The organism is Nocardioides ginkgobilobae, from assembly GCF_054781275.1.
The window spans coordinates 56709-114379 of sequence record NZ_BAAGUS010000010.1 but is presented as its reverse complement, the minus strand read 5'-3'; the positions used below and the strand labels follow the sequence as shown (position 1 = coordinate 114379).

General features: G+C 74.2%; 43 protein-coding genes and 3 pseudogenes (2 of these 46 cut by a window edge). 24 read left to right on the top strand and 22 right to left on the bottom strand.

From position 1 onward, the window contains the following. Positions 1–786: the 5' portion of a lipopolysaccharide biosynthesis protein gene (locus ACYVID_RS11290; protein ID WP_460737038.1), read on the bottom strand. The gene continues 510 nt to the left of window position 1, outside the view; 786 of the gene's 1296 nt are visible here — the first part of the coding sequence; the start codon lies at positions 784–786; its stop codon lies off the left edge, out of view. Positions 787–845: 59 nt separating this feature from the next. Between ACYVID_RS11290 and ACYVID_RS11285 the strand changes: the two genes are divergently transcribed. Together ACYVID_RS11285 and ACYVID_RS11280 are read left to right on the top strand one after the other, a co-directional pair. Continuing rightward, positions 846–2618 (top strand): hypothetical protein, encoded by a 1773-nt coding sequence (locus ACYVID_RS11285; protein ID WP_460737036.1) that lies wholly within the window; start codon positions 846–848, stop codon positions 2616–2618. A 48-nt stretch (positions 2619–2666) separates the two neighbouring features. Beyond that, the gene (locus tag ACYVID_RS11280; protein WP_300642121.1) at positions 2667–2822 is read left to right on the top strand and encodes a hypothetical protein; all 156 of its coding nucleotides are present in this window, start codon (positions 2667–2669) and stop codon (positions 2820–2822) included. A gap of 110 nt (positions 2823–2932) precedes the next feature. Here the strand turns inward: ACYVID_RS11280 and ACYVID_RS11275 are convergent, their stop codons facing one another. Further along, the gene (locus tag ACYVID_RS11275; protein ID WP_460737034.1) at positions 2933–4126 is read right to left on the bottom strand and encodes a glycosyltransferase family 4 protein; all 1194 of its coding nucleotides are present in this window, start codon (positions 4124–4126) and stop codon (positions 2933–2935) included. 26 nt (positions 4127–4152) lie between these two features. Here ACYVID_RS11275 and ACYVID_RS11270 point away from each other — a divergent pair, with 26 nt between their 5' ends. Together ACYVID_RS11270 and ACYVID_RS11265 are read left to right on the top strand one after the other, a co-directional pair. Continuing rightward, positions 4153–4905, top strand: coding sequence for a class I SAM-dependent methyltransferase (locus ACYVID_RS11270; RefSeq protein ID WP_460737032.1), 753 nt, complete (start codon positions 4153–4155; stop codon positions 4903–4905). Next, a complete protein-coding gene (locus tag ACYVID_RS11265) occupies positions 4902–9137 on the top strand; it encodes an alpha-(1->3)-arabinofuranosyltransferase domain-containing protein (protein WP_460737030.1) in 4236 nt (1411 codons plus the stop codon). Before ACYVID_RS11270 ends, ACYVID_RS11265 begins: the two co-directional genes overlap by 4 nt. Here ACYVID_RS11265 and ACYVID_RS11260 read toward each other — a convergent pair. Then, entirely contained in the window at positions 9020–10243 is a 1224-nt protein-coding gene (locus ACYVID_RS11260; protein WP_460737028.1) for an acyltransferase family protein, read from the bottom strand. The two genes, ACYVID_RS11265 and ACYVID_RS11260, sit on opposite strands and share 118 nt — an antisense overlap. Beyond that, on the bottom strand, positions 10240–12102 hold the full coding sequence (locus tag ACYVID_RS11255; protein ID WP_460737026.1) for a hypothetical protein: 1863 nt from the start codon (positions 12100–12102) through the stop codon (positions 10240–10242). Before ACYVID_RS11255 ends, ACYVID_RS11260 begins: the two co-directional genes overlap by 4 nt. Positions 12103–12241: 139 nt before the next feature. On the opposite strand from ACYVID_RS11255, the gene ACYVID_RS11250 reads away from it, so the two are divergent. Then, positions 12242–13159: a PorA family protein gene (locus ACYVID_RS11250; RefSeq protein WP_460737024.1), complete on the top strand. Its 918-nt coding sequence runs from the start codon at positions 12242–12244 to the stop codon at positions 13157–13159. Between the two features lie 85 nt (positions 13160–13244). Here ACYVID_RS11250 and ACYVID_RS11245 read toward each other — a convergent pair whose 3' ends face one another. Beyond that, on the bottom strand, positions 13245–14093 hold the full coding sequence (locus tag ACYVID_RS11245; protein ID WP_460737022.1) for a class I SAM-dependent methyltransferase: 849 nt from the start codon (positions 14091–14093) through the stop codon (positions 13245–13247). Beyond that, entirely contained in the window at positions 14090–14887 is a 798-nt protein-coding gene (locus tag ACYVID_RS11240; RefSeq protein ID WP_460737020.1) for a hypothetical protein, read from the bottom strand. The genes ACYVID_RS11245 and ACYVID_RS11240 overlap by 4 nt, the downstream gene beginning before the upstream one ends. Before the next feature lie 47 nt (positions 14888–14934). On the opposite strand from ACYVID_RS11240, the gene ACYVID_RS11235 reads away from it, so the two are divergent. Beyond that, positions 14935–15885 carry a phosphotransferase family protein gene (locus ACYVID_RS11235; protein WP_460737018.1) on the top strand — a complete coding sequence of 317 codons (951 nt, stop codon included), beginning with the start codon at positions 14935–14937 and terminating at the stop codon, positions 15883–15885. 144 nt (positions 15886–16029) lie between these two features. Here the strand turns inward: ACYVID_RS11235 and ACYVID_RS11230 are convergent, their stop codons facing one another. Beyond that, positions 16030–18573 carry a hypothetical protein gene (locus ACYVID_RS11230; protein ID WP_460737016.1) on the bottom strand — a complete coding sequence of 848 codons (2544 nt, stop codon included), beginning with the start codon at positions 18571–18573 and terminating at the stop codon, positions 16030–16032. A gap of 423 nt (positions 18574–18996) precedes the next feature. Here ACYVID_RS11230 and rpsA point away from each other — a divergent pair, with 423 nt between their 5' ends. Then, positions 18997–20463: a 30S ribosomal protein S1 gene (gene rpsA / locus ACYVID_RS11225; protein ID WP_460737014.1), complete on the top strand. Its 1467-nt coding sequence runs from the start codon at positions 18997–18999 to the stop codon at positions 20461–20463. 103 nt (positions 20464–20566) lie between these two features. Here rpsA and ACYVID_RS11220 read toward each other — a convergent pair whose 3' ends face one another. Then, complete coding sequence (locus tag ACYVID_RS11220; RefSeq protein ID WP_460737013.1) at positions 20567–21826, bottom strand: class I adenylate-forming enzyme family protein; 1260 nt, start codon at positions 21824–21826, stop codon at positions 20567–20569. Then, on the bottom strand, positions 21823–22923 hold the full coding sequence (locus tag ACYVID_RS11215; RefSeq protein ID WP_460737011.1) for a DNA glycosylase AlkZ-like family protein: 1101 nt from the start codon (positions 22921–22923) through the stop codon (positions 21823–21825). Before ACYVID_RS11215 ends, ACYVID_RS11220 begins: the two co-directional genes overlap by 4 nt. A gap of 63 nt (positions 22924–22986) precedes the next feature. Between ACYVID_RS11215 and ACYVID_RS11210 the strand changes: the two genes are divergently transcribed. The 4 genes from ACYVID_RS11210 to ACYVID_RS11195 are packed head-to-tail and all read left to right on the top strand — an operon-like array spanning position 22987 to position 26136. After that, positions 22987–23775 (top strand): isocitrate lyase/PEP mutase family protein, encoded by a 789-nt coding sequence (locus ACYVID_RS11210; RefSeq protein ID WP_460737009.1) that lies wholly within the window; start codon positions 22987–22989, stop codon positions 23773–23775. 25 nt (positions 23776–23800) lie between these two features. Continuing rightward, a complete protein-coding gene (locus ACYVID_RS11205; RefSeq protein ID WP_460737007.1) occupies positions 23801–24175 on the top strand; it encodes a hypothetical protein in 375 nt (124 codons plus the stop codon). 24 nt (positions 24176–24199) lie between these two features. After that, positions 24200–24796: a dephospho-CoA kinase gene (gene coaE, locus ACYVID_RS11200; RefSeq protein ID WP_460737005.1), complete on the top strand. Its 597-nt coding sequence runs from the start codon at positions 24200–24202 to the stop codon at positions 24794–24796. Further along, entirely contained in the window at positions 24793–26136 is a 1344-nt protein-coding gene (locus ACYVID_RS11195; protein WP_460737003.1) for a glycoside hydrolase family 3 N-terminal domain-containing protein, read from the top strand. Before coaE ends, ACYVID_RS11195 begins: the two co-directional genes overlap by 4 nt. Before the next feature lie 136 nt (positions 26137–26272). Here ACYVID_RS11195 and ACYVID_RS11190 read toward each other — a convergent pair whose 3' ends face one another. Both ACYVID_RS11190 and ACYVID_RS11185 read right to left on the bottom strand, forming a co-directional pair. Next, on the bottom strand, positions 26273–27250 hold the full coding sequence (locus ACYVID_RS11190) for a sigma-70 family RNA polymerase sigma factor (RefSeq protein WP_460737001.1): 978 nt from the start codon (positions 27248–27250) through the stop codon (positions 26273–26275). A gap of 284 nt (positions 27251–27534) precedes the next feature. Then, a complete protein-coding gene (locus ACYVID_RS11185) occupies positions 27535–29718 on the bottom strand; it encodes a S9 family peptidase (RefSeq protein ID WP_460736998.1) in 2184 nt (727 codons plus the stop codon). A 74-nt stretch (positions 29719–29792) separates the two neighbouring features. Between ACYVID_RS11185 and ACYVID_RS11180 the strand changes: the two genes are divergently transcribed. The 3 genes from ACYVID_RS11180 to ACYVID_RS11170 are packed head-to-tail and all read left to right on the top strand — an operon-like array spanning position 29793 to position 31951. Then, positions 29793–30476: a 5-oxoprolinase subunit PxpA gene (locus ACYVID_RS11180; protein WP_460736996.1), complete on the top strand. Its 684-nt coding sequence runs from the start codon at positions 29793–29795 to the stop codon at positions 30474–30476. Between the two features lie 4 nt (positions 30477–30480). Continuing rightward, positions 30481–31086, top strand: coding sequence for a 5-oxoprolinase subunit B family protein (locus ACYVID_RS11175; protein ID WP_460736994.1), 606 nt, complete (start codon positions 30481–30483; stop codon positions 31084–31086). A gap of 1 nt (position 31087) precedes the next feature. Beyond that, complete coding sequence (locus ACYVID_RS11170) at positions 31088–31951, top strand: 5-oxoprolinase subunit C family protein (RefSeq protein ID WP_460736992.1); 864 nt, start codon at positions 31088–31090, stop codon at positions 31949–31951. Here the strand turns inward: ACYVID_RS11170 and ACYVID_RS11165 are convergent. Next, a complete protein-coding gene (locus ACYVID_RS11165; RefSeq protein ID WP_460736990.1) occupies positions 31935–33353 on the bottom strand; it encodes a DNA polymerase IV in 1419 nt (472 codons plus the stop codon). The genes ACYVID_RS11170 and ACYVID_RS11165 overlap by 17 nt on opposite strands. Positions 33354–33479: 126 nt before the next feature. On the opposite strand from ACYVID_RS11165, the gene ACYVID_RS11160 reads away from it, so the two are divergent. Beyond that, entirely contained in the window at positions 33480–34454 is a 975-nt protein-coding gene (locus ACYVID_RS11160; protein WP_460736988.1) for a DUF4192 domain-containing protein, read from the top strand. A gap of 36 nt (positions 34455–34490) precedes the next feature. Further along, the gene (locus ACYVID_RS11155; RefSeq protein WP_460736986.1) at positions 34491–35954 is read left to right on the top strand and encodes a glutamate--cysteine ligase; all 1464 of its coding nucleotides are present in this window, start codon (positions 34491–34493) and stop codon (positions 35952–35954) included. A gap of 34 nt (positions 35955–35988) precedes the next feature. On the opposite strand, the gene ACYVID_RS11150 is transcribed toward ACYVID_RS11155, so the two are convergent. Then, positions 35989–36444, bottom strand: coding sequence for a hypothetical protein (locus ACYVID_RS11150; RefSeq protein WP_460736985.1), 456 nt, complete (start codon positions 36442–36444; stop codon positions 35989–35991). Positions 36445–36641: 197 nt separating this feature from the next. Between ACYVID_RS11150 and ACYVID_RS11145 the strand changes: the two genes are divergently transcribed. The 4 genes from ACYVID_RS11145 to ACYVID_RS11130 all read left to right on the top strand — a co-directional run bounded on the left by ACYVID_RS11145 (position 36642) and on the right by ACYVID_RS11130 (position 40237). Further along, complete coding sequence (locus tag ACYVID_RS11145; RefSeq protein WP_460736984.1) at positions 36642–37043, top strand: universal stress protein; 402 nt, start codon at positions 36642–36644, stop codon at positions 37041–37043. A 215-nt stretch (positions 37044–37258) separates the two neighbouring features. Continuing rightward, positions 37259–37891: a hypothetical protein gene (locus tag ACYVID_RS11140; RefSeq protein WP_460736982.1), complete on the top strand. Its 633-nt coding sequence runs from the start codon at positions 37259–37261 to the stop codon at positions 37889–37891. A 69-nt stretch (positions 37892–37960) separates the two neighbouring features. Further along, on the top strand, positions 37961–38545 hold the full coding sequence (locus tag ACYVID_RS11135; protein ID WP_460736980.1) for an HhH-GPD-type base excision DNA repair protein: 585 nt from the start codon (positions 37961–37963) through the stop codon (positions 38543–38545). A 153-nt stretch (positions 38546–38698) separates the two neighbouring features. Then, positions 38699–40237 (top strand): RNA polymerase sigma factor, encoded by a 1539-nt coding sequence (locus ACYVID_RS11130; protein WP_460736978.1) that lies wholly within the window; start codon positions 38699–38701, stop codon positions 40235–40237. Between the two features lie 79 nt (positions 40238–40316). Here ACYVID_RS11130 and ACYVID_RS11125 read toward each other — a convergent pair whose 3' ends face one another. Then, entirely contained in the window at positions 40317–40520 is a 204-nt protein-coding gene (locus ACYVID_RS11125) for a DUF7455 domain-containing protein (RefSeq protein WP_300644358.1), read from the bottom strand. 426 nt (positions 40521–40946) lie between these two features. On the opposite strand from ACYVID_RS11125, the gene ACYVID_RS11120 reads away from it, so the two are divergent. The 4 genes from ACYVID_RS11120 to ACYVID_RS11105 all read left to right on the top strand — a co-directional run bounded on the left by ACYVID_RS11120 (position 40947) and on the right by ACYVID_RS11105 (position 45918). After that, positions 40947–41765 (top strand): HAD-IIA family hydrolase, encoded by an 819-nt coding sequence (locus tag ACYVID_RS11120; protein ID WP_460736976.1) that lies wholly within the window; start codon positions 40947–40949, stop codon positions 41763–41765. A gap of 93 nt (positions 41766–41858) precedes the next feature. Then, on the top strand, positions 41859–43985 hold the full coding sequence (locus ACYVID_RS11115) for a DNA gyrase/topoisomerase IV subunit B (protein ID WP_460737082.1): 2127 nt from the start codon (positions 41859–41861) through the stop codon (positions 43983–43985). Continuing rightward, positions 43982–44224: a hypothetical protein gene (locus ACYVID_RS11110; protein WP_460736974.1), complete on the top strand. Its 243-nt coding sequence runs from the start codon at positions 43982–43984 to the stop codon at positions 44222–44224. The genes ACYVID_RS11115 and ACYVID_RS11110 overlap by 4 nt, the downstream gene beginning before the upstream one ends. After that, on the top strand, positions 44221–45918 hold the full coding sequence (locus ACYVID_RS11105) for a glycoside hydrolase family 3 protein (protein WP_460736972.1): 1698 nt from the start codon (positions 44221–44223) through the stop codon (positions 45916–45918). The genes ACYVID_RS11110 and ACYVID_RS11105 overlap by 4 nt, the downstream gene beginning before the upstream one ends. A 28-nt stretch (positions 45919–45946) precedes the next feature. On the opposite strand, the gene ACYVID_RS11100 is transcribed toward ACYVID_RS11105, so the two are convergent. The 8 genes and pseudogenes from ACYVID_RS11100 to ACYVID_RS11065 all read right to left on the bottom strand — a co-directional run. After that, complete coding sequence (locus ACYVID_RS11100) at positions 45947–46444, bottom strand: beta-class carbonic anhydrase (protein ID WP_460736970.1); 498 nt, start codon at positions 46442–46444, stop codon at positions 45947–45949. 11 nt (positions 46445–46455) lie between these two features. Beyond that, positions 46456–48297: an MFS transporter gene (locus ACYVID_RS11095; protein WP_460736968.1), complete on the bottom strand. Its 1842-nt coding sequence runs from the start codon at positions 48295–48297 to the stop codon at positions 46456–46458. Positions 48298–48313: 16 nt separating this feature from the next. Then, positions 48314–49045 carry an LppX_LprAFG lipoprotein gene (locus ACYVID_RS11090; RefSeq protein WP_460736966.1) on the bottom strand — a complete coding sequence of 244 codons (732 nt, stop codon included), beginning with the start codon at positions 49043–49045 and terminating at the stop codon, positions 48314–48316. A 4-nt stretch (positions 49046–49049) separates the two neighbouring features. After that, positions 49050–51200 (bottom strand): annotated as a pseudogene (locus ACYVID_RS11085) (DNA gyrase/topoisomerase IV subunit A); the annotation flags it as partial. Positions 51201–51566: 366 nt separating this feature from the next. After that, positions 51567–52202 (bottom strand): annotated as a pseudogene (locus ACYVID_RS11080) (LAGLIDADG family homing endonuclease); the annotation flags it as partial. A 12-nt stretch (positions 52203–52214) separates the two neighbouring features. Further along, positions 52215–52832 (bottom strand): annotated as a pseudogene (locus ACYVID_RS11075) (Hint domain-containing protein); the annotation flags it as partial. Between the two features lie 89 nt (positions 52833–52921). Then, positions 52922–53890 (bottom strand): DUF6671 family protein, encoded by a 969-nt coding sequence (locus ACYVID_RS11070; protein ID WP_460736964.1) that lies wholly within the window; start codon positions 53888–53890, stop codon positions 52922–52924. Then, positions 53887–57671: the 3' portion of a putative inorganic carbon transporter subunit DabA gene (locus ACYVID_RS11065; protein WP_460736963.1), read on the bottom strand. The gene runs 58 nt beyond the window's last position; 3785 of the gene's 3843 nt are visible here — the last part of the coding sequence; its start codon lies off the right edge, out of view; it ends in the stop codon at positions 53887–53889. The genes ACYVID_RS11070 and ACYVID_RS11065 overlap by 4 nt, the downstream gene beginning before the upstream one ends.

The following is a 57671-nucleotide window of genomic DNA, read 5'->3' as shown; positions in this document are numbered from 1 at the left end:
GTTGCGCGCCACGACGATGTCGAGGTTGGAGAGCACGAAGAAGGCGAGCAGGGCCAGCGACGCGGCCCCGGTCTCGCGCACGACGAGCCGGCCGGTGTGCTCCGCGCTGTGCCGGTCGGCGTCGCGGGCGTGCAGCCCCGGGCGGCGCAGGGCCAGCCAGCCGACGAGGGCGGGGGCGAACATCGCGAGCATGACGCCGAGCATCGCCGCGGACTCGGTGGGGGAGACCACGATGCAGGCGGTGCCGACCACGACGCGGGCCAGGCCCATCGCGAGGTAGACCCCGGCCAGGGAGAACCACCGGCGCTCGCCCTGCAGCACCCCGGACTGCCCGCCCATGATCGTCAGCGGGACCGCCGAGACGGCGAGCAGCACCGCTGGGACGATGCTGTCCAGGCGCAGCACCGTGTGCACGACGGGGGAGAGGACCAGCATGAGCAGGCCCAGCCCCAGAGCCGCGCGGTAGGTGACGCGCAGGACCATCCGCTCGATCTGGCCGACGTGCTCGGGCTCGGCGGAGATCCGGCGCGCCCCGGTGGCCTGGAGGCCGAGCTGCAGCACCGCCACGACCATGAGCAGCGCCATGAGCGAGGCGACCGCGCCGTACTGGGTGGGGCCGAGCAGGCGTGCGGCGATCATCTGGAACGCGTACGTCGCGACGTTCATGACCGCCATGGCGATCGCGATGCCGGCGCTGCTGCGCAGGAGGTCGCGCAGCGGGGGCAGCCGGGGCTGGCCGTGCTGCCCGCCCGAGGCGCCCGAGGCCTGCGCTGCGGTGGTCGTCACCCGTCGAGCGTAGGTGAGGCGGGGCCTCGCCGGGGCCGCGGGCGTGCTTTGCTCTGGGGGTGACGCCGCCCGACCCGCCTCCCCGGTGGGTGCGGGCCGTCCCGGCGGCGTGGTCCTCGCTGCTCGCGGTGCTGCTGCTCGGCCCGGCTCTGGGACCGGGCTACGTCCTGTCCTTCGACATGGTGTGGGTCCCGGACCTGGTCCTGCGCGCCGACGTGCTCGGAGTCGGCACCGGCCTGCCTCGCGCGGTGCCCAGCGACGCGGTGGTCGCGGTGCTCGACGAGGTGCTGCCCGGGGCGCTGCTCCAGGACCTGGTGCTGCTCGCGGCACTCGTCGTCGGGGGACTGGGGGTCGACAGGCTGCTCGTCCCGCTCGACCTCGGGCTCCCCGCGCGGCTGGCGGGGCTGACCCTGTGGCAGTGGAACCCGTACGTCGTGGAGCGGCTGGTCCTGGGGCACTGGCCGGTGCTCGTGGCCTACGCCGCGCTGCCGTGGGTGCTGCACGGCGCCTCGCGCTGGCGGGTGGAGGGTCGTTGCCCGGCGTGGCTGCTGCTCCTGGTCCCGCTGGGGAGCCTGAGCGTGAGCGCCGGGCTCGCGACCTCGTTCGCCCTCCTCGTGGTGTTGGTCGCCGGCCGCGCGCCGGTGCGTCGGGTGCTCGCGGCCGCGGTGCTGGCCCTCGCGGCGCAGGCGCCGTGGTTGGTCTCCGGGCTGCTGCACGCGGGCGCCGCCGTCACCGACGGCGAGGGCGCTGCGCTCTTCGCGCTGTCTGACGAGGGGGTGCTGCCGGCGCCGCTGGCCGCGCTCTCCCTCGGTGGGGTCTGGAACGCCGCGGTCGTACCGGACAGTCGCGAGGGGGTGCTGGCGGTCGCCGGGCTCCTCGTGCTGCTGGTGCTGGCCGCGGTCGGACTGGCGTCGCTGCGGCGGAGGCCGGGCACGCCGGCGCGGGCCCTCGCGCGACCGCTCGCGGTGCTCTGGCTGGTCGGCTGGGGCCTCGCGGTGCTGACCTGGGCCGCACCCGGGGCGGTGGGTGACCTCGCGGAGGTGCTGCCTGGCGCCGGGGTGCTGCGCGACGGTGCGCGCCTGCTGCTCCTGTGCGTCCCGCTGCTGGTGCTGCTCGTCGCCCTCGCGGTGGACGAGGCGGCCCGTCGACTGGGCACGGTGCGGCTGCCCGCCCCGGCCGTGGTCGCGCTGCTCGGGGTGCTGGTGCTGTGGCCGGTGACGGTGCTGCCGGACGCCGCGCTCGGGGTCGCGGGGCGGCTCGACGCCGTCGAGTACCCCTCGTCGTACGCCGGTGCGCGCGCGGCGCTCGAGGAGGCGGCGCCCGACGGGGACGTGCTGGTGCTCCCGCTGTCCAGCTACCGCGCGCCGGACTGGAACAACGGACGCCCGGTCCTCGACCCGCTCCCGCGCGTGCTCGTCCCGGTCCCGGTCGCCTCCGACGACCTCGTCGTCGACGACGTGACCGTCGCCGGCGAGGACCCGCGGGTGCGCGACGCGCGGGTCGCGCTCGCCGAGCCGGACCCGGCCGCCCGCGCCGTCGCCCTGGGCCGGCTGGGCATCGCCGCGGTCGCCGAGGACCTCATGGCGCCCGGGCTGCGGGCCGAGGTGGCAGGGGAGCAGGTGTGGGCCGACGAGCGGCTGCGGGTGCTGGTCCTGCCCGAGGCCGAGCCGCGCAGCATCCCGACCGGGTGGGTCGCCGCCATGGGCCTCGCCTGGGCGGCGTACCTCGCAGTCGCGGCCGCCGGTCTCGTCCTCGCCCTGGTGCGTCGGCGCCGTGGGACCGGCGGATCTCGTGGGGCCACGCACCCGATGCGCCGGAATTTGTCCGGATAGCCCGGCGGACTGCTACGGTTTTCCTACCTTTGAGGGAGGGTCAATAACGTGGGAACCATTCTTGGCACCGTGGCGGCGATGATCGTCGGCGGAGCGGTCGCAGCAGTGACCGTGGTCGGCGTCGTGTCGTCGCAGACGAGCCCGCAGGGGGACTCCCCGGCGAACGTCAACGCACCCGTCGTGCAGTACGGCGCCACGCAGTAGCGCCGTAGCACCACCGCATCAGGCCGGCAGCCCTCGAGCTGTCGGCCTCGTGGTGTTCCCGTAAGGGCCGTGCCGACCGCGGGGGCTCGTGACCTCGTGGGGCACGAGCGCTACGCGCGCCGCGGACGGCCCCACGGCCGGGTGGCGCCCGGGTCGTCGGCGTCGGTGATGCGCCCCTCCAGCCGCGCGGCGACGACCGAGGCGAAGGAGAGCTGGCTCTGGGTCCAGGTGAAGCGGTGACTCACCTCGAGGGCCCCGGCCGAGAGCCGTCGGCGCAGGAGCTCGTCGGTCAGCACCCGGCGCAGCGCCTCGGTGAAGTCGGCCTGGCTGTCGACCAGCAGGCCGGAGTGCCCGTCCTCGATCGACTCCTGGGTGCCGCCGGCCGCGCGGTAGGCGACGGCCGGGGTGCCGTGCATGCCCGCCTCGCCGATGACCAGGCCCCACCCCTCCTTGAGCGAGGGCAGTGCCAGCACCCAGGCCCGCTCGTAGACCTCGTGCTTGTGCTCCTCGCTGACGTGGCCCTCCAGGACGACGCAGTCCGAGGCCCCCCTCCCCGCGACGTACGACGCCAGCTCGGCCTCCCACCAGCCCGACCCGACCACGTGCAGGGTCAGCCCCGGGACCTCCTCGCGCAGGGCCACGACCGCGTCCACGGCGTGCTCGACCTGCTTGTGGGGCACGAGACGACCGACGACCGCGACCATCGGCGTCGGGCTCTTGCCCGGGTCGACCGCCTGGTAGGGGTCGGTGCCGTTGTGCACGACCGCGATCCGGTGCGCGTCGACTCCGAGCTCGACCAGCTCGGCCCGCGTGGCGCGCGAGACCGCGACGTACTGCTCGTGGCGGTAGAGCCGCGGCGCCAACCAGCGCTCGATCCACCAGCCGACCCGGCCGGTGAGGCCGGGGTAGACGACCGGCCACTGCTCGCGGTGCACGTGGTGGACCAGCACCACCAGCGCGGCGCGGGTGACCAGCCGGGAGAAGAACGGCAGCCCGTTCTGCACGTCGACGACGAGGTCGACCCGACCGTGCGGCCCGTCGAGGTCCCCGCGGCGCAGGGCCCGCATGCCGGCGGCGTACACCGAGAGCTTGCCGCCGCGACGCACGAAGCGGATGCCGTGGCGGACCTCCTCGGGCGGGGCCGCGGCGTGGGCGGCACAGAAGATCGTGACGGTGCAGCCGCGCTCGACCAGGCCGTCGGCCATCTTCTCGAGGTAGCGCTCAGCGCCGCCGCCCTCCGGGTTGGCGGTGTCGCGCCAGCTCAGGAAGACGACGTGCCGACCCTCCAGCGACCCCTCGTCCATCCGGGCGACCATATATGGTCCGGGGCGTGCCAGCCGCGTCCGCAGAACCCTTCCGCGCGACGCTGCGGCGCTCGGTGCACCTGCTGCGGGAGTTCCGCCACGAGCAGCCTGACCCCGCCCGGTTCTACACCGCGCTGGCCCAGGACTCCGCCGCCCAGGTCGAGCACTACGAGCCGCTCGAGGGGCGGCTGGTCTTCGACGTCGGTGGCGGTCCCGGCTTCTTCCGCGACGCCTTCCGGGAGCGCGGCGCGACCTACCTCGCGCTCGACTCCGACGTCGGCGAGCTGTCCGGTCTCGGCGACATCGCCGCCGGCACCGTCGTCGGCAGCGGGATGCAGCTGCCCGTCCGCAGCGGCAGCGTCGACGTCTGCTACTCCTCCAACGTGCTCGAGCACGTGCCCGAGCCCTGGACGATGGCTGCCGAGATGGTCCGCGCGACCCGACCGGGCGGCCTGGTCTTCATCAGCTACACCGTGTGGTTCGGACCCTGGGGCGGCCACGAGACCGCGCCGTGGCACTTCCTCGGCGGCATGCGGGCCCGGCGCCGCTACGCCCGCACGCACGGCCACGAGCCGAAGAACCGGTTCGGCGAGTCGCTGTTCGCCGTGACGGTGGCGGCCGGTCTGCGCTGGGCCCGCGAGCAGCAGGCGGCGGGCACCGTCGACGTCGTGCACCTGACCCCGCGCTACAACCCGTGGTGGAGCCGCTGGTTGCTGCGCGTCCCCGTCGTGCGCGAGCTCGTCACCTGGAACCTCGTCCTGGTCCTGCGCAAGCGATGAACCGCTTCACCCTCCGCCTGCTGGCCGGCTGCGGCCTGCTGGTGGGACTGGCCTTCACCCAGGACCCCGGCTACCTCGTCGCGGACACCAAGTTCGACCTCGTCGCGGCCCCTGCCGACTTCCTCCAGCGTGCCCTGCACCTGTGGGACGGCGAGGGGGCCCTCGGCCAGCTGCAGAACCAGGCCTACGGCTACCTCTTCCCGACCGGGCCGTTCTTCCTCGCCGGCGTCCTGGCCGGCCTCCCCGGCTGGGTCGTCCAGCGGCTGTGGTGGGGACTCGTGCTGGCCGTCGCCTTCGCCGGCGCCGCGCGCCTGGTGCGGGCCCTCGGGGTGCGCAGCGACCTGGCCTGCCTGCTCGCCGGGGCGGCCTACGCGCTGTCGCCGCGGATGCTCACCACCCTGGGCCCCATCTCCAGCGAGAGCTGGCCGATGGCACTGGCCCCGTGGGTGCTGCTGCCGCTGGTGGTCGGCTCGGAGCGGGGGAGCCCGCGGCGCGCGGCCGCCGGCGCCGGGCTCGCGGTCGCGCTGGTGGGCGGCATCAACGCCGCGGCCGCCTTCGCCGTCATCCCGCTGGGCGTGGTCTGGCTCCTGACCCGCACGCCCGGCCCGCGCCGTCGCGCGCTCGTGCTCTGGTGGCCGGTCTTCACCCTCGTCGGCACGCTGTGGTGGCTGGTGCCGCTGGTCCTCATGGGCGCCTACAGCCCGCCGTTCCTGCAGTGGATCGAGACCGCCTCGGTCACCACGTTCCCCACGACGCTGGCCGACGCGCTGCGCGGCACCTCCAACTGGGTCGCCTACGTCGACACCACCTCCCGCGCTGGGCGTGACCTGCTCACCACGCCGTACCTCGCGCTCGACGCCGCCGTGCTGCTCCTCCTCGGGTGCGCCGGCCTGATGCTGCGGAGCAACCCCCACCGCGCGTTCCTCGTGCGGGGGTTGCTGCTCGGGCTGCTGCTGGTGACGCTGGGCCACCAGGGCTCCGTGGCCGGGTGGGGCGCCGCGACGCTGCAGGAGCTGCTCGACGGGGCGCTGTCCCCGATCCGCAACGTCCACAAGTTCGACCCCGTGGTGCGGCTCCCGCTGGTCGTCGGCCTGGCGTACGTCGTCGACGCGCTGCGCGCCCGGGCCGGTGCCGCCGGGGCCACGGCCCCGCGCGCGGAGCGGGTCAACCGCTGGGTGCTCACCGCCACGGCGGTCGCCGTCGTCGCCGCGGGTGCCGTGCCCGCCCTGGTCGGCCGGATCGCCCCGGCCCAGCCGGTGGTGGCCGTCCCGGGCTACTGGGGCGCCGCCACCAGGTGGCTGGAGGAGCGGGCTGTCGAGGACGGCGACGCCACCGCGCTGCTGGTGCCGGGGTCGACCTTCGCCCGCTACCAGTGGGGCTCTCCCGACGACGAGCCCGCGCAGTGGCTGGCCGACTCCCGGTGGGCCGTGCGCAACGTGGTGCCCCTGGTCCCGGCCGGGGGCGTGCGGACGCTGGATGCCGTCGAGCGGCGGCTCGCCGAGGGCCGCGGGTCCGCGGGGCTCGCGCAGGCGCTGGCCCGGGCCGGCGTGCGCTACCTCGTCGTGCGCAACGACCTCGCCCGTGCCGACGACGTCCCGGACCCGCTCCTCGTGCGCCAGGCGCTCCAGGACTCGCCGGGGCTCGCGATCGCCGAGGCCTTCGGGCCGGTGCTCGGCGGCGAGGCCCGGCTCGAGGGCGTCGACGGCGACCGGGTCGTGGTCGGCGGTGGCTGGCAGGCGCGCTACCGCGCGGTGGAGGTCTGGGAGGTCGACGGCGCCGACCGGGCCGTCCTTGCCGAGGACCTGCCCGTGGTCGTGGGCGGGCCCGAGGACCTCGCCGACCTGGGCGACCTCGACGTCCTCGACGAGCGGCCGTCGGTGCTCGCCGTCGACCTGCCGGAGGACCTGGCGGGGGAGCAGGCCGCCGACCTGCGCGCCGCCCTCGGCCCGCTCGTCCTCACCGACGGGCTGCGGCTGCGCGAGCACGCTTTCGCCCGCATCCACGACGGTGACTCCGCGGTGCTCACCGGGTCCGAGCCCCGCCGCAACGGCAACCCGACCCGCGACTACCTGCTCGGCGACGAGACGCAGGACCACGACCGGTGGTCGACCCGCGCGGTGCTCGAGGGCGTGGCCTCGGTCGACGCCTCCTCGGCGGGCGCCTTCGCCGACGCCTTCGGTCCCGTGCGTCGTGGCGAGCACCCGTGGGCCGCTCTCGACGGCGACCCTGCCACCGCGTGGCGCACCGCGCGGCTCGCGGCCGGCCAGGCGTGGTGGGAGGTGCGGCTGGACTCCGCCCGCAGCCTGACCTCCGTGCAGGTGACCGGCGGCCCGGACGCCGCCGAGGACCAGCGCATCCGGGTCGTCACGGACGCCGGCACCACCCAGGAGCTGCCGCTCGGACCGGGCCAGACCCGCACCGTCGCCCTCGACCCCGGCAGCACGACCCGGCTGCGCGTGGAGGGGGTCGTCGACGACCGGCCGCTGTCGCTGGCCGAGGTCGACCTCCCCGGGGTCACGGTCTCCCGCCCCTGGGCGCTGCCCACCCTGCCCGAGGAGTGGCTGGCCGTGTGGGACCAGCCCGACGCCATCGCGCTGCGGGCCGACCGGGACGCCCGGTCCGGCTGCGTCGTCGTGGGGGACCTGCGGCGCACGCGGCAGGAGGTGCGGTGCGCCGCGCGCGAGGCCGTCGCCGACGAGGAGCCCGGCGGGATCGACCGGCTGGTCACGCTCGCCGGCCCGGCGTCGTACGACGAGGTGGCGCTGCGCGGGCGACCGCGACCCGGCCCCGCGCTCGACGCCCTGGTGGTGGAGGGTCGCGCCATCGCGGCGCGCGCCTCCAGCACGGCCGTCGAGGACCCGCGCGCCGGTGCGCTCGCCGCCATCGACGGCGACCCGGGGACCACCTGGATCGCCGACGCCGAGGACCCGTTCCCGACCCTGGACGTCTCGTGGCTGGAGGAGCGCGACGTCACCGCGCTGCGGGTGCGCCTGGACCCCGACACCGCGGCGGCCCGACCGTCCCGGGTGCGCCTGACCTGGCCCGGCGGGACCCGCGTGGTGGCCCTCGACGAGGGCCGCACCGAGCTGGCGGCGGGGGTCGTCACCGACCGGCTGACGATCCAGGTGCTCGACACCGAGCCGACACGTGACCTCGGCTTCGACGGCCAGGGCCGCCCGGTGGGCGCGGGCATCGGAGAGCTGCGACTGCGCGGCGTGCCGTTCGAGCCGCTCAAGCCGTCCTTCGAGACCCAGCGCTACGCCTGCGGCACCGGGCCCGACCTCGAGGTCGCGGACCGGGAGCTGCGCACGCGGGTCCTCGCCTCACCGGCACAGCTGCTGCGCGGCCAGGAGGTGGACCTGCTCCCGTGCGGCACCGAGGCCCGCGACGACCGCACCGTCACGCTGCCCGCGGGCACCACCCGGGTCCGGCTGCGCGACAGCGACGCCGTCGAGGCGACCTCCGTGGTGCTGGGCGCCCTGCCGTCGGGACCGGAGCCGGTCGCGCTCTCGGGCCGTGCCGAGGACGCGCGTCGGACCTTCGAGCTGCCGTCGGGCGCCGGCGGGGTCCTGGTCTCGCGGGAGAACACCAACCCCGGCTGGACCGCGCGGCTCGACGGCACCCTGGAGCCGCTCACCGTCGACGGCTGGCAGCAGGCGTGGCTGGTCCCGCCGCCCGCCGACGCCGCGCCGGGCGCCGACGCCGAGCGCACCGTGGTCGCGACCTTCAGCCCCGACACCCCCTACCGCCTCGGCCTGCTGCTGGGCGGCCTGGCCCTCCTAGGGCTCCTCCTGGGCACGCTGCTCACGCTGCGCCGCCGCCAAGCAGACAACCAGCTCGATGGCCAGCGCGACGGTCCGCCGGCCCTGCGCGCGCGCCGCCACGGACCAGCGGTCGCGGTAGGTACCGCGCTCGTCGCCGCCGGGCTGCTCGCCGGCACCACGGGCGCCGTGGTCGCCGCGCTCACCGCCCCGCTGGCGCTGCTGCTGGCCCGCCGCGCGCGCGACGCAGCACCGTGGGTGCTGGCGTCCCCGCTCGTGGCGGTCGGTGCGGCGTACGCCGTGCGGCCGTGGGCCGACCCCGACGGCTGGGCCGGCACCCTCGCCTGGCCGTCCTACCTCGTGCTGGTGCCGCTGGTCGGGGCGCTGGTGCTGGCGGGTGACCCGGGCCGGCGGCGGCTGAGCGGGTGGCGCCCCTTCAGGCGCAGCGCCGGCCGCTCGACCAGCCGGTAGGCCAGCTCCGCGGCCAGAAGGCTCACCGCGGTGGTCAGCAGCCACAGCGGCCAGAAGGGGGCGGTGAAGACGTCCCACGCGGTCAGGGCCACCACCAGGTGCAGCACCGGCACGTGCAGGCAGAACAGCCCGTACGACGTGTGGCCCAGGTGCCGCGCCGCCGGGTGCAGCAGGATCCGGTCGAAGACGGCCGGCTCCGCGGGAGGGTCGCGCAGCGCCGCAGGCAGCACGACCAGGCCGCCGATGGCGGCGTACAGCAGGTTCTTGGTCAGGGCCTCGGCGTCCGTGGCGGGAGCGAGCACCAGCGGGCCGGCCAGGGGAGTCGTGCAGACCAGCAGCAGCCCGAGTGCCAGCAGCCAGCACACGCCCGGCTGGGCCGCCAGCGTGCGCAGCCCGGCGACGACCCGCCCGCCGCGGCCGGCGCGGTGCAGCACCGAGGCCAGGGCCAGGCCGATCCCGACCGCGAACCAGTCGAGGTAGCCCGGCAGCCACTGCGGCGTGGCCATCATCCGGTCGCCGCCGACCCGGGCGGCCCCGTCGAGGTGCCACCACACCGAGACGACCACCAGCACGCCCAGGGCTGCCAGCAGCCTGGCAGGGCGCAGCCGCCGCCCCACGGCCACGAGCATCAGCAGCGGCAGCAGCAGGTAGAAGTGCAGCTCGACCGCGAGGCTCCACATGTGCGTGAGTCCTGCGGGGAAGGTGGGGTCGACCAGCGTCGAGGCCAGGAGGTAGGTCGCCACGCGGTCGCCCCAGCCGAGCTCGGCGTTGGCGTCGATGAGCGCCAGCGCGAGGGTCGCGGTCACGACGTACACCGGCAGGATGCGCAGCGCGCGCTTCCACAGGTAGTGCCCCGTCGCTGGAGCCGGGCGTCCCGCGAGGGCCCGCACCAGCCACCCGCGGGAGAGCAGGAAGCCGCTGAGCACGAAGAAGAGCGCGACACCGACGTCGAGTCGGGCGATCAGTGCGCCCACGGTGCCGTCGCGCTGGTAGCTGGCCGACCAGAACCCCACGTGCGTGGTCAGCACCGCCAGCGCCCCCACGGCGCGCAGTGCGTCGACGTGCGGGAAGGTCTCGTCCACGACCTCGGGCGGGGCGACGGTCACCGGTCCTCCTCCAGCTCGCCGACCTCGATCTCGTCGACGCAGAGCGTCTGACCCGCGGGCAGGCCCCCGAGCTCCACTGCGTCGAAGGCCCCCTCGACGCGCACGAGCACCTCGCCCAGGCCCTGGGTGACGGGCGCGAGCACGGGCTCCGAGTCGGCCACGACCACCTCCACCTCGCCGTCGAACGATGACAGGTAGCCGATCCGCAGCCACCACACGAGGTCGATGGTGCCCTGCTCGAGCGGGATCGCGCGCGGGGACTGGCGGATGCGCCAGCCGCAGGACTCCTCCGGGCCCGGTTCGCTGGTGGTGACGGGGTCGACCTGCGCCCGCACGACCGAACCGTCCTCGTCCAGCAGGTGCAGCTCCGCGCTGGCCTCGGGGAAGCGTGCGTTGTCGACGAGCAGCGGCAGGAGGTACGGCGTGGTGTTGCTCGGGAAGACGAACCCGGCCATCACCGAGGACGGGACGACCTGGTCCACCAGATCGGTCGCCCCCTCGCCGGCCAGGTCCAACTGCGCGGTCGTGAGGTAGTCGCGACCCGGGTTGTCCTCGTGCCAGGTGGCGACGTAGCGCCACGAGGAGCCGATGCCGCCCAGGGCCACCACCGCCGCCAGGACCAGGGCGAGCGGTCGCCCGGTCCGCGCGAGCCGGCCGTCCTGCGTCCCGGGCCGTGGGGCACTGGAACCGGGAGCCCCGCGCACCTCGAGGGTCGCCAGGCCCAGGCACAGCACCGCCACGGGCAGCACGTCGGTGAGGTAGCGCAGCTCGGTGCCGATGACGCCACCGACGATCTGCGCCCGACTGGTGAGCACCAGGAGGTAGGCGACGAGGACGTAGCCGCCGAGCAGCACCCACGCCCGGCCCGTGCGCACGCGCAGGCGCGCCAGCGCGACGACGAGCAGCACCAGGGCCGCCCAGCTCGCGACCACGGCGGCCAGCGGCGGGTCGGCGGTGCTGACCGGGGGATTGGCGGTGGCCCAGCGCCACGGTCCGCCCAGCAGCCCGGTCGGCAGCGAGGTCAGCAGCATCTCCCGGGCCAGGTCCCACGCGACGGAGTCGCCGCCGTCGTCGAAGGGTTGCGAGACCCGGGCGGAGTAGTAGGCGGCGTACGCCGCGGCGAGCGCGCCCAGCGCCAGCGCGGCCGGCCAGGCGCGGCGCAAGGCCTGCCGCACCCGGCGCACCGGCCCGCCCTCGACGAACCAGCCGAGCAGCAGCGCCGCGAGCACCAGCAGCACCAGCGCCGTCTTGACGTACGCCGCGAAGCCGAGCACCAGCAGCCCTCCGGTGGCCGCGAGCCAGCGCAGGCGGCCGGTGCGCAGGTAGGTCACCCAGGTCGCGACGCAGGCCCACATCACCGCCTGCAGCGGCACCTGGTTGAGCGCGGCCGCCCACCACATCGTCGCGGGCAGCACCAGGACGGAGGTGAGGTAGACGCCCAGGAGCGCCAGCACCGCCGGTCGGGCACCGAAGAGCGTCACGAGGGCGACCAGGCAGGCCGCGCCGGCCAGTGCCGAGGTCACGACCGTGCCGGTCGCGGCCACGGCCCAGCTCTCCTGGCCCGACGCCGTCGCCAGCCACACCAGGGCCCGCCCCAGGGGCATCAGCTGGGAGTCGAAGGGCTCGAGGAGGTCCAGCGGGGACGTCGTCGCGAGGGCGTCGCGGGCCAGGCGGTGGTCGTCGGTGTAGAACCACGAGCCGTAGAGCGCCCAGGCACGTCCGGCGGTGTGGAGCGCCACCAGCAGCAGGCCGACGATCCAGACCGTCTCCGCGGTGCGGGACCCCTCTGCGGGCCCGACCGCTGCGTCGTCGGGGCCTCCCGCGCCCTCCCGCGGGCTCTCCGAGTCCTCCGTCAGCACGGCGCGAGTGTGGCACAGCGGCGCGCCGGAGGATCTGCGGACTTGTGGCGGATGCCACGAAATCCCGCGCGGTGCAGTAGCGTGGAACAGATGCGTGTCCGTCCTCGGGGAGGGGACGGACTTCTCTGGGGAGGGAATTGTGCGTAGCTGGATCGGCCGTGTCTGCATCGGCCTTGGAGGGTTCCTCGTCGTCGCCGGGTTGCTCGGTCTCGTCTGGGCCCCGGGTGTCGTGGAGCGCACGCCGCTCGACGTCAACACCACGACCTACCTCGACGGTGAGGCGGGCAAGATCGACCTGGAGACCCAGGAGCTCGTCCGCAACCCGATCTACGCGATCAGCGTGACGAAGACCGACAGCGAGGTCTCCACCGACGACACCGTCGCGTGGGTCTCCTCCAGCTGCGTGATGATCGACCGTGGCGGCGAGCGCATCTGCGAGGACGGCTCCGCGGACATGATCACCGCCGGTGTCGACGTCTTCGCCACCGACCGCCACACCGGTCTGGCCGTCAACGAGGGGATCGACCTCCCGGCCGACGCCACCCCGCACGAGGGCCTGGTCAACAAGTGGCCCTTCGACGCCCAGCAGGAGACCTACCCCTACTGGGACGGCACCCTGGGCCGCGCCGTCGACGCCGAGTTCGACCGCGTCGACGAGGTCGACGGCATCGAGGTCTACGTCTACTCCGTCACCGTGACCCGCAACGCCGCCGAGGTGGCTGCGGACACCAACGGCTTCTACTCCACCTCCAAGGAGATCTGGGTCGAGCCGATGACCGGCGCGATCCTCAACCAGACCGAGAACCAGCAGCGCTGGCTCCAGGACGGCACGCCCGTCCTCGACCTGCAGCTCGCCTTCACCGACGACCAGGTCCTCGAGTCCGCGGCGGACGCACGCGACAACATGTCGCTGCTGACGCTGGTCACCTCCACGATCCCGCTCGTCGGGCTCATCGGCGGCCCGATCCTCCTCGTGGTCGGCCTGGTCCTGGTGCGCCGCCGCGGGCAGGCTCCCGCCGCGCACCACCCGCGGGAGATGGCCGCCGCCGGTCGCTGACCCGCACGCCACGCCTCACCGGGGCCGCACCTGTCGTACGACGGGTGCGGCCCCGGTCGCGTGCGGGCCCGTGTCCGGGCTTGCCTCAGGCGTCGAGGTCGCAGCCGAAGACGGCCGTGCCCGGGCCGATCCGGCCCCGGGTGCCCGACCAGCCGCCCCAGACCCGCTCGTGCCCCTCGGGCCACTGCGGCTCCAGCAGGTCGGTGATCCGGAAACCGTGCCCGGCCAGCACCGCGACCCAGTCGCCGAGCGTGCGGTGGTGCTCCACGTAGGACACCCGTCCGGTGGCCTCGTCGACCTCGACGTACGGCGTGCGGTCCCAGTAGTCCTGCGAGGCGACCAGGCCCTCGGGGCCGGGGTCGTCGGGGAACATCCACCGCGTCGGGTGGGTGATGGAGAAGGCGAAGCGGCCGCCGGGCCGCAGCACCCGCGCCACCTCCGCGACCGCGTCGTCGAGGTCGGCGACGAACTGCAGCGCCCCGAACGCGGAGAACACCGCGTCGAAGGAGCCGTCGCGGAACGGGAGCGCCGTCGCCGTGGCGCGCACCGACGGCACCGGCACGCCGGTGGCCTCGTCGAGGCGGCGGGAGTGCTGCAGCTGGCGGTGCGAGAGGTCCAGGCCCATCCCGCGACCGCCGCGGGAGCGGACCCAGCGCGAGCACTGCCCGGCCCCGGAGCCGACCTCGAGCACGTCCCGGTCGCGCACGTCGCCGAGGATCCCCGCGGCCTCCTCGGTGAGGCCCTCGGGACCCCAGACGAAGCCGTCGTCCCCGAGGAACTCCCCGTGCGTGGCCTGGTAGTCGTCGGCGTACCGGTCCCAGTCCGGGCCGTTGGCGGCGCGGGACTCCGCCTCGTCGACGGCCCGCCGCTCCACCCGCACCGGCGGCAGCGGCGGGTGGTCGCGGGAGTCCGGGGTGACGGGCGGCAGGCTCACGCCTGGGATCCGGCCGGCGCCGGCAGCGCCGTGCGCCTGCGGTTGAGCGGCAACCGGCCGGCGAGGTCGCCCAGCGGTCCGACCGCCTTGTGCAGCGCGTCAGCCGAGGAGGAGAGCGTGGGCACGATCTGGGTGAGCTCGGCCAACCGCGGCTGGATCGCCTCCAAGGTGTCGCCGAGGGCCACCAGCTGGTCCAGGGTCCCGCCGTCGGCGAGCAGCCGCTCCACGAACCCGTCGTCCTCCAGCATCCGGTCGGCCAGGCCGCCGGGGCGCAGCACCAGCTCGAGCAGCCCGCCGGGCTGGGTGAGCCGGTCCACGGGACCACCGGCCTTCAGCAGCTGCTCGAGCACGCCCTCCTCGGCCACGACCCGGTCCAGCGCGCCGCCCTCGCCGAGCAGCCGGTCCAGCGGTCCGTCCTCGGAGAGCAGCCGGTCGAGCACGCCGTCGCGCGCCAGCAGCCGGGTCAGCGGACCGTCCTCCGCCAGCAGCCGGTCGAGCACCCCGTCCCGCGAGAGCATCCGGCCCAGCGGCCGGTCCGGCGCGGTGAGCTCGTTCACCACCGTGGCCAGCCGCATCGGGCCGTCCTCGTCGGTGAGCAGGTCCACCAGCTGCTCGGCGTACCCGCGCTCGCCGATGACCCGCAGCACCAGGTCGGCGTAGCCGCCCGGGCGACGGATCGGTCCGTCCGGGGCCACGAGGTTCCCGAGCTGCAGGGTGGTCTGGGTGGCGGCGACAGTGAGTCGCCACGGCAGCAGAGCGGCGTCGACGAGCGCGGCGGCAGGGGGACGGGCCATGGGGAGCACGCTACGTGCCGGGCGGATCGGATGGCAGAGTCCTGCGCATGTCGGACCACGCCGCGGACCACCCGTCGGAGACGGCCCTCGGCCTGCACCTGGAGCCGCTGGAGGGCGGCTGGTCGGGCCGGACCTTCCTCGGGACGGTGGCGGGGGAGCGCACCGTGGTGCGGGTCTACCCGCCCGAGGACGGTGACGCGCCGGCCCGGGACGCGGCAGTGCTGCGCCTGGGCCGGGCCGTGCTGAGCGGTTGCGCGCCCGTGCCGGAGGTCCTCGAGACCCGCGCGGGCGACCCGGACGGCGGCGCGCCGGGGCTGCTGCTGACCCAGCACCTGCCCGGCGAGCGCGGCGACCTGCTGCTGCCGCGGCTCGATGAGCACGGGCTCGCCGCGGCGGGTCGGGCGCTGGGGGAGGTGGTGGCGCGCTTGGCCGGCGCGGTACAGCCGCGCGCCGGGCGGTTCGTCGACGAGCAGCTGACCCTCGCGTCCTGGGGGCCGCCGTGGGACGCCGGGTCCCTCGTCGACCTCGTCGCGGAGCTGGTCCCGCGCCTCGACCTGGTGGCCGCGGACCGCGATGCGGTGCTCGGGCTCGCCGACGACGCCGACGACGTGCTGCAGGACGCAGCGCGGGAGGGGCCGGGCGCCGTGCTGGTGCACGGTGACCTCAACCCCAAGAACCTCCTGCTGGTCACCACCGGTGACGACCAGGTCGTGGTGACCGGTGTCCTCGACTGGGAGTTCGCTCACGCCGGGTCGTCGTGGGCCGACCTCGGGAACCTGCTGCGCGAGCAGCGCTCCCCGGCGTACGTCGAGGCGGTGCTGGACACCGTCGCCGCGCGTCGCGGCGTGCCGGCGGAACTCGCGCTGGACCTGGCCCGGGCAGCCGACCTCGTGGCGGTGGTCGAGCTGGCCACCCGGCGAGGGAGCAACCCGGTGAGCGACGCCGCCCACGAGCGGCTGCTGCTCATGGCCCGGGCCCGCGACCTGCACGCCTGCTGAGGGCCGCTGGCTCGCCCACGGGACCAGCCGCAGGCACGGGGAGACCCCAGACTCCCCCCGGGCCACAGGTGGCCCGGGGGGAGCCCCGCCCCGCCATGGTGCGGTCTGGGTTCCCTCCCCGGTGGGGTGCGCCTCAGTCCCGGATCAGGGGTTGCCCGGGGTGCTGCGCGGGTCGAGCGGGTCGCTGCCGGCCTTGATCTCCTTGCCGTCGCTCGCCCCGCCCTGGTCGGTGTCCTTCTGGCAGGGGTCGGTGCCGAATCGCTTGATCTCCTGGCGGTCGGTGAGCCCGTCGCGGTCGGAGTCCTTGCGCTTGGGGTTGGTCGGGCAGCGGTCGTAGCGCTTGTTGGCGCTGCCCTTGATCTCGACCTTGTCCGAGAGGCCGTCGCGGTCGGTGTCCTTGCGCAACGGGTCGGTCCGGTGGCGCTTGACCTCGCGGCCGTCCTTGAGGCCGTCGTCGTCGGTGTCGCGGTCCAGCGGGTCGGTCCCGGTCCCGTTGACCTCGCGACCGTCGCCCAGCCCGTCGTTGTCGCTGTCGACGTCGAGCGGGTCGGTCCCGGTCCCGTTGACCTCGCGGCCGTCCTGGAGCCCGTCCCCGTCGGTGTCGGCCACGAGCGGGTCGGTGCCGGTGTCACGGATCTCCTCGGCGTCGGTGAGCCCGTCCCCGTCGGTGTCGGTGTCGTTGGGGTCGGTCGGCTCGTTGCCGAACCCGTCGTTCTCCGAGCCCGACGTCTCCTCGCCGTCGGTGAGGCCGTCGTCGTCGGAGTCGGGATCGGTGAGGTCGGTCGGCTCGTTCCCGAAGCCGTCGTTGGCGCCACCGGAGAACTCGTCGCCGTTGCTGAGCCCGTCACCGTCGGCATCACCGGTCGGGTCGAGGTCGTCGTCCCCGACGTCGTTGGGGTCGGTGGCCGGTGTCGCGTCGACCTCGGCGCCGTCCTGCACGCCGCCGTTGTCGGTGTCGGCGTCGTTGGGGTCGGTGGGTGCGTTGGCGAAGGCGTCGTTCTCCGAACCGGAGGTCTCCTGGCCGTCGGTGAGGCCGTCGTTGTCGGAGTCGGCGTCACGCGGGTCGGTGGGGTCGTTGCCGAACGCGTCGTTCTGCGAGCCGGAGACCTCTTGAAGGTTGGTCAGGCCGTCGCCGTCGGGGTCCTCGGCGGCGTCGTTGGTGCCGTCACCGTCGGTGTCGGGATCGTTGGGGTCGGTGCCGGTGAGGTCGATCTCCTCGCTGTCGGTGAGCCCGTCGCCATCGGAGTCCGCGACGGTCGGGTCGGTGGGGTCGTTGCCGAAGGCGTCGTTCTGCGACCCGGAGACCTCCTGAAGGTTGGTCAGACCGTCCCCGTCGGGGTCCTCGGCGGCGTCGCTGGTGCCGTCGTTGTCGGTGTCGGGATCGTTGGGGTCGGTGCCGGTGAGGTCGATCTCCTGGCCGTCGGTGAGCCCGTCGCCATCGGAGTCCGCGACGGTCGGGTCGGTCGGTGCGTTGCCGAAGGCATCGTTCTGCGACCCGGAGACCTCCTCCAGGTTGGTCAGACCGTCCCCGTCCGCGTCCTCCTGGCCGTCGCGGACGCCGTCACCGTCGGAGTCCGGGTTGTTCGGGTCGGTGCCGATCACCGTCTCCTGCGCGTCGGTGAGGCCGTCGCCGTCGGTGTCGGAGTTGGCGGCAGCGGGGCAGATCACGCCACCCGCGGGAGCGAGCGCCCGGGCGTGCAGCGGGGCCAGGGCGAGATCGAGGTCGACGAGCGGAGCGCCGACGATGGGGGTGACGTCGAGCTCGATGCGCAGCAGCGACTGCAGGTCCACCTCGCCGACCGCACCTGCGGACTGGTCGTCGGGTGCGAACGCCGTGACCCTCAGGCTCACGTTCACCCCGGGGATGGTGACCGGCACGGTCACCGGAATGTCGTTGATCTCGACCGGGATGACCGTTCCCCCGACCTCGACCGTCACGGTGGGGGAGTTCACGACTGTCGAGGTGCCCGTGGTCCCGTCGGACCGGGCCTCGACGACCAGGTCACCGGCGACCTTGACCACGGCTGCGCCACCGAGCAGGGCCACGTCGCCCACGGTCGTCTCCACCCGGGAGACGAGGTCGGTGCCGCTGAGGAACGTGGTGGTGCGGGTGTCGGAGGCCCCCACCGCGGCCACGGCGCCGACTTCCGGCGCGGTGGCCAGGGTCAGGCCGGCGAGCGTGACGAGGGAGTCGCTGAACGTGCGCCGGGCGCTGACCAGCGTCGGGCAGCTGCTGTCGTCGACGTACTGCGCCAGGGTGTCGGCGGTGATGACCCCGACATCGGCGACCGGCGACAACGGGACGTCGGCCAGGGTCGCCTGCGGGGGATCCTCCGGCGGCGGGGCCGTGGCCACCTGCTCGCCGACGGGAATGGTCGCCCCGTTGAAGAGGAGGTCGGCGTGCAGGTTCGCGCCCTCGGCCGTGGCGTCGTCGGTGGTGCGGGTGCTGTCGACATCCGCGCGGCTGTGGGCGATCTGCGCAGCGGCGAGGCTCCCCGCCCCGGCGATCTGGGCGTCCAGGTCCACGAGGTCGCTGTGCGCGAACGCGGAGTAGGGCGCCGGCAGGGTCGCGGCGTGGGCGGGGGCGGCGAGGGGGACGCCGGCCAGCGTGTAGAGCACTGCGGTGGACAGGCCCAGGCCGGCGGCCAGGGCCCTCCTCCGCTGACGGGGGGTCGGGGATGGGATCACGAGACTTCTCCTGGGTGGGTGGCGGGACAGCGCGTCCGGCTCCGTGGCGGTTCCGGGTGCGGAAGGGGCCATGGGGCGGCGGCGGGACACGAGGTCGGGTCCGTGTGCCCGGGTGAGGGAGCGGATCGAGGTCGCATCGCCTGCGCCGTACCCTATGGGTAAAGACGGATGCACGGCGACCGAGCTGGTCCAGACCAGTCGGCTCCCACCGTACTGGGGGTGCTGGTTGGACTCCCCGCGCGCGAGCGGCGTACGCTGACGGTTGCGCCAGTGGTCTGCCTGCGTCCCGTACGGAGCGGACCAGGCTCGGCCTCGGTGGTCGGCGTCGTCCTCGCGGACGCAGCCCTCACCACCGTCACGTCCGGACCGGACCCTCGCGCGTGCCCGCACGACTTCTGCCCACCCCAAGGAACCACTTCCTCTATGACTACCCTCTCTGCTCTTCCCGACTACGACGCGCCCCAGGTGGCGATCAACGACATCGGGTCGGAAGAGGACTTCCTCGCCGCGATCGACGCGACGATCAAGTACTTCAACGACGGCGACATCGTCGACGGCACCATCGTCAAGGTGGACCGCGACGAGGTCCTCCTCGACATCGGCTACAAGACCGAGGGCGTCATCCCCTCGCGCGAGCTGTCGATCAAGCACGACGTCGACCCGCACGAGGTCGTCGCGGTCGGCGACAAGGTCGAGGCCCTGGTCCTCCAGAAGGAGGACAAGGAGGGTCGTCTGATCCTGTCCAAGAAGCGCGCCCAGTACGAGCGCGCCTGGGGCACGATCGAGCAGGTCAAGGAGGAGGACGGCGTCGTCGAGGGCACCGTCATCGAGGTCGTCAAGGGCGGCCTGATCCTCGACATCGGTCTGCGCGGCTTCCTGCCCGCCTCGCTCGTGGAGATGCGTCGCGTCCGCGACCTGCAGCCCTACGTCGGGCAGACGCTCGAGGCGAAGATCATCGAGCTCGACAAGAACCGCAACAACGTGGTCCTGTCGCGTCGCGCCTGGCTCGAGCAGACCCAGTCCGAGGTCCGCCACGGCTTCCTCACCCAGCTCCAGAAGGGCCAGATCCGCAAGGGTGTCGTGTCCTCGATCGTCAACTTCGGTGCCTTCGTGGACCTCGGTGGCGTCGACGGCCTCGTGCACGTCTCGGAGCTGTCCTGGAAGCACATCGACCACCCGTCCGAGGTCGTCGCCGTGGGCGACGAGGTCACCGTCGAGGTCCTCGACGTGGACATGGACCGCGAGCGCGTCTCCCTGTCGCTGAAGGCGACCCAGGAGGACCCGTGGCAGCACTTCGCCCGCACCCACCAGATCGGCCAGATCGTGCCGGGCAAGGTCACCAAGCTGGTGCCCTTCGGCTCGTTCGTGCGCGTCGAGGAGGGCATCGAGGGCCTCGTGCACATCTCCGAGCTGGCCGAGCGCCACGTGGAGATCCCCGAGCAGGTCGTCCAGGTCAACGACGACGTCATGGTCAAGATCATCGACATCGACCTCGAGCGTCGCCGGATCTCGCTGTCGCTGAAGCAGGCCAACGACACCGCTGCGGCCGCCGACGTGGAGGAGTTCGACCCGACCCTCTACGGCATGACCGCGACGTACGACGAGCAGGGCAACTACGTCTACCCCGAGGGCTTCGACCCGGAGACCGGCGAGTGGCTCGAGGGCTACGACGAGCAGCGTGCGAAGTGGGAGGCGGACTACGCCAAGGCCCACGCCCGCTGGGAGGCCCACGTCAAGCAGAAGCAGGAGGCCGCCCAGGCCGAGGTCGAGGCCGGCGAGGCCACCTCGTACTCCTCCGGTGGTGCCGAGACCGAGACCACCGACGGTGGCTCGCTCGCCTCGGACGAGGCCCTGCAGGCGCTGCGCGAGAAGCTCACCGGCGGTCAGTGACCACCACCGTGAGCAGCTAGCTCCACAGCACGACATCCACACGAGGGCCCGCCAGGTCAGACCTGGCGGGCCCTCGTGCGTCCCGAGGTGGACCCAGCCCGGTTCAGGGCGTGCGCTCGGCGAGCACGTCGCGGCGCACCTTGCCCGTCAGCGTGCGGGGCAGGTCGTCGAGGAACGTCCACGTCTTGGGGCGCTTGGGCGGGGCGAGGCGCTCGCGGCACCAGGCGGCCAGCTCCTCGGCGGGTGCGGTGCCGACCACCGCGGCACACACCCGCTGGCCCCACTCCGGGTCCGGTACGCCGTAGACCGCGACGTCCACGACACCCGGGTGCTCCCGCAGCACTTGCTCGACCTCGAGCGGGTAGACGTTGACCCCGCCGCTGATGACCAGGTCCTCGCGGCGGCCGTCGAGGAAGAGGTAGCCCTCCTCGTCGAGCCGACCCAGGTCGCCCACGGTGAAGGCGGCCCCCTGCGGGGTGGTGCGCCAGGCCGCGGCGGTCTTCTCCGGTGCGCGGTAGTAGGTGAAGCGCGCGTGCTCGGGCACCACGCACCAGATCAGCCCGTCGGGATCGGTGCTCAGCACCCGACCCGGGCGCGCCCGCCCGACGGTGCCGGGCCGCTCGAGCCACTCCTCGGAGCGGCAGGCGGTGAACTGTCCCTCGGTCGAGCCGTAGAACTCCCAGGTGCTCCCCGAGGGGAAGGTGGCGACCAGCCGCCGCTTCACGTCGCCGGGGCACGGGGCCCCCGCGTGCGCGAGCAGCCGGAACGACGACAGGTCGGGGGCGCCGACCTCGTCCCAGTGCGCGAAGAGCCGCTGCAGGTGGGTCGGCACGCAGAACGCCGTGGTCGGGTGCTCCCGCTCGATCGCCGTCGTCACGACGCCCGGGTCGAACGGGCCGGGCAGCACGATCCGCCCGCCCGCCAGCAGCGTCCCCATCGCGAACCGCAGCGGCGCCGAGTGGTAGAGCGGGCTCAGCACGAGGTTCACGTCGTCGGGTGCGAAGCCCCACAGCTCGCGCTCCTCGTCGACCAGGGCGCGGGCGGCGGTGGGGGACAGCAGCCCGCTCCACACTCCCTTCGGGGTGCCTGTCGTGCCGCTGGTGCAGTGCATCGGTCGTGCGCGCGGGAGCCAGTCGGTGACCGGTCCGGACGGGCGGTGCGCGGCCAGCAGGTCGTCGAGGACGGACTCCTCGGTCACGACCAGCGTCGGGTCGAGCCCGTCGAGGATCCGCTCCCGCTCGTGCGTCGTCAGGCGCGGGTCCAGCGGGATCGGCACGATCCCGCGCGCGAGCAGGGCCAGCACCGCCTCGACGTACGTCGGCGAGGGAGCGACCAGCAGCGCGACCCGATCGCCCTCCCTCACGTCCGCACCCCCGGCATGAGCAGCGCCTCGACGCCGAGCCACGTGGCCAGGCCGTCGATCTCCGCGTGCACCGCGGCCCGCACGTCGTCGGCCCACGGCGGCCCGTCCGGCCCGCCCAGCGGGTCCTCGTGCACCGCGTCGACCCGCAGCACCCCCTCACCGGGCTCGGCGGTGCAGTCGACCTTGCCGACCAGGTCGTGGCCGTGCAGGACGGGCAGCGCCCAGTAGCCGAACCGTCGCTGGTCGACCGGCTTGTACTGCTCGAGCTGGTAGTCGAAGTCGAACAGCGCGGCCATCCGCGCCCGGTCGAGCACCAACCGGTCCAGCGGGGAGAGGAGCACGGTGCGCGTGCACGCGCCTGCTCCGACGTACGACGGGTCGACCCGCCAGGTGCCGCGCACGCCCTCGATCCGGGCCGGTTCCCCGGCGTCACCTGCCTGCTTGCCCCGGTCGATCCCGAGCGAGCGCAGCCGCAGCCGGCGCAGCTCGGCCGTCGCCTCCTCGATCGGCGGCACCGGGTCGTCGGGGAGGACCCGCTCGGCCAGGTCCCACAGCCGGTGCTGGCCCTCGCGGCCGACGACGACCACCTCGCCGCGCGCGGCCATGATGTCGAGCAGCTTGAGCACCGACTTGTCGTTGGTCCACCCCGAGGACTTCCACGGCCGGACGATCGCGTTCGGCAGCTCGGGCGCGACCGACGGCCCCTCCTGGCGCAGCGTCTCCAGGATCTCGCGCCGGCACTCGTCGTTGTCCTCGACCCAGCCCGCCACGTCCGCGTGCCAGGGCCGGTCCCCGGCGCCGGGCCAACCGGCCATGACCGCCCGGTGCAGCGGCACCTGCGACAGCGGCGTCGCCATGCCGCCGATCTCCACCAGCTCGCCCGCGGTGAGCGCGTCGTCGAGGTCGCTGCGCTCGTACGTCGCGCCGAGGCGGCTCCACAGCACCAGGTGCGCCGACGGCACGACGACCTTCGTCGGGTCCAGCTGCAGCAGCGTGAGGTGCTCGACGACCTCGAGCACGTCGCTCGGCCGCGGCTCGGCCAGCAGCTGGGCGCGGACCGCGATGCGCCGCGCCTGCTCCCGGGTCAGCTCGTGCACGGGGCGATCGTCGCAGACGTCCGGGTGTACGCCGGCGGGGGAGCGCCTGCCTACCGTGCAGGCATGACCGATCTCTCCGCCACCGCCGCCCGCGCCTCCACGCTCCTGCAGCTGCACCGCGACCCGAAGCTGCTCACCGTCGTCAACGTCTGGGACGTCATCTCCGCCACGGTCGTGGCCGACGTCGAGGGCACCGAGGCCCTGGCGACCGCCAGCCACTCGATCGCGGCGTCCTACGGCTACGAGGACGGCGAGAACATCCCGGTCGAGCTGATGATCGAGGCCGTGGGCCGGATCGTCGCCGCGACCGACCTGCCGGTGACCGCCGACCTCGAGGGTGGGTACGGCGACCCGGCCGAGACCGTCCGCAAGGCCATCGGCGTGGGTGTCGTGGGCTGCAACCTCGAGGACCAGCTGCGCCCGCTCGACGAGGCCGTGCGCAACGTCGAGGCGGTGCTGAGGGCTGCCGAGGCCGAGGGCGTCCCGGACTTCGTGCTCAACGCCCGCACCGACGCCTTCGTCAAGGACCGCTCGCGCGACCCGCAGGAGGCCCTCGCCGACGCCGTCGAGCGGGTCAAGGCCTTCACGGCCGCCGGTGCGCCGACGGTCTTCGTCCCGGCCAGGCTCGACGAGCGGATGGTCGAGACCCTCGTCGAGGCCGTCGGGCCGCAGCACCTCACGCTCATCGGCATCCCCGGCAACCCGTCGCTGGCCCGGCTCGAGGAGCTCGGCGTCGCGCGCGTCTCGTGGGGCCCGATGTCGCAGAACGTCGCGCTGACGGCGCTGCAGGAGCTCGTCGAGGAGGTCCACCGCGGCGGCGGCGTCCCCTCGACCATGCGCATGCTGAACTGACGGGCCCGGGCCCTACCCTGGACCTGTGAGCGAGCAGGGCACCAAAGGGCAGGGCCAGGGTCGGACCGAGCAGGCGGCCCCACGGCGCCGGCACCTGATGGACCCGAACGCGCCGGTGCGCGACCAGTACGGCTCGCCCGGGACGACCCGGGTGCAGACCTGGGTGATGTCGACGCTGGTGGTGACGACGATCCTGCACATGGCCGGTGGCCTGCTGGTGGCGGCCTGGGTCATCGACGAGGCCGAGACCGTCCCGCGGGTCGGGCTCTCGGTGATCGCCGGTGCCTTCGGCGTGATGGCCGTCGGCGCGGGGCTGGCGATCCACCGCAAGCCGCTGCTCAGCCCCTGGCTGGCGCTGGGCCTGCTGCCGATGGTGGTCGGACTGGTGCTGTTCCTCTGAGGGGCAGCGCATAACCTGGCCCGCATGCGGGTCGGACTGACGGGTGGGGTGGCGTCGGGCAAGAGCACCGTCGCCGGGATGCTGACCGATCTCGGGGCGGTGGTCATCGACGCCGACGCGATCGCGCGCGAGGTGGTGGCTGCCGGCACGCCCGGCCTGGCGGCGGTCGTCGAGGAGTTCGGCGAGGAGCTGCTGACCGCGGACGGCGAGCTGGACCGCCCGGCCATGGGGAGCCTGGTCTTCCACGACGAGTCCGCCCGGCGTCGGCTCGAGGCGATCGTCCACCCGCTGGTCTTCGAGCGGTACGCCGAGCAGGAGGCGGCCGCTCCGGAGGGTGCCCTGGTCGTGCACGACATCCCGCTCCTCGTCGAGTCCGGCCGGGCCGCGGAGTTCGACGCGGTCGTCGTGGTCGACGTGCCCCGTGAGCTGCAGGTGGAGCGGATGCTGCGCGACCGGGGCTGGAGCCTCGTCGACGCCGAGGCGCGGATCGCCGCCCAGGCCACCCGCGAGCAGCGTCTGGCGGTGGCCACCCACGTCATCGAGAACACCGGCACCCTGGACGAGCTGCGGGCCCGGGTCGCCGAGGTGCACGCGGCGCTGACCAGCGGGGCCACCGCGTGACCGCCCGCCCCCGCCGCGCTCGTACGACGACGGCGACCCGGCTGGTCGCGTCCGCGGCCGCCACCGTGCTCCTCGCGGCCGGGTGCGCCACGCCGTCCGACCCCACGACCGCACCGGGCGGCTCCGACCTGTCGGGGTCCGGCGCGACGGCGCAGCCGGACGGGTCCGAGGACGCCGCGGTCGCCACCGACCCCGACGAGCCACTCGGGTGGGGGCCGACGGCCGGTGAGCTCGAGGAAGCGCGCGAGCTGGTCGCCACCTACTCCTCCGAGGAGCTGGCCGGCCAGGTCATCGTCGGCCGCTACGCCGGCACGGACCCCGAGGTGCCGGCCCAGCTGGTGCGCGACCTGCACCTGGCCGGGGTCTGCGTGACCGCCGACAACGTCCTGGACGAGGCCCAGGTGCTCGCCACGACCGCGGCCGTCAGCGACGCCGTCGCCGAGAGCGGCCGGGACTTCCCCGCGGTGATCGGCGTCGACGAGGAGGGCGGCACGGTCGCCCACCTGCGCGGCGTGGCGACGACCTTCCCGGCCTTCGCCGCGGCGGGCTCGGCCATCGACAACGCGGGACGGCGCGGGCGCGTGGCGGTCAAGCAGGCGGCGTACGCGACCGGCATGGAGCTGCGCGCCCTCGGCTTCACCTGGGTCTACGCCCCGGTGGCCGACGTGACGATCGGGGCTGCCGACGTGACCATCGGCTCCCGCTCGCCCTCGACCGACCCGGACCTCGCCGGCGCGGCGGTCAAGCAGGCCGTGACCGGCTACGACCGTTCGGGCACGGTGTCGACGACCAAGCACTTCCCGGGCCACGGCGGTGCGACGGCCGACTCCCACCTGACCCTGCCGGTGCTGACCGAGACGCTGGCCGAGCTCCAGGCTCGCGACCTGCCGCCGTTCGAGAAGGCCATCGAGGCCGGCGCGCCGTCGGTCATGATCGGCCACCTCGACGTGCAGGCGCTCGCCCCCGGCACGCCGTCCTCGATCGCCCCGGAGACCTACGCCTACCTCCGCGAGGAGCTCGGGTTCGGCGGCGTCGCGATCACCGACTCCCTGGGCATGGGGGCGGTCGCCGGCATCCCCGCGCTCGCGGTCAAGGCGCTCGAGGCCGGCGCCGACCTCCTGCTCATGCCGGCCGACACCCGCCGCACCCACGCCACGGTCACGGCCGCCCTCGAGGACGGCTCGCTCGACCGCGCCCGGGTCGAGGAGGCAGCGGCCCGCGTGGTGGCCCTGCAGCGCTGGCAGGCCCGGATCGCGGCCGAGCGACCGGTGGGCGAGGACGTCGAGGAGCAGGCGGCGGCCGCCTCCGCGGCGCTCAGCGCGGCGGCGTACGGCTCCTGACCGCCGAGCAGTCAGTTCCGGACTGCCGGCAGGTCACTCCTGAACCGTCGAGCGGTCAGATGCGCACCGGCCCGGACAGCACTCGACCCGCCACCAGGAGGTGACGGGTCGGGGTGCTGACGCCTCGGCGGTGTCCTCAGGCGGCGGAGCCGGCGGCGAGGTCCGGGTCGGCGAAGCGACGCAGCTTCTGCAGCGCCTCCCGCTCCAGCTGGCGCACGCGCTCTGCGGAGATGCCGTGCTTGGCGCCGATGTCGGCGAGCTTGTGCTGGCGACCGTCGGTGAGACCGTAGCGCGAGCGGATGATGTCGGCGGCGCGCTCGTCGAGCTGACCGACCAGGGTGTTGAGCCGCTCGCGGGACTCCACGTCGAGCACGGTCAGGTCGGGGCCCGGCGAGGTCTCCTGGGCCATCAGGTCACCCAGCGAGGTGTCGCCGTCCTCGTCGACGGGGGTGTCGAGCGAGACGTGCTCGCGGCCCCACGAGAGCAGGTCCATGACCCGCTCGACCTCCATGCCCAGCTCGGCCGCGATCTCGTGCGGCTCCGGGTCGCGACCGAGCTGGCGCTCGAGGGAGCGACGTGCGCCGCCCACCTGGTTGAGCTCCTCGACCACGTGCACGGGCAGCCGCACGACGCGGGCCTGCTGCGCGATGCCGCGGGTGATCGCCTGGCGCACCCACCACGTGGCGTACGTCGAGAACTTGTAGCCCTTGGTGTAGTCGAACTTCTCGACCGCACGGATCAGGCCGGTGTTGCCCTCCTGGATCAGGTCCAGCATCGGCATCTGCGCCCGGCCGTACTTGCGGGCGATGGAGACCACGAGGCGCAGGTTGGCGGTGATGAAGGTGTCCACCGCCTTGCGACCCTCCTCGGCGAGCCACTCGAGCTCCTCCTGGCTGGCCCGCATCGGTGCGCCCCCCTTGGCGCGTCCGATGCGACCCTCGGCCAGGAGGTGCTCAGCCATGAGCCCGGCCTCGATGGTCTTGGAGAGCTCGACCTCCGCCGCCGCGTCCAGCAGCTCGTTGCGGGCGATCTCGTCGAGGTAAAGTCCGACGCTGTCGCGGCCCTCGATCTCCCGGTTGCTGCTCGAGCGGGTCGTGCGGGTGGCGGTGGCCATGGAACCCTCCTTCGCGGCGTGGACGCCCTCGGCGCCTCACGGTCTCCAACGCCCCACCGGTGCCCGAGATTCCCCTGGGGGAACCCACCCGGGTGGTGGAGCCTTCACACTGCTCGACGTGTGGTGCCCACGAGGAGTTGCGTCCCTTCCCAACTCTCAGGGACTTCTCAGGGCCTCACCTTCGTGTGAGTCGTTCGCCGCCGCGGGCCCCTCCGGATGGGTGAGGTAGGCCACGTCGACGGTCGGAGCCGCGCGATCGGTGCCGGAGGACGAGGGGTACGCCGTCAGCCGGCGAGCCCCATCCGGTCGAGGATCCACGCCAGGGTGAAGGACCGGTCGTGCCAGGACTTGTACCGCCCGGAGACCCCGCCGTGGCCGGCTGCCATCTCGGTGCGCAGCAGCACGTCGGGACGCCCTGCCCCCGCGGGGTCGGTGGCGCGCAGCCGGGCGACCCACTTGGCGGGCTCGACGTAGAGCACCCGGGTGTCGTTGAGCGAGGTCTCGGCGAGGATCGCGGGGTACTCCTGCGCGGTCACGTTGTCGTAGGGCGCGTAGGAGGCCATGTAGTCGTAGACCTCCGGATCGGCCTCGGGGTTGCCCCACTCGTCGTACTCGGTGACCGTCAGCGGCAGGGTGCTGTCGAGCATCGTGGTGAGCGCGTCGACGAAGGGCACTCCTGCGACCAGGCCGCTGAACAGCTCGCGGGACTGGTTGGCAACGGCTCCGATGAGCAGGCCACCGGCGCTCGCGCCCTCGCCGACGAGGGTGTCGGGGGAGGACCAGCCGGTCGCCACCAGGTGGCGGGCGCAGGCGGCGAAGTCGGAGAAGGTGTGCTGCTTCTTCATGAGCTTGCCGTCGTCGTACCACCGGCGGCCCATCTCGCCGCCGCCGCGGACGTGGGCGATGGCGAAGGCGGCGCCCCGGTCGAGCAGCGAGAGCCGGGCGATGGAGAAGTACGGGTCGATCGAGGCCTCGTAGGAGCCGTAGCCGTAGAGCAGCGTCGGCACCGGGCGGGTGCCGCCGCCACTGTCCTCCCGGGAGCCCCGCTTGCACACGATCGAGATCGGGATCCGCTCGCCGTCCTCGGCGGTGGCCCAGAGCCGGTGCTCCTCGTAGTCGGCCGGGTCGTAGCCGCCCAGCACGGGCGCGCGCTTGAGCAGCGTCAGCTCGCGGGTGCGCACGTCGTAGTCGTAGACGCTGCTCGGGATCGCCATCGTCGTGTAGCCCAGACGGACCGTGGGCTGGGTGAAGCCGGGGTTGCCCGAGGCGCCGACGGTGTAGACCGGCTCGTCGAAGGAGATGAGGTAGTCGTCGGTCACCGGCTCCTCGGGGGTGGCGCCCGCGCCGAGCTCGAGGATGCGCAGCTGGGTCAGCCCGTCGCTGCGCTGGTGCACGACGAGGTGGCCGGCGAAGGCGTCCACGTCCTCGAGGCGTACGGCGGGGTTGTGCGGCAGCAGCGCCCGCCACTGCTCGCGCGGGGTCGGTGCGAGCGGGGCGACGGCGAGCTCGAAGTCGGGCCCGGTGCCGTTGTGCAGGACCAGGAACCGGTCCTCGCCGGCGAGCACGGCGTGCTCGAGGGAGTACTCGACGCCCTCCTCGCGCGCGCAGAAGACCTGCCAGCCGGCCTCGGGGGCGTCGGCGTCGAGGAAGCGGTACTCCGAGGTGGTCTTGGACCCGCTCGCCACCACCATGAAGCGGTCCGAGCGCGTGCGGCCCACGCTGGTGAAGAAGCGCCCGTCGGTCTCGTGGTGGACCAGCTCGTCGGCGTCCTGCGCGGTGCCGAGCGCGTGGCGCCACACCTTGTCGGCGCGCCAGGACTCATCGACGGTGACGTAGTAGAAGCTCGTGCCGGCGCGGTCCCAGGTGGCCCCGCCGATGACCCCGGTGACGACGTCGTCGAGCAGCTCGCCGGTGCGCAGGTCCTTGACCCGCACCGTGTAGCGCTCGTCGCCGACGGTGTCGGTGGCGTAGGCCAGCAGGTGTCCGTCGGGGCTGACGGCCGCGCCGCCGAGGGAGAAGAAGTCGTGGCCCTCCGCGAGCGCGTCCAGGTCGAGCAGGACCTCCTCGCCGGGCAGGGCCGGCTGGTCGGGAGCGCAGTCCTCGGCCGGCTGCGGCGGGGTCCAGTCGTCGGGGTCGGACACGGGGACCCGGCACGTAGCGCCGTACTCCTTGCCGGCGAAGGAGCGCCCGTAGTACCAGTGACCGCGGTTGCGGGTCGGGACCGACAGGTCGGTCTCGCGGGTGCGGGTGCGGATCTCCTCGAAGATGTCGGCCCGCAGGTCGGCGAGGTGAGCGGTGCTGGCCTGCGTCCACGCGTTCTCGGCCTCGAGGTGGGCCAGGACCTCCGGCGACTCCTTCTCGCGCAGCCACTCGTAGTCGTCGCTGCGGGTGCGCCCGTGGATCTCGCGCGTGGTGGTGCGGACGGCGGCGAGGGGCGGGGCGCTGGGCTGCTCGGGAGCGGTGGACATGCGGCGACCCTAGACGCGGGCGCCCACCCTCGTGCCCGCGGCCTCCGGGGGCCGGGGATGGGTAGGTTCGACCCGTGCCCCACATCGACCTCAACGCCGACCTCGGGGAGGGCGTCACCGACGACGCAGCCCTGCTGGCCGTCGTGACGAGCGCCAACCTGGCCTGCGGCTACCACGCCGGCAGCCCGGCGACCATGCGCGCGGTCTGCGCCCAGGCGGCGCAGCGCGGCGTGTCGGTGGGTGCCCAGGTCTCCTACGCCGACCGTGAGCACTTCGGCCGGGTGGCCCGCGACGTCCCCCGCGTGACGCTGCGCGAGCAGGTCGCCGACCAGGTCGGCACGCTCACGACCATCGCGGGCGAGGAGGGCGTCGAGGTCCGCTACGTCAAGGCCCACGGCGCGCTCTACCACCGCACCCTCGACGACGAGGAGCAGGCGCTCGCGGTGCTCGAGGGCTCCCGCGGTCTGCCCGTCCTCGGCATGCCGGGCCGGCTGCTCACCCTGGCCGTCGCCGAGGGCCGCACCGTCTTCCACGAGGGCTTCCCGGACCGGGGGTACGCCGAGGACGGCCGTCTCCTCCCGCGCGACCGGCCCGGTGCCGTGCTCGACGACGCCGAGACGATCGCCTTCCGCGCCGTCGAGCTCGCCGGCACCGTCGACTCGGTCTGCGTCCACGGCGACCACCCGGGCGCGGTCGCCCACGCCCGGGCCGTGCGCGAGGCGCTCGAGGCCGCAGGCCTGGGGCTGCGCGGGCTGTGACCTGATGGTGGGCGTGCGCGTCCTGCCGGTCGGGCCCCGGGCGGTGCTGCTCGAGGTGGCCGACGTCGCGGCGGCGCTCGCGCTGGCCGACCACTGCCGCACGGCGTCCTGGGCGACCGAGGTGGTGCCCGCAGCGCGCACGGTGCTGCTCGACGGGCTCGCGGTGCCGCCCGACCGCGTCGCGGTGGCCCTCGAGACGTGGACCCCGGAGGGTCCCGCCGCGGTCCCGGGCGCGCTGGTCGAGCTCCCCGTGGTCCTCGACGGCGAGGACCTGCCCGACGTCGCCCGGCGGTGGGGCTGCACCCGGGCCGAGGTCAGGGCGACGCTGACGACCACCACGTTCACCAGTGCCTTCTGCGGCTTCGCGCCCGGTTTCTCCTACCTGTCCGGACTGCCCGCCGACCGCGCGGTCCCGCGACTGCCGTCCCCGAGGCCCCGGGTGCCGGCCGGCTCGGTCGCGCTCGCGGGGGAGTGGGCCGGGGTCTACCCGACCGCCTCCCCGGGCGGGTGGCGGCTGGTCGGTCGCACCGACGCCACCCTGTGGGACGCCGACCGCGAGCCCCCGGCGCTGCTGGCACCTGGCACCCGCGTCCGGTTCGTGGAGGTCTGAGGTGGGCTCGACCGCGCTCCGCGTCGTCGCCACTGGCCCGTCGGTGCTGGTGCAGGACCTCGGCCGGCTGGGCCTGGCCCACCTCGGGGTGCCCCGTGCGGGCGCCCTCGACGCCCCGGCGGCGGCCCTCGCCCGGAGGCTGGTCGGGGGTGCGCCCGACGACGCGGTGCTGGAGGTGCTGCTGGGCGGGCTCGAGGTCGTGCTCGAGGCCGACCCGGGGAGCGGTGCCTGGGTCGCGGTCACGGGCGCGCCCTGCCCGGTGGCCGTCGACGGTCGCGCGGCGCCGCTCGGTCGCGCCGTCTGGGTGCCGGCCGGGTCGCGCCTGGTGCTGGGTCGCCCGGCGACCGGCCTGCGCAGCTACCTCGCCGTCGACGGCGGCCTGCCGGTCGCCGAGGTGCTCGGGTCGCGCTCGTCGGACACGCTGGCCGGGATCGGCCCCGCACCCGTGCGCGTCGGGGACCGGCTGCCCGTCGGCGCACGACGGGGGGAGCCGGGGCGCGCGGAGGTGCCGCCCGCCCGGGCGACCGGTCCGCTGCGGCTGCACCCGGGTCCGCGCGGCGAGTGGTGCGAGGACCCGCTCGCGGCGCTCACCGCTCGGACCTGGTCGGTCGGCGCTGACTCCGACCGGGTCGGCCTGCGGCTGCACGGCGAGCCGCTGGTGCGCCGGCGCACCGAGGAGCTGGCGAGCGAGGGGATGGTCCTGGGCGCGGTGCAGGTGCCCCCGGACGGCCTGCCCGTGGTGTTCCTGGCCGACCACCCGCCGACCGGGGGCTACCCGGTGGTCGCCGTGGTCGAGGAGGCCGACCTGTGGCGCTGCGCCCAGCTGCGGCCGGGTGAGCGGGTGGGGTTCACCCGGGCGCGCTGAGGCCGCCCTCGCGGGCGCCGGGGGCGCCGGGGTCGTCGGTCGCCGCGTCCTCGGGTCGCTGCCACAGGTGCAGCGCCGGGTCGTCGATCGGGAACGACCGGACCGGCCCCGCCGGGCTCTCGCGGGTCTCGAAGCGCACCGTCACCACGCCCCGCCCCGACCCCCACACCCAGCCCCGGCCGTGCTCGTCGTGCACGACGTCCGCGCCGGGGGCCCACCCGCTGGAGCGCGCGCGGGGCGGCTCGGGCAGGTCGTCGGCCTCCTCGTCGGGGCCCGCGCTCTCGTCGGGTGCCTCGAGGTCGGCGAAGAGGTCGTCCTGCACCCAGTCGGCCAGGCCGGAGACGCCCACCCCCAGCAACCGGACCCCGGCCCGGAGCGCGGGACCGGTCTCGACCCCGGCGGCGAGCTCGGCGAGCAGGGAGCGCACGACCCGGGCCACGACGGCGGGGTTGTCGGTCGGCTCGGGCAGGGTCGCCGACCGGCTGGTGGTCGTGAAGTCGTGGAGCCGGACCTTGATCGTCACCGTCCGCCCCGACAGCCCGGCCTTGGCCAGCCGGGCGGCCACCTCGCCGGACTGGCGCACCAGGAGGTGCTCCATCAGCCGCAGGTCGGAGAGGTCGGAGTCGTAGGTGCCCTCGACGCTCACCGACTTGGTCTCGCGCTCCGCGACCACCGGTCGGTCGTCGTGGGCCCGGGCCAGGTGGAAGAGCCCGGCGCCGTGGGCGCTGCCGACCAGCCGCACCAGCTCCTCCTGGCTGACCTGTTCCAGGTCGGCGACGGTCTGCACCCCCGCGCGGCGCAGCCGGTCGGCGGTCGCCGGGCCGACGCCGGGGATGACGGTGACGCTCATCGGGCGCAGCAGCTCGCGCTCGGTGCCGGGCGCGACCACGACCAGGCCGTCGGGCTTGTCGAGGTCGCTGGCGACCTTGGCCATGAACTTGCTCGTCGCCACGCCGACCGAGCAGGTCAGCCCGTCGGTGACCTCGGTGACCCGCGCGCGCAGCCGCTCGGCGAAGGCGGTCACCGACTCCACCGACAGGTCCGCCAGGGTCGGGTCCGGCGAGGCCGCCAGGTCCACGAAGGCCTCGTCCAGCGACAGCGGCTCCACCAGCGGCGACGCCTCGCGCAGCGCACCCATCACCGCACGGCTGGCCTCGCGGTAGGCGCCGAAGCGCCCCGACAGGAACGCCGCGTGCGGGCACCGTGAGCGGGCCTCGCGCGTCGACATCGCCGAGCGCACCCCGTAGATCCGGGCCTCGTACGACGCCGTCGCCACGACCCCGCGCCCGCCGGTGCCCCCGACCACGACCGGGCGGCCGCGCAGGGAGGGCTTGTCGCGCTGCTCGACGGCGGCGAAGAACGCGTCGAGGTCCAGGTGGAGGACCGAGGCTTCGCGACGCACGTCGCGCACGCTACCCAGGCCCGCCCCCGGCCCACGGGTCGTCCACAGCCCACCCCCGTGCGGCCCTGTCCCCAGCGCCGGGTCGAGGGACCCCACGGCGCCTGCCACGCGAGCAGCCTGCTGCGCATGGACACCACCCGCGCCGGCACCGCCGAGCCCCCTGCCGCCCCCGACCCCTACGTCTTCCGCACGCCCGAGGACGTGCTCGCGGCGGTGCCGCTCGTGCTCGGCTTCGAGCCGGCCGAGTCGCTCGTCATGCTGACGTTCGGCGCCCCGCGCCCCTTCCACGCCCGGGTCGACCTCCCGCGCCACCGTCGGGACCTCGGCGACCTCGTGGAGGTCCTGCGCGAGCCGGCCGTGCGGCACGGCGTCGCCCGCGTGCTCCTGGTCGGCTACGACCCGGACGGTCCCTGGACCGCCGAGGTGCTGCGCACCGTCGCGGGCGCGATGGAGGCCGCCGGCATCGAGGTCGTCGCCTGCCTGCGCTCCGACCGTGGCCGCTGGTGGCCGGTCGGACCCGTGGCGGCACCCTCCGAGCGCGGTCCGGGGACGGCGTACGACGCCGTGGCGCACCGGTTCCGGGCCCGCTCGGTCGTCGAGGGGCGCGTGACCCTCCCCGACCGGGCCGCGCTGGCCGCCGGTCTCGCCCCGCACCCCGGTGGCCCGCACCCCGACCTCGTCGACGCGCTGGCCCGCGCGGTGCCGCCGTCCGTGCGTCGCGTCGACGCGCTCGTCGGTGTGCTCCTGAGGTCGGGGGAGCGGCCCGACGACGACCAGGTGGCCACCCTGCTGCTCGCCGCGGCCGAGGGCCGGCTGCGGGAGCCGGTCCAGCGCCGGCTCACCCGGGCCAGTGCCCCCGGTCTGGTCGACCTGTGGTCGGAGGTGGTGCGCCGGGCGCCGGACGACCGGGTGGCCGACGCCGCCGGCCTGCTGGCCCTCTGCGCGTGGGTCTCCGGCCACGGCGCCCTGGCCTGGTGCGCGGTCGACCGGGCCAGGGAGGTCGCGGCCGACCACGGCCTGGCGGGCATGGTCGCGACGCTGCTGGAGGCGGCGGTACCGCCCGAGGAGTGGGAGACGGTGCTGTGCCGCCTCGCGGGGTGACGGCGCAGGACTCGCGCACGCCCTAGTGTGCGGCCCATGGGAGAAGAGGTCGAGGCGCAGGAGTTCACCCGCGCCGACCGCACGCGCCACCGCGAGAAGATCCGTCGCAACCTCGACGTCTTCGCGCGGATGCTGCGCGAGGCCGCGTTCGACACCGACGACCCCATGTGCGGTCTCGAGGTGGAGCTCAACCTCGTCGACGACCGCGGTGACCCGGCGCTCAAGAACGCCGAGGCCTTGGCACTGATCGCCGACCCCGACTTCCAGACCGAGCTCGGCCAGTTCAACATCGAGATCAACGTGCCGCCGGTGCACCTGCACGACGACGGGCTCACCCGCATCGAGGAGCACCTGCGCAAGGACCTCAACCACGCCGAGGCCAAGTCCTCGCAGGTCGGCGCCCACCTGGTGATGATCGGCATCCTGCCCACGCTCGACGAGGAGCACCTGGCCCGCTCGGCGATCAGCGCCAACCCCCGCTACAGCCTGCTGTCGGACCAGATCCTCGACGCCCGCGGCGAGGACATCGCGATCCGGATCGCCGGCGCGGAGTCGCTCGACACCACGGCCGACTCGATCGTGCCGGAGGCGGCCTGCACCAGCACCCAGTTCCACGTCCAGACCTCACCGGACCAGTTCGCGGCCTACTGGAACGCCAGCCAGGCGATCGCCGCCGTCCAGGTCGCCGTCGGTGCCAACTCGCCCTACCTCCTGGGCAAGGAGCTGTGGCGCGAGACCCGGATCCCGCTCTTCGAGCAGGCCACGGACACCCGCGGCGAGGAGCTGAAGGCGCAGGGGGTGCGCCCCAGGGTGTGGTTCGGCGAGCGGTGGATCACCTCGGTCTTCGACTGCTTCGAGGAGAACGTCCGCTACTTCCCCGCGCTGTTGCCGATCACCGAGGACGAGGACCCGCTCGAGGTCCTCGAGGCCGGTGGCACGCCCAGCCTCTCGGAGCTGCGGCTGCACAACGGCACCGTCTACCGCTGGAACCGGCCGGTCTACGACGTCACCGACGCCGGGCCGCACCTGCGCGTGGAGAACCGGCTGCTCGCCGCCGGGCCGACCGTGGTGGACACCGTGGCCAACGCGGCGTTCTACTTCGGGCTCGTGCGCAGCGTCGCCGAGGGCGAGCGTCCGCTGTGGAGCCAGATGTCCTTCAGCGCCGCCGAGGAGAACTTCCACGTCGCTGCCCAGCAGGGCATCGACGCGCAGGTCTACTGGCCGGGCGTCGGCCAGGTGCGCGCCACCGAGCTGGTGCTGCGCCGGCTGCTGCCGATGGCGCACGAGGGCCTGGAGCGGTGGGGGGTCGCCACGGACGTGCGCGAGCGGCTGCTCGGGATCATCGAGCAGCGCTGCCTGCTCGGCACCAACGGCGCGGAGTGGTTCGTCAGCAAGGTGCGGGCCCGCTCCGGCGAGGACCGCTGGGACGCGCTGCGCGCCGTGCTGCTGGAGTACCGCGAGCGCATGCACACGAACGAGCCCGCCCACACCTGGGACTGAACCGGTCGGCCGGTCCGCCGCGGCGCGTGCGTGGTCACGGGTCCGTCCAGCCGTCCCGACCGGGGCTGCTCCTGCGGTCGCGGATGCGCCGCCAGGTCCGCGTCGTCCCGGAGGTCGGGTCGTGCCAGCCGTGCCGGGTGACCACGAGCAGCTGCGCGTCGATGCCCGTCTCCCCGCGGGCGGCGAGGAACGCGGCGTACCAGCGCTGGTCGACGTCCTGCCACGCCAGGCCCCCGGTGCGGGTCACCCACACCAGCGGGTCGGGGCCGCGCCGCCACAGCAGCGCGGCGAGCACGTCGGTGCGCAGCGCGTGGTCCCAGGCGGCGTCCTCGGCCACCACGTCCACCGCGCCGCACGGGTCCCCGACCCGCAGCAGGGTGGGGTGCACGCGGCGGAGCTCCGTGCGCGCCAGGTCCAGGACCGCGGCACGGGCCCTCCGCTCGCGCGGGTCGCGCCGGCTGCTCGTCCCGGTCGCTGCGATGGTGCCCACCGGTCCACCCTGCCCCGGCGGCGACCGGCGGGGGGCCGTTCCTCCACAGGGAGCGGCGCCCCGTGCCGCGGTGGGCCGGCCCCGCTGGCCGGGCCCGGCCACCCGGCGGGGGAGTCGTCCGCGGGTGCGGTTCGGCTACGGTGCGGGAGGGGCCGGCCGCTCGGGCCGGTCTCAGGTCGAGGTCGCAGGAGGTTGCCGTGGGCACCGTCGTGGTCGGGTACGTCGCCAAGCCCGAGGGGGAGGCTGCGCTCGCGCGGGCCGTCGAGGAGGCCCGGCTGCGGGACTGCTCCCTGGTGGCGGTCAGCTCCCACCGAGGCGGGCAGGAGTACGACGAGACCCGGGCCGCAGCGGCCCAGGGCGAGCTCGACGACCTGCGCGCGCGCTTGGAGTCCTCCGGCGTCCCGTTCACCGTGCGCCAGACCGTCCGCGGGCTGGAGCCGGCCGAGGACCTCATCGCCGTCGCCGAGGAGCACGGTGCCGAGCTGCTGGTCATCGGCCTGCGCCGGCGCTCGCCGGTCGGCAAGCTCATCCTCGGCAGCAACGCCCAGCGGGTCCTGCTCGACGCCCCCTGCGCGGTGCTCGCCGTCAAGGCGTCCTGAGGTCCCTCCGGCCGCGACCGGCGGTTCCTCGCCCGTTCGGGCGAACGTGCGCCGGGTGTGGCGCAGGAGGTCCCCTGCGAGCCGGGTGAAGAGATGTTCGGAGTTGTTCGGGAACGCCGTTCCGGGGCGCGTGGAGCCCGCTGACCTGGCCAGACTCTGAGGCGGCGGCCATCAGAGGTCGTCGATCGACGTCCCTGGAGGCAGCCTTGCTCGACGTGTCCACGGTCTCCCCGACCCGGGTGCGGACCGGTTCCACCGCCCTGGTCACCTGCGCCGGCTCCTCCTTGGAGCTGCGGGTCTGGCCGGCGGAGGACGTCTGGGCGGTGGCCGACCGGCTGCGGCAGATGGGCGTTCAGCCGGAGCCGGTGCTGCCGGACGAGAGCGGGCTCCCTGGCTCGCTCCTCGTGCAGCGCGAGGGGACCTGCGAGGAGGCCGCGCTGCGAGCCATCGTGGACGGCCTGCGCCTGCCCGGGCTCGAGGTCCTCGCCTTCGGCACCGCCGACTCCGCCGGCACCAGCCGCCGCGTCGCGGGGGAGACCTCCCCCGTCCCGGGCCCCGCGCGGGTCGTGGCCGACGGGACGCGCGACCACGTGGTGTTCGTCGAGCTGCACCAGCTGCTCGCCGCCCGTCGCTGGCAGGTCCGAGCGCTGGGCACCACGGGGGCGCTGCGGCGCATGGCCACCGCCCTCTCCGGCCTCGTCGCAGGCACGCCCCCGCGACCCGACGGCGGCACCTCGCTGGTGCTGGAGGTACCCGACCGGCCCGATTCGGTGCAGTCGGTGGTGGAGCAGCTGGACTCGGCGGGCCTGGACGGTCACGTCCGCGTCCTGCGGCAACACGCCGCCTGAGCCACGCGCGCCGCCGTCGCTGCCGGGGCGGCGGGATGCCGTCGTACGCCGTTGCCCGGCTCGGGCAGGATGAGCGCCATGGCCACCCACCAGATCCGCATCACCGGTGACGACGTCGCCGACCAGGTGCTCTCCGACGACCCGTTCGCGCTGCTCGTGGGCATGATGCTGGACCAGCAGTACCCAATGGAGCACGCCTTCCGCGGCCCCGCGAAGGTGCTGGAGCGCTTCGGCACCCTCGACCCGGCGCGCATCGCGGAGGCCGACCCCGAGGAGTTCGCCTCGCTGTGCGCCACTCCGCCGGCGATCCACCGCTTCCCCGGCTCGATGGCCGCCCGGCTCCAGGAGCTGGCCCGGATCGTGGCGGAGGAGCACGGCGGTGACGCCTCGCGGATCTGGACCGGTGCCGCCGACGGTCGCGACCTGCTGCGCCGGGTCATGGCGCTGCCGGGCTTCGGCAAGCAGAAGGCGCAGATCTTCGTGGCCCTGCTCGCCAAGCAGCTCGACGTGCGCCCGCAGGGCTGGGAGGCGGTCGTGGGCGACTACGCCCTGGAGGGCCACCGCTCGGTGGCCGACGTGGTCGACGGCGCCTCCCTGCAGAAGGTCCGCGACTTCAAGAAGGAGAAGAAGGCCGCGGCGAAGGCCCAGGGCTGAGGAGCCAACGCGGAGGAACCCGGGCCCGAGAGCCCTGCTGGGGCGCCCCGTGCCCCCTCCCGGTTGCGGGAGGACCACCACGTGCGTGGCAGAATGACGGCGCGGCTCTTGACGACTCCGGGACCTGCCGCGCCCCAAGCCAGTCCACGAGAGGTGTTCGTGTCTTCGAACGCACGCAAGATTCCTGCTGAGGTGCTCGCGCACCCCGCCGTCGTCACCCTCGTCGAGCGAGGTGCTCCCACGGGGAGCGTCACGCCGGAGGAGGTCCGTGCGGCCAGTGAGGACGCGCAGATCGAGCCGCGCCACCTCAAGGCGCTGCTGGTCCACCTCAGCGAGCAGGGGATCTCCGTGACCGTCGACCACGCCAGCACCCGGGCGGTGGCGGCCACCTCGACGCGCAAGACCACCACGGCGACGGCCAAGAAGGCCGCGGCCAAGAAGGCGGCCCCGGCCAAGAAGGCGGCCCCGGCCAAGAAGGCCGCAGCGCCCGCTGCCGCTCCGGCCGCGAAGAAGGCCGCCCCCGCCAAGAAGGCCACCCCGACCAAGGCCGCGGCCAAGAAGACCGCCGCGGGCTCCGTCGAGGTCGAGGTGCCCGCCGCGCCTGCGGTGGGCCCCGACGGCAAGAAGGTCCTCCCCGACGTCCCCGACGAGCAGTTCGAGGCCGACGTCGCCGCCGACCCGACGATCAAGGAGGCCGAGGAGGAGGCGACCGCCACCTCGAGCTTCGTCGTCTCCGCGGCCGACGAGTCCGACGAGCCGGTCCAGCAGGTCATGGTCGCCGGTGCGACCGCCGACCCGGTCAAGGACTACCTCAAGCAGATCGGCAAGGTCCCGCTGCTCAACGCCGAGATGGAGGTCGAGCTCGCCAAGCGGATCGAGGCCGGCCTGTTCTCGGAGGAGAAGCTGGCCAAGGGCGGCAAGATCAAGGCCGACCTGCTCGAGGAGCTGGAGTGGATCGCCGAGGACGGCCGCCGCGCCAAGAACCACCTGCTCGAGGCCAACCTGCGCCTCGTCGTCTCCCTGGCCAAGCGCTACACCGGCCGCGGCATGCTCTTCCTGGACCTCATCCAGGAGGGCAACCTCGGTCTGATCCGTGCGGTCGAGAAGTTCGACTACACCAAGGGCTACAAGTTCTCGACCTACGCCACGTGGTGGATCCGCCAGGCCATCACCCGCGCGATGGCCGACCAGGCGCGCACCATCCGCATCCCGGTCCACATGGTCGAGGTCATCAACAAGCTGGCCCGCGTCCAGCGCCAGATGCTCCAGGACCTCGGGCGCGAGCCCACTCCGGAGGAGCTCGCCAAGGAGCTCGACATGACCCCCGAGAAGGTCATCGAGGTCCAGAAGTACGGCCGCGAGCCGATTTCGCTGCACACGCCGCTCGGTGAGGACGGCGACTCCGAGTTCGGCGACCTGATCGAGGACTCCGAGGCGATCGTGCCTGCGGACGCCGTCTCCTTCACCCTGCTCCAGGAGCAGCTGCACGCCGTCCTCGACACGCTCTCCGAGCGCGAGGCGGGCGTGGTCTCCATGCGCTTCGGCCTCACCGACGGCCAGCCCAAGACCCTGGACGAGATCGGCAAGGTCTACGGCGTGACCCGCGAGCGGATCCGCCAGATCGAGTCCAAGACCATGTCCAAGCTGCGCCACCCCAGCCGCTCGCAGGTCCTGCGCGACTACCTCGACTGAGCGCTCGGCACCACGCACGACGAAGGCCCCGGACCGATCGGTCCGGGGCCTTCGACGTACGTCGGGATCGAGGAGCGGCTCAGCGCTCCGCGAGCTTGTGGGTCTCGTCCTGCACGGTCACGGCGACCTGCTTGAGCGCCTCACCGTGCTCGCGGGCGTGGTGGGCGCAGAAGAGCAGCTCTCCACCGGTCTGGAGCTCGACACGGAGGTAGGCCTGCGCGCCGCAACGGTCGCATCGGTCCGCGGCAGTCAGCGCGGAGCTGGGGGCAACGGCAGTAGTCACTTCGGCCTCATTTCTGTTCTCACTCGGTGCAGTGGACAACGTAGCCAGGTGGACCAAGATTCCCGTCCCGGTGTGGCGCACGTGACAGTCGGTGCTGCGACGTGTCCATCGGCAGACCTCCTGCTGGGATGAGTCATCTGGTGCTGCGCTGGTGCGGAACCAGGTGGTCCCTGGGGATGTTCCCCACCAGGTGTGCGCCTAGACGCCCACCCGGGTGAAGTGTGTCTCGCGGTGCCACGTCGCGGCGCAGGCATCCGGATCCCGAGTCCGATCGTGTCCACATCGTGACGTGCAGCGCGGCCCGAGCCGCTGGTGTCCGGTGCTGCGGTGCTGCAGGGAAGTACCCCGAGCCTAGGACCGCAGCCCCACCCCTCCCGGGCGCGACGCGCCGTGTCGCGGCGGGCCGCCGCCTGCGAGACTCGGGCCATGACGGAGCGCGCCGTGGAGACCTGGCTGACCGACATGGATGGCGTGCTGGTGCACGAGGAGGTGCCGATCCCGGGCGCCCAGGAGTTCATCGAGCGGCTCAAGGCGAGCGGCCTGGGCTTCCAGGTGCTGACCAACAACTCGATCTACACCCCGCGCGACCTGCGCGCCCGGCTGCTCGGCAGCGGCATCGACGTGCCCGAGGACGCCATCTGGACCTCGGCGCTGGCCACGGCGCAGTTCCTGGCCGAGCAGCGTCCGCACGGGTCGGCGTACGTCGTCGGGGAGGCGGGGCTGACGACGGCGCTGCACGACGTCGGCTACGTCATGACCGACCGCGACCCCGACTACGTCGTGCTGGGGGAGACCCGCACCTACTCCTTCGAGGCGATCACCCGGGCCATCCGCCTCATCGACGACGGGGCCCGGTTCCTGGCCACCAACCCCGACCCCAGTGGTCCGAGCACTGCCGGCAAGCTGCCCGCGACCGGCTCGGTGGCGGCCTTGATCAGCACCGCGACCGGCCGTACGCCGTACTTCATCGGCAAGCCGAACCCGCTGATGATGCGCAGCGCGCTCAACCGCCTCGAAGCGCACTCGGAGACCACGGTGATGGTGGGGGACCGGATGGACACCGACATCATCAGCGGGCTGGAGGCCGGCCTGCGCACGGTCCTGGTGACCACGGGCTCGACCCGGCCCGAGCAGGTCGCGACCTTCCCCTACCGCCCGACCCGGGTGGTCGACTCGGTCGCGGACCTGGTGGACCTGGTCGGCGGCCCGCTGCCACTGCGGGAGCAGGACGACCTCCCCGCCTGACGCCCCGTCGGAGACCCGGTCGGACGCCCCACCGGGCGCCCGGTCGGGCGCCCGGGGCGCGCCCTGCGCAGGACAGGGGGTGCGGTCTACTAGATTCCGACCAGTGACCCGGGCGAGACCCCGGCCCGGAAGCAGAGCGCACGCAGGAGCAGCACCATCGCCGACAACACCTACAACGCCGCCCACCTCCTGGTCCTGGAGGGCCTGGAGGCGGTGCGCAAGCGCCCCGGCATGTACATCGGGTCCACCGACACCCGCGGTCTCATGCACTGCGTCTGGGAGATCATCGACAACGGGGTGGACGAGGCGCTCGCCGGCGCCGCGGACCGGGTCGAGGTCGTGCTGCACCCCGACGGCTCGGTCGAGGTGCACGACAACGGTCGCGGCATCCCGACCGACAAGGAGCCGCGCACCGGCCTGCCGGGCGTCGAGGTCGTGGCGACCAAGCTGCACGCCGGCGGCAAGTTCGGCGGTGGCTCGTACGTCGCCACCGGCGGCCTGCACGGCGTGGGCCTGTCGGTGGTCAACGCGCTGTCGGCGCGCATGGACATCGACGTCGAGCGCTCCCCGGCGGTCCAGGGCATCTCGTTCCAGCGCGGCGTGCCCGGCGTCTTCGCCGCCGACGGCCCCGGCACCGACTTCACCCCCCAGTCCGGCCTGACCCGCAAGGGCGGCCGCGTGGCCAAGGGCCGCAGCGGCACCCGCATCCGGTTCTGGCCGGACCGCCAGATCTTCACCAAGGACGCCGGCTACGTCTACGACGAGCTGCTGACCCGGGCGCGCCAGACCTCCTTCATCGTCCCCGGCCTCGAGATCGTCGTCCGCGACCTGCGTGGCGAGGAGCCGGTCGAGGAGAGCTTCAAGCACGAGGGCGGCATCACCGAGTTCGCCGACTTCCTCAGCAACGACGAGCCGGTCACCCAGGTCCTGCGGCTGCAGGGCTCCGACACCTTCACCGAGACCGTCCCGCTGCTCGACGACAAGGGGCACATGACCCCGCAGGAGGTCGAGCGCGAGCTGACCGTCGACGTCGCGGTGCGCTGGGGCACCGGCTACGACACCGAGCTGCGCTCCTTCGTCAACGTCATCGCCACCCCCAAGGGCGGCACCCACGTCAGCGGCTTCGAGAACGCCCTGACCAAGACCTTCAACGACGTCATGCGCGCGTCCAAGGCGCTCAAGGTCAACGACCCCGACGTGATCAAGGACGACGTGCTCGAGGGCCTCACCGCGGTCGTGACCGTCCGCCTGGCCGAGCCGCAGTTCGAGGGCCAGACCAAGGAGATCCTCGGCACCCCGGCGGCGCGCACCATCGTGCGCAAGGTCGTGGCGCGCGAGCTCAAGGCGTTCCTGACCAGCACCAAGCGGGCCGAGAAGGCCGAGGCCAAGCTGGTGATGGAGAAGGTCGCGGGCGCCCAGAAGACCCGGATCGCCGCGCGCCAGCACAAGGAGACCCAGCGCCGCAAGAACGCCCTGGAGTCCTCCGCGCTGCCGCCCAAGCTCAACGACTGCCGCGCCAACGACAACGACCGCACCGAGCTGTTCATCGTCGAGGGCGACTCGGCCATGGGCACCGCCAAGGCCGCGCGCAACTCCGAGTTCCAGGCGCTGCTGCCGATCCGCGGCAAGATCCTCAACGTCCAGAAGGCCTCGGTCGGCGACATGCTCAAGAACGCCGAGTGCGCCTCGATCATCCAGGTCGTCGGCGCCGGCTCGGGCCGCACCTTCGAGCTCGAGGCGCGGCGCTACGGCCGGATCATCTTCATGGCCGACGCCGATTCCGACGGCGCGCACATCCGCTGCCTGCTCGCCACCCTGTTCTTCAAGTACATGCCCGACCTGATCCGCGACGGCCGCGTCTACACCGCGGTCCCGCCGCTGCACCGCATCGAGCTGTCCAACCCCAAGAAGGGGATGGACAAGTACGTCTACACCTACTCCGACGCCGAGCTGCAGCGGAAGCTGGCGGAGCTGAAGAAGAAGAACGTGCGCTGGAAGGACCCGGTGCAGCGCTACAAGGGCCTCGGCGAGATGGACGCCGACCAGCTGGCCGAGACCACGATGGACCCGCGCCACCGCACGCTGCGCCGGCTCACCATCGACGACGCCGAGGGCGCCACACAGGTCTTCGAGCTGCTGATGGGCTCGGAGGTGGCGCCGCGCAAGGAGTTCATCGTCCAGGGTGCCTACGACGTCGACGTGGACGCCCTGGACGCGTGAGCGGCCCGCGCCGCGCGGCCATGTGGGTCACGCTCCTGCTGGCCTCGGTGCTGCTGGCCTTCGACCAGGGCGTGGCCTACGCCGAGCGCACCTACTGCACCGCCGCGGCCTCCGACTGCGAGCTCGGGGTGCTGTGGGGTGCCTGGTACGCCGGTGTCACCATCGTGGTGTGGGGACTGCTGGTCGCGGGTGTGGAGATCTGGGTGCGCCACCGCGACCCGCGCCGCGCCGCCGCGTGAGCCCCGGCCGGCTGCTGCCGGTCCTGCTCGCGGTCGCCCTCCTGCTCGGCGGCTGCACGGGCGAGGACGGGTCCGAGGAGCCGTCCCGCGGCGACGTACCCGCGAGCCCGTCGGCCGGTGAGGAGGCTCCGGCCCCGACCGCCTCCGAGCGCCTGGGTCTGGCCACGGGGTGGGGTCCGTCGCGCACCCAGCTGGATCGAGCTGCACGCCAGGCCCGCTCGATGCCGCTGACGGACCTTGCCGGGCAGGTGGTGGTGGCCCGGTGGACCGGTGGCACGGAGCCGCCGACCCGGCTCGTGCGCGACCTCCACCTCGGCGGGCTGGTCGTCTTCGACGAGAACGTCGCCTCCGCGGCGGGTCTGCGCGCCGCCGCGCGCGGCCTCGAGCGGGCGGCCGGCCGGTCGCTGCTGCTGGCCGTGGACCAGGAGGGCGGCCTCGTCGAGCGGATCCGGGGCGAGGTGACGTCCCTGCCGGCGCTGATGACCGCCGGCGCCGCGGGGCAACCGGCGCTGACCCGCGCCGCCCACGCCGCCGTGGGACGCGAGCTCGCCTGGACCGGGATCGACGTCGACCTGGCTCCCGACACCGACGTGACGGCCGGGCCCCGCGACCCGGTCATCGGCTCGCGCTCCGCCGGCTCGGACCCCGGCACCGTGGCGCGGCAGGGCGTCGCCGCCGCCCGCGGCCTGCGGGACGCCGGGGTGGTGCCGGTGGTCAAGCACTTCCCCGGTCACGGATCGCTGACCGTGGACAGCCACCGAGCCCTGCCGGTGCAGCCCCGCACCGTCCAGCAGCTCGAGCGCACCGACCTGGTGCCCTTCCGCGCCGCCGTCGACGCCGGACTGCCGGCCGTGATGATCGGCCACATCGCGGTCCGTGCCCTCGACCCCGGTGTCCCGGCGACCGTCTCGCGCCCGGTGGTGACCGGCCTGCTGCGTGAGCGGCTGGGCTTCGCCGGACTGGTGATCAGCGACGCGCTCGAGATGGCGGCGCTGCGCGGCGTGCCCCGCCCGGCGGTGGGCTTCCTGCGGGCCGGTGGCGACGTCGTGCTCATGCCGCCGGACCCCGCCGCCACCGTGCGCAGCATCGTCGGGGCGGTGCGGGAGGGACGGTTGCCGCTGCGTCGCCTCCAGCAGGCCGCAGCCCGGGTGCTGGCGGTCCAGGCCTGGCAACGCCCCCGGCCCGCTGCTCCGGGCACGGCCGTCGGCGCCGTACGCCGCCTGGCGGACGCCGCGGTCACCTCGGTCGCCGGCCCGTGCCGCGGTCGACTCGTGCAGGAGGCCGTGCCGATGGGTGATCCGGCCGCGGTCGCCGCCTTCCGCTCCGCGGCCCGGGCGGCGGGCCTGCCGCTGGGGGAGGTGCGCCTGGTCCGGCCCCCGCGACCCGAGCGGACCGGTCGGCCCGCGCGCGACCGGGCCCGCCTGCGCGCGTGGCGGATGGCCGAGCCGCGGCGGGTCGTCGACGGCACCGCCGTCCACCTGCTCGGGCCCGGCGACCCGGCCCCGGCCACCGGGGTGGTCGTGGCCACCGACCGGCCCTACGTCCTCGGCACGACCCGCGCACGCACCCGCCTGGCGACGTACGGCGCCGGGCGCGCGTCCATGGCCGCGCTGGTGGCCGTGCTGCTCGGTCGCCAGCGGGCGCCGGGGCAGCTGCCCGTGCCGGTCACCGGGGTGCCGCGGCAGGGGTGTTGAGCCGGCCGACTCAGCCAGCGCCGGGCGGTCAGTACTTCTGCTCGAGCAGCCCGGTGTCGACGTCGTAGATGAAGCCGCCGACCTGCACCGAGTCCGGCACCAGCGGGTGGGACGTCACGCGGTGCACGTCCAGGCCGAGGGTGGCGACCTGGTCCTCGATGACGTGGAAGCGCTGCCAGGTCACGTCGGTGCCGGCGGACTCGGCGACCTTCTCCCGCAGGACCTCCTCGGTGTTGGAGGCGACCGCGCAGCGGGTGTGCGGCACGACCAGCACGCGGTCCACGTTGAGCAGGTGCACCGCGAGGACGATCGCCTCGAGGGCGGCCTCGGTCACGCGCCCGCCCGGGTTGCGGAAGATCTTGGCGTCACCGGCCTGGAGGCCGATCATCCGCAGCGGGTCGATGCGGCTGTCCATGCAGGTCACGATGGCCACACCGGCCTTCGCGATCCCGTCGAAGCCGCCGAAGGCGAAGTCGGTCGCGAACTCGCGGTTCGCGCTGAGCAGGTCCTCGAACGTGTTCACCACAGCCCCGGAATCTAGCCCATGGCGTTCACCCGCAGGGGCGACGTCCCACGCGTCGGAGCACCCCGCAGCAGCCACAGCGCGAGCACCGCGGCGACGACGGCGCAGCCCGCCGCGCCCAGGAAGACGGTCTGCTCCTGCGCGATGCCGGCCGCCTTGAGCAGGTCGGAGTACTCCGCGCAGCGGGTCGTGCCGGCGGGGCACACGTCCTGCACCGGGGGCACGGCAGCCTGCTCGGCGTAGTAGCGGCGCAGGCCGATCGTGGTGAGCGCGGAGATGCCGACGAGCATCCCGACCATCCGGGCCACGACCACCATGGCCGAGGCCAGACCGTGCACGGCGTCGGCGGTGACGGCGAGCACGGCGGCGTTGACCGGGGCGAGCGCCAGGCCGAAGCCCAGGCCGCCCACGACGAGCGGGATCGTGGCGGTCCAGGACTCCAGGCTGTCGATGTCCCAGCGCGACATCGCGAGGAACCCGGCCGCGGCCATGAGCATGCCGATCGCGGTCACCACGCTGGCGGGCAGCACCCGGGTCAGGTAGCCGCCGACGACCGCGCCGACCGGCAGCGCCGCCAGGAAGCGCACGAGCACGAGCGCGGCCATCAGCTGGCTGTCGGGGTAGACGGTGGTGCGGGCGAAGAGCGGCACGTCGATGAGGGCGGCGATGAGCGCGGCCCCCACGAAGAAGCTGACGACCACCGAGCCCCAGGCGGGACGGGCGGCGAGGGCGCCGCGGGGGAGCAACGGCGACTCGGCGCGGCGCAGGTGCACGGCGAAGGCGACCGCGCCGACCACGGCGCCGAGGAGGTACCACCAGCCCTGGTCGGAGAAGACCTCGATCTTGGGGTCGGCGGTGGCGAAGGCCAGGATCACCCCGCCCAGGGCGACGGCGAGGTAGGTCGCGCCCACGACGTCGGCCTCGCGCAGCGACCGGCCCCAGGCGCGCAGGTCGACCAGTGGGCGGGGCGCGGTCAGGCACCGCACGACCAGCAGCACCACGGCTGCGACCGCCACGGCGCCGACCGGGGTCAGCCAGCGTCCGCCGCCCTCGACGAAGGGGATGAAGAGCTGGCCCCAGGTGAGGTCGGTCAACAGCTGGGTGGGCGGCTGGAAGACCAGGCCGCCGGCCACCAGGGCCACGAGCAGGAGGAGCACGCCGAGCACGTCGGGTGGGCGGCGGCGGACGTGGGTCTCGTGGCTCGCTGCGCTCGCACCTCGACCACCGACGTCGTCCGCGCCCGTACCTCGACCACCGGGAGCGACCGAGCGGGCCGCGGCGGCGATGGCCGCGGCCAGCACCAGCCCGACGGCGAGGTTGAGCAGGAAGATCGCGCGCCAGTCCGCGACCGCGAGCACCACGGCGCCCAGCAGCGGGCCGAGGACCGAGCCGATCTCCTGGACCGCCGAGACCAGGCCCAGCGGCACCGCGCGGCGCTCTGGCGGGTAGAGGTCGGCGACCAGGGCCAGGGTGGCCGGCACCAGGCCACCGCCGCCCACGCCCTGCAGGAAGCGCCCCGTCACCATGGTCGGCATGTCGTAGGCGGCCGCGGTGATGATCGAGCCGAGCGCGAAGACCACGAGCGAGGCCGTCAGCACGGGGACGCGACCGCGCAGGTCGGCGATCCGCCCGATGAGCGGAAGCATCGCGACGTACCCCAGCAGGAAGCCGGAGATGATCGGCGCGGCCCGCTGCAGCTGCTCGGGGGAGAGCCCGATGCCCTGCATCATGTCGACCAGCGCGAGGACGACGACGTAGGTGTCGGCGGCGGCGAAGGCCACCGCCCCGGCCGCGAGGCCCAGCATCAGCCGGGCGCCGGCGGGCACGCGCTCCGGAGCGCTCGTCGGCTGGCTCACGACTCCGACCGGACCGTCACTCGGGGGCGGTGATCGACGGCTCGGCACCGTAGTCGTCGAAGGTGATGACGTAGGTCATCGACCCGGCGCCGTAGAAGTCACCGGTCAGCTCCATCGAGCGCAGCTCGGAGTCGTCGCTGACGGTGTACGACGCCGCGAAGTCTCCCTCGGCGCTCGGGATGATCCCGGCCACCACGTCCCCGGCGACCGTCCCGGAGTAGGTGGTCAGGACGTCGCGGTTGTCGGTGCCGCCACGGACCTGCTCGCCCTGCTCGAGCTCTTCGGTCGCGACCAGCAGGGAGGAGAAGCCCGTGTCGGGGTCCATCAGCCCGGCCGGGTCGGGAGCGCCGTACTCCGCCGGGTCGACCTCGGACCAGCCAGTGGTGAGCGGGACCTGGGCGAAGACGGTGCCGTCGACCGCGACCACCGGGACGGTGGGCTCGATGCCGGCGAAGCGGACCACGATCTCGCCGTCGAAGGCCGGGTCGTGGGTGCCGTAGCCCTCGGCGCGCAGCAGCCCGTCGACGCCCTCGGGGAGGTCGTCGGTCTCCAGGACGATCCGCACGCCGCTGGTCTCGTCGAAGGTGGTCTTGGCCTCCGCCAGCACCTCGGCGGGGTCCTGGTCGGGCTCGGTTGCCGAGTCCTCCCCGCTGCACGCGGAGAGGAGCAGGGCGGCAGCCACGAGCGGGGCCGCCGCCCGGGCGGCCCCCCCGGTCGCGGAGGGGCGGGTCAGCAGGCGGGCGCGCATGGACTCAGCCTTCCACAGGCGTGGGTGCGTCCCCGGCCGTACCCGCGCCGGTGTCGGCTCCGACCCGGCTGGCCACGGGTCCCGCGACAGCGGCGATCGGCTGGGGAGCCGGGACGCCCGAGCCGTCGCGCCGGCCGGTGGCCTCGGGCAGCTCCACCGGGGCGCCGCTGCTGGCGGCCGCGCGCGCCGGGGCCGTGCCGACCCAGGCCAGGACGAGGGTGTCCTCGCCCTTGAGGAAGCGGTGGCAGCGCACGCCGCCGGTGGCCCGACCCTTGGCGGGGTACTCGGTGAACGGGGCGACCTTGACCGCGCCCGCGTCGGTGCCGGCCAGGGCCGCCGACGAGCCGGAGACGGTGACGACCACCGAGCCCTCGGGGGCGTCGGGGTCCACCGCACCGAACCACACCACCCGCTGGCCGGCGGCGAGACGCACTCCGGCGATGCCGCCGCCGGCGCGGCCCTGCGGCCGGACGCCGTCGGCGCCGAAGTGCAGCAGCTGGGCGTCGGAGGTGACGAAGCAGAGCGTCTCGGCCCCGGTCAGCAACTCGACCGCGCCGACGACCTCGTCGTCGTCCTTGAGGCCGATGACGTCCCACTCGTCGCGGCCCAGGACCTCGGGGTTGACCCGCTTGACCACGCCGTCGCGGGTGCCGAGCGCCAGCCCCGGACCCTCGGTGGCCAGGGTGCACAGCGTCAGCACGCGCTCGCCGGTCTCGAGCTGGAGCAGCTCGCTGACCGGGATGCCGCCCTGCAGGTGGGGGTCGTTGGCCGAGGCGGGTAGGACCGCGGTGACGTCGAGGACGCTGAGGCGCAACAGCCGGCCGCGGTTGGTGACGGCTCCGATGTCGGCGCGCGCGGTCGTGGTGACCGCCGAGACGACGACGTCGTGGTTGACCCGGTCGCCGCCGCGCCCGACGTCGTCGACGCCGGCGGTGCGCGCGAGCAGCCCGGCCGAGGACAGCAGCACCAGGCACGGGTCGTCGGTGACCTCGACGGGGGCAGCGGTGGCCTTGCGGTTCTCGGTGCCGTCGGACTGCAGCAGCACGGTGCGCCGGGGCGTGCCGTAGGTCTTGGCGACCTCGGCCAGCTCGCTGGAGACGACCTTCCGCAGCAGCCCCTCGTCGGCCAGGATCGCGTCGAGCTCCTCGATCTCGCGGCGCAGCTGCTCCTGCTCCTTCTCCAGCTCGATCCGGCTGAAGCGGGTCAGGCGGCGCAGCTGCATCTCCAGGATGTACTCCGCCTGGAGCACCGAGAGGTCGAAGACGCCCATGAGCCGCTCCTTGGCCGCCCCGGAGTCGTCGCTGGAGCGGATGACCGCGATGACCTCGTCGATGTCGAGCAGGGCCACCAGCAGGCCGTCGACCAGGTGCAGCCGCTCGGCCTTCTTGGTGCGGCGGAACGCCGAGCGCCGGCGTACGACGTCGTAGCGGTGCTCCAGGAAGACCCGCAGCATCTCCAGCAGCCCCAGCGTGCGCGGCTGGCCGTCGACCAGCGCGACGGTGTTGATACCGAAGGAGTCCTCCATCGGGGTCTGGCGGTAGAGCTGCTCGAGGATCGCCTCGGGGACGAAGCCGTTCTTGATCTCGATGACCAGCCGCAGCCCGTGCCCGCGGTCGGTGAGGTCCTTGATGTCGGAGATGCCCTGGAGCTTCTTGCCCTGCACCAGGGTCTTGATCCGCTCCACGACCTTCTCCGTGCCCACGCCGTAGGGCAGCTCGGTCACCACGATGCCCTTGCGGCGTCCGATGGTCTCGACCCTGGCGGTGGCGCGCATCCGGAAGGACCCGCGGCCGGTCTCGTAGGCGTCGCGGATGCCGTCGAGCCCGATGATCTTGCCGCCGGTGGGCAGGTCGGGGCCGGGGATGAACCGCATGAGGTCCTCCACCGTCGCCTTCGGGTGGGTGATGAGGTGGCGCAGCGCCTGCACGACCTCGACCAGGTTGTGCGGGGCGCAGTTGGTCGCCATGCCGACCGCGATGCCGCTGGTGCCGTTGACCAGCAGGTTGGGGATCGCCGCGGGGAGGACCGACGGCTCCATCTCGCGGGAGTCGTAGTTGGGCCGGAAATCGACGGTGTCCTCGTCGATCGACTCGGTCATCGCCACCGCGGGGGGCGCCATCCGGCACTCGGTGTTGTGGTTGACGAACCCGCCGGCGAGGAAGGAGTGGTCCTCGCTGTCGACCCGGATCGAGAAGACCTCCTGCGGCTCCTCGTCGGTCACCGAGGCGACCTCCACGAATCGGTAGCCGGAGTCCATCACCGAGGCGACGACCTTGAGCACCTCCGGGTCCTTGAACTTCGTGACGAGCAGGCTGCGGTCGGCTTGCCAGCGCTCCATCCGGTCGACGTTGTGCTGCTGGAGCCAGGTCTTGCCGGTGCCACGCCCCGCGCCGAGGGTGGAGCGGATGTAGTCCGACACGTACGGCGCGTGGTCGCTCGACAGCCGGTGGGCGTACCGCGGCCGGTCCCGCAGCAGCGCGACCAGCTTCGACTGCTTCTCGGTGAGGAAGCCGACCCGCTCGGCGAAGGCGTGCATCTGGTGGAGGCCGGAGATGACGAGCCGGTGCTCGCCCTTGCGGTACCGGCACAACGTGGAGTGGATGCCGAACTCGAGCAGCAGCTCCTGCAGCTCGGCGGCCAGCCGCGCGCTGTAGGTGGCGTACTGGATCGTGATGCTGTTGAGACCGACGCTGTGCACGCCACCGTCGCCCTCGAAGAGCGACATCAGGAAGGCGCGCTTCAGACCGGGCCCGCCGTGCCAGACGACCTCCGGGATGAACTTGTCAGCGGCCTTGCTGCCGATGAGCGGCGCCAGGGCGCTCGCGCGGAGGTGATCCATGCGTTGGACGTCGAGCTCGTAGATGGTCTTGCCCGAGCGTCGCAAGGTGCGCTGGTAGCTGTACCGCGGTCCTCCGACGAGGGCGTCGAAGGCGTCCAGGACGTACTGGAAGTACTCGCGGTCGGTGTTGTTGAAGCCGGCTCGGCGCTCGGAGGCGAAACCCTCGGACACCCATCCGCCGAGCAGGACCCCCAGCTGCATCTCGACCGGCATCGGGACGGCGGTGGTCCAGGCGTTGCGGGCCAGGCACACCACGTCGCCGGGGCGGATCTCGTCCAGGCGCAGCCACTGGAAGACGGGTACGCCGGCCTGGGGCACCAGGCACAGCACCGGGTGGTTGTGGCTGCCCGCCAGCGTATGGCCGCTGGCGGCAGTCAGACGCTTGACCGGGTGGACGCCGGAGTTGAAGACCTTGGTGGCCCGGACCGGCTTGCCGTCCTTGTCGAGCACCTCGAAGTCGGCGTCCGCCTCGGAGTCAGCCGGCAGGGCGACCAGCTCGTCGATGCGGATCGTGCCGCCGTCCGCGAGCCGCACCCGGGTGTCGCCGGTCAGGCAGTAACGCATGGCCGCCGGAGGGTCGTCCGGCGAGCCGAAGTTCCCGTGGCCGTCGACCATCGGCAGCCGCACGGTCCACGACTGGGCCTGGCGCACGAGCGCGTCGTAGATCGCGCCGTCGCCGTGCGGGTGCAGCCGACCCATGACCTCACCCACGACCCGGGCGCTCTTGACGTGCCCGCGGTCGGGGAACAGGCGCATGTCCTGCATCGTGTAGAGGATGCGCCGCTGCACCGGCTTGAGGCCGTCGCGGGCGTCGGGCAGGGCCCGGGAGTAGATGACGGAGTAGGCGTACTCCAGGAACGAGGCCTGCATCTCGTCGCGGATGTCCGTGTCGAGGATGTGCTCCTCGAAGTCGTCGTCGGGGACCTCGCTCTTCGTACGCCGTGCCATGGCGCCATTCTCACCGGCGCGGGTCCCGGTTCGACGCGGGGGCGCGCCGGGAGGGCGGGCCGGGAGCGCGGGGTGGTCGAGGACGGCGCTCAGGGGTTGCAGGACGAGCAGCGCGCGGGGTCGCCCCGGCGAGCGCCGTCCTGCCCGGTGTGCTCCTCGTGTCCGCATGCCGGGCAGCCGTGGACGACGGCCCTGACCTCGTCGGTGAGGTCACCACACCGGCGGCAGGGGATGCCCCGGTCGAGTCGTACGGTCCCCACCCCCGCCGACCCGCAGGCACGGCACAGCCTGGCCAGCCGGTGGGCCAGGTCGAGGCCGGCCCGTCGGATGACGGGCCGGCGCGCGGGGCACACATGGGCGCGGAGGTCAGTCTCCACCACGACCGCACCGGTGGGGGAGTGCTCCTTGGCCAGCGCGATCGCCAGCACGAGCCGCCGCCGGGTCACCACCCCCTTGCTGATCCCGTCGCCTTGGGCAAGGGCTCCGACCGGGCGGGCCGTCCCGGGCGGGAGGTCGAGGGGATCCGGGGCCGGGGCGGGCCGCACGACCACCGCTTGTCGCGCCAGGTCGATGCGCTCGGCGACCGTGCGAGCCCCGTCCCGGGGACGGAGCGTCGCCCCGATCTCCACCCGCGCCGTCCACGCCGCGACCGCCGCCGCGCGGCCGACGACCCGCAGCCCGTTGCGCAGGTCCACGAGGGCCACGAGCTCCCGTTGCACCACCGCGAGGGGCAGCGCGGGATCCGGGCCGAAGCTGCCTTCGGAGGCCAGGCCGACGTCGTACCCGCCCTCCCGCGCTCCCGCCACGGCCTTGGCCACGACGACGTCGTGGGCCGGTCCGGGTCGCTCTCGGTCCCCGGTGAACGTGCCGAAGGCGTCGGTGTCGACGGGGACCGTGTGCAGCCGGAGCCCACCGGGACCGCCGAGCACCGAGCGGAGGGTCGCTGTCTTGCCGTGGCGCGTGGCCACTGCCGCCGGGGCGTCCCGGTAGGGATGCTCCGGCGGCAGCAGCTCACCGGTCTGGCGGTGCTCGGGTGTGGGCCACCCGCCCCGGGTCATCGCGGCTGGGCGAGCCGGGCCGTCGGGCGGGGGGGCCCGGCGGCCTCGACAGGGCTCCAGCGCAGCTCGCGGCCCAGCTCGGCCATGACCCGATGGGCCGACCCCGGAGCCTGCTCGACGACGAGCAGCTGCAGCCACCCGTGCCCGACCGCTGCGCGCAGTCCCGGGTTCGCCCGCACGGCGGTCTCGACGCGGTCGCGCGGTGCTGCCACCACCACCAGGTGCCGGGCCGGCAGGTGTCGCAGGATGCTGGTGTCGGCGCCGTCGTCGGCCACGTCGTGGTCGGCCACCGCCTGCCAGGGCAGGCCCGTGCGCAGGTCGCCGTGGGCCCCGGCGATGATTCCCGTGCCCCCGACCACGTTGTGCACCGTCTTGTCGCCGGACCCGAACAGGGTCGGTGCGCTGGTGGAGGCGTGGTACTGCGCGTTGATCCACTGGGTCACCACGACGGGGCCGGCCATGACCGAAGCGAGGATGCTGCCGTCCGGGTCGCGGTCGGCCTCGTAGGAGTGCAGGAAGGCCGTCCCACCGAGGTCCAGGCCGGCCGTCAAGTCCCGCGGCCCCACCACGAGCGCCAGGTTTCCGGCCAGGCCCCACTCCGGCATCGGCTCGGACCAGTCGGCGGCCCGGTCCTTCAGCGGGCGCCGACCGAGACCCGGCAGCAGCACGCGACGCTCCTCGGCGGCACGAGCACCCGCGGCGTCGAGCTCGGTGAGGGCCCGGGCCACCCGGGGGTCGTCCTGGGGGCTCGGACCGCCCACCCACCGCACCTCATCGGTCGTGGTGTCGTGCTGGGCGGCGACGAAGACCACCTCCTCGGGCACCTCCAGCCCCCGCTCGGCCAGGGCGGCCCGGACGGTGGGCTCGTTGAGCGCGTCCGCGACGAGGAGGGCGTTCAGGGCGCCCTGGTGCCCACCGCAGGCCCCGCAGTCGTAGGCCGCGGCGAACGCGTTGTTCTCGGTGCTCGAGGCGTGGCCCACGAGCACCACGACCGGGGCCGTGGTCCAGGCGAGCCCCGTGGTCAGGAGCAGACCCTGGGCAGCCTCGACCGCGACGTCGTGGGGGAGTCGGGGACCCGGCTGGACACGGCCGACGCCGGACCCGGTGAAGCGCTGGGCCGCGCGGCGCCATCGCGCGGGGGCGAGGTCCCCGAGCAGGGAGGCGAGTAGGGCGGGGAGGCCGTTGATCTCGGCGTACCCGAAGGAGGCAGCCGGGTGCCGACCGATGCGGGTAACCCAACGGTGCACCGCCGCCCCGGTCGAGAGCTGCTGGGGGAGGTCACGCACCTCCGAGCCGGGCCGAAGCAGGCCGGGGCACAGGTCCGCACTGGTCCCATCGGCGTCGACGTGCCGGACCGCGGCGCCGAAGAAACCGGCGTAACCGTGGGTGTGGTGCCCGGGGACGGTCTCCACGAACCGACGGACCCGCTCGGACCGGACGTCGATGCACCACACCGACTGGACCGAGGGCACCGCCACCGGGGACGGCACCCCCGGCCCGGACTTCGTCTCGCCGCTCGTCAGCGCGCCCACCAGGCCGTCGCGGGCAGCCAGGTCGAGCGCGCGCTGCCAGACCGCGACCGCGGCGTGAGCCGGACCCGGCTCGGTGCGGGCCTGCGCCGGCGGCTCCGGGGGAGCGGCCTGCGGGGCGTGCGCGTGGGCGAGCAGGAGGTCGAGCGCCATGCGCAGGGCCAGCAGCTGCACGAGCGCGTCGGGATCGTCCCCGTGGCCGGCCCGCCACTTCGCGTGCCCGGTCCACCCGGGTGCGGCGGTCAGCACCGAGGCGGCGTAGGTCAGGACGTCCACGCCGACCCGTTCCCGCAGCCGCGGCCAGAGCACCGAGGCAGCGGCGTGCGGGGACGCCGGCAGCGTCCGCACCCAGGCGCTGGCACCGCGCAATCCCCAGGCGAGGTCGTACGCCGGACGGCTCGCCGAGGTGCGCCAGAGGGTCCAGGGGTCCGTCACCGCGGGGCGGCCACCGGCCTGGCCCCAGGCCCGCGCGGTCCAGGAAGCGGCGTGGAGGTCCAACAGCTCGGCGGTCGTGCGGCCACGACCGCGGGCGGGCACGAGGTCGCAGGCCCGCACCCGCAGCGGGGCGCCGTCGGTGGCGCGGGCACCGTCACGGCTCACGGCCAGGAAGGTCTCCAGGTCCTGCGGGACGCCGTGGCGGTCGCCGCTCTCGGTCAGCGCCTGCTCGAGGCATCCCCGCGAGACGATGCCGCGAGCGTGCAGGTCGAGGAAGTGGCCCAGGGAGGGCCGGGGGTCCCGGCCGTGCAGCCGGGCCACCATCCGGGCCGCGTCCTCGACTGGGAACCTCTCCAGGTCGGCCAGGGGGTTGACGGCCACCAGGGAGTGCAGGGGCCAGGCCGTGCCGACCGAGGAGGAGGCGACCAGGGCGACGGAGTCCAGGTCGCCGAAGGGCGCGGCGTCGCCGTCAGGGCCCAGAGTCGGAGCGCGGTGCGCCGCGGCGAGGTCGCGGACGTCGCCGCGCAAGCGCGCACCGGGCGGGAGCAGACCGGGTCCCGCCAGCACGGCGGCCCCGGTGGCGGTGTGGGGCTGCCACCGGGCGACCGAGGCCGCGACGACAACGATCCCGGCCACCACCAGCAGGCTCCAGGCGATGGCGACCGGCGGACGGGCCTGCGCGAACCAGCCGTGGATCGCCAGGTCCAGCAGGGCCACCGAGGCCAGGTAGCCGGTCATCGCGAGCACCGAGCCGAGCGCCAGCCAGCTGCGCAGAGGCCGACCGGTGCGTTCCAGCCGGACCGCCTCGACCACGGCGACCGCGGTGAGGGTCGCGGCCAAGCCTGCCGGAAGTGCGAGTCCGCCGGGCACGTCGAGCCAGTTCCCCAGCAGCAGCCCACCTGCGAGGACCGCAAGGCCCCCGGCGACCCCGGCGCCGAGCACGACCGCCGGGCTTCGCGACGCCTGGGCGTGGCGCAACGGAAGGGCTGCGGGTGCCGAGGCCCGTGCGACCGAACCGCCGGCACGCAGGAACAGCCAGCCCTTCCACAGGCCGTGGCCCAGGACGTGGACGAGGGCGGCCTGGGGCAGGGCGAGGGCCAGGGCCAGGGCGCCGAGGCCCATCTGGGCGGACGTCGAGGAGGCCAGGCGCCCCTTGACGTCGGGCCGCAGCCGCAGCTGGGCCAGCCCGAGGGCGACCGATGCGCCACCGGCGAGGCCGAGCAGCAGCAGTGCTGACCCGCTGGTGGAGACCAGGGACCAATGGATCAGCAGCAGCATCAGGCCCCCGTTGACGACTCCGCCGTGCAGCAGGGCGGACACCGGGGAGGGCGCCTCGGAGGTCTCGGGCAGCCAACGGTGCGCCGGCGCGAGGGTGCTGCGCACGACGCAGGCGACCACCAGGGCGAGGGCGGTCGCGGTCCCGGGCCCGTCGAGGAGGTGCACCCCCACCGCGGCCCACAGGGCGACGTCTCCGACCACCAGGTGCCGGCGCACGGTGCGGGCAGCTCGGCGAGCAGCCGGGTCCTCGCGGTGCGAGACGAGTGCGGCGAGGGTCCAGCCGCTCAGCGTCGCGCCGACGGCGGAGAGGACCAGGTGCCCGGTGGCGACCATAAGGGCCAGGGCCAGGACGGTCGCGACCAGGAGCACGGCGAAGCGCCGCTGGCGGCGCTGTCCGCGCAGGTTCGTCGCGACGTATCGAGCCACCAGGGCGCCCACGACGCTCACGTAGGTGAGCAGCAGCAGGTGCAGTCCCGCACCGGACGGCAGCGGCGTGTCGATGTCGGTCAGGTGGGCGACGAGGGCCGCGGTGGCGGCGA

What these genes read in the sequence shown, in the direction of transcription:
- ACYVID_RS11275 (WP_460737034.1), bottom strand. Translation starts at nt 4,126, where the DNA reads ATGGACGAGGGGTCGCTGGAGGGTCGGCACGTCGTCTTCCTGAGCTGG.
- ACYVID_RS11265 (WP_460737030.1), top strand. Translation starts at nt 4,902, where the DNA reads ATGAACCGCTTCACCCTCCGCCTGCTGGCCGGCTGCGGCCTGCTGGTG.
- ACYVID_RS11240 (WP_460737020.1), bottom strand. Translation starts at nt 14,887, where the DNA reads ATGGCCCGTCCCCCTGCCGCCGCGCTCGTCGACGCCGCTCTGCTGCCG.
- ACYVID_RS11235 (WP_460737018.1), top strand. Translation starts at nt 14,935, where the DNA reads ATGTCGGACCACGCCGCGGACCACCCGTCGGAGACGGCCCTCGGCCTG.
- rpsA (WP_460737014.1), top strand. Translation starts at nt 18,997, where the DNA reads ATGACTACCCTCTCTGCTCTTCCCGACTACGACGCGCCCCAGGTGGCG.
- ACYVID_RS11210 (WP_460737009.1), top strand. Translation starts at nt 22,987, where the DNA reads ATGACCGATCTCTCCGCCACCGCCGCCCGCGCCTCCACGCTCCTGCAG.
- coaE (WP_460737005.1), top strand. Translation starts at nt 24,200, where the DNA reads ATGCGGGTCGGACTGACGGGTGGGGTGGCGTCGGGCAAGAGCACCGTC.
- ACYVID_RS11190 (WP_460737001.1), bottom strand. Translation starts at nt 27,250, where the DNA reads ATGGCCACCGCCACCCGCACGACCCGCTCGAGCAGCAACCGGGAGATC.
- ACYVID_RS11185 (WP_460736998.1), bottom strand. Translation starts at nt 29,718, where the DNA reads ATGTCCACCGCTCCCGAGCAGCCCAGCGCCCCGCCCCTCGCCGCCGTC.
- ACYVID_RS11175 (WP_460736994.1), top strand. Translation starts at nt 30,481, where the DNA reads ATGGTGGGCGTGCGCGTCCTGCCGGTCGGGCCCCGGGCGGTGCTGCTC.
- ACYVID_RS11160 (WP_460736988.1), top strand. Translation starts at nt 33,480, where the DNA reads ATGGACACCACCCGCGCCGGCACCGCCGAGCCCCCTGCCGCCCCCGAC.
- ACYVID_RS11155 (WP_460736986.1), top strand. Translation starts at nt 34,491, where the DNA reads ATGGGAGAAGAGGTCGAGGCGCAGGAGTTCACCCGCGCCGACCGCACG.
- ACYVID_RS11135 (WP_460736980.1), top strand. Translation starts at nt 37,961, where the DNA reads ATGAGCGCCATGGCCACCCACCAGATCCGCATCACCGGTGACGACGTC.
- ACYVID_RS11120 (WP_460736976.1), top strand. Translation starts at nt 40,947, where the DNA reads ATGACGGAGCGCGCCGTGGAGACCTGGCTGACCGACATGGATGGCGTG.
- ACYVID_RS11090 (WP_460736966.1), bottom strand. Translation starts at nt 49,045, where the DNA reads ATGCGCGCCCGCCTGCTGACCCGCCCCTCCGCGACCGGGGGGGCCGCC.
- ACYVID_RS11070 (WP_460736964.1), bottom strand. Translation starts at nt 53,890, where the DNA reads ATGACCCGGGGCGGGTGGCCCACACCCGAGCACCGCCAGACCGGTGAG.